General features: G+C 64.4%; 56 protein-coding genes (1 of these 56 cut by a window edge). 22 read left to right on the top strand and 34 right to left on the bottom strand.

Features of this window, described 5'->3' with window-relative positions; genetic code table 11:
* The 5 genes from acnD to NOM55_RS01655 form a co-directional block, all read left to right on the top strand.
* Positions 1-1,067, top strand: the 3' end of a protein-coding gene (gene acnD, locus NOM55_RS01675) for a Fe/S-dependent 2-methylisocitrate dehydratase AcnD (protein ID WP_255907222.1). The gene continues 1,534 nt to the left of window position 1, outside the view; only the last 1,067 of its 2,601 coding nucleotides appear in the window; its start codon lies beyond the left edge, outside the window; its stop codon occupies positions 1,065-1,067.
* Positions 1,068-1,124: 57 nt separating this feature from the next.
* The gene (locus NOM55_RS01670; RefSeq protein ID WP_255907221.1) at positions 1,125-1,526 is read left to right on the top strand and encodes a GFA family protein; all 402 of its coding nucleotides are present in this window, start codon (positions 1,125-1,127) and stop codon (positions 1,524-1,526) included.
* Positions 1,527-1,534: 8 nt separating this feature from the next.
* Positions 1,535-2,722 (top strand): 2-methylaconitate cis-trans isomerase PrpF, encoded by a 1,188-nt coding sequence (gene prpF / locus NOM55_RS01665; RefSeq protein ID WP_255907220.1) that lies wholly within the window; start codon positions 1,535-1,537, stop codon positions 2,720-2,722.
* Between the two features lie 207 nt (positions 2,723-2,929).
* Complete coding sequence (locus NOM55_RS01660) at positions 2,930-3,652, top strand: ABC transporter substrate-binding protein (RefSeq protein ID WP_255907219.1); 723 nt, start codon at positions 2,930-2,932, stop codon at positions 3,650-3,652.
* Positions 3,653-3,794: 142 nt separating this feature from the next.
* Positions 3,795-4,376 (top strand): HD family hydrolase, encoded by a 582-nt coding sequence (locus NOM55_RS01655; RefSeq protein WP_255907218.1) that lies wholly within the window; start codon positions 3,795-3,797, stop codon positions 4,374-4,376.
* 267 nt (positions 4,377-4,643) lie between these two features.
* Here the strand turns inward: NOM55_RS01655 and NOM55_RS01650 are convergent, their stop codons facing one another.
* Positions 4,644-5,771 (bottom strand): HD-GYP domain-containing protein, encoded by a 1,128-nt coding sequence (locus tag NOM55_RS01650; protein ID WP_255907217.1) that lies wholly within the window; start codon positions 5,769-5,771, stop codon positions 4,644-4,646.
* Positions 5,772-6,088: 317 nt separating this feature from the next.
* Entirely contained in the window at positions 6,089-6,412 is a 324-nt protein-coding gene (locus tag NOM55_RS01645; protein WP_255907216.1) for a hypothetical protein, read from the bottom strand.
* 169 nt (positions 6,413-6,581) lie between these two features.
* Here NOM55_RS01645 and NOM55_RS01640 point away from each other — a divergent pair, with 169 nt between their 5' ends.
* From NOM55_RS01640 to NOM55_RS01625, 4 genes are all read left to right on the top strand, one after another.
* On the top strand, positions 6,582-7,766 hold the full coding sequence (locus NOM55_RS01640) for an imelysin family protein (RefSeq protein WP_255907215.1): 1,185 nt from the start codon (positions 6,582-6,584) through the stop codon (positions 7,764-7,766).
* Positions 7,767-7,840: 74 nt separating this feature from the next.
* Positions 7,841-9,253 (top strand): di-heme oxidoredictase family protein, encoded by a 1,413-nt coding sequence (locus NOM55_RS01635; protein WP_255907214.1) that lies wholly within the window; start codon positions 7,841-7,843, stop codon positions 9,251-9,253.
* A gap of 47 nt (positions 9,254-9,300) precedes the next feature.
* Positions 9,301-10,332 (top strand): imelysin family protein, encoded by a 1,032-nt coding sequence (locus NOM55_RS01630; RefSeq protein WP_255907213.1) that lies wholly within the window; start codon positions 9,301-9,303, stop codon positions 10,330-10,332.
* Positions 10,322-11,392, top strand: coding sequence for a DUF1513 domain-containing protein (locus tag NOM55_RS01625; protein ID WP_255907212.1), 1,071 nt, complete (start codon positions 10,322-10,324; stop codon positions 11,390-11,392). Before NOM55_RS01630 ends, NOM55_RS01625 begins: the two co-directional genes overlap by 11 nt.
* A gap of 33 nt (positions 11,393-11,425) precedes the next feature.
* Here NOM55_RS01625 and NOM55_RS01620 read toward each other — a convergent pair whose 3' ends face one another.
* A complete protein-coding gene (locus NOM55_RS01620) occupies positions 11,426-11,773 on the bottom strand; it encodes a YkgJ family cysteine cluster protein (protein ID WP_255907210.1) in 348 nt (115 codons plus the stop codon).
* A gap of 67 nt (positions 11,774-11,840) precedes the next feature.
* Here NOM55_RS01620 and NOM55_RS01615 point away from each other — a divergent pair, with 67 nt between their 5' ends.
* Together NOM55_RS01615 and NOM55_RS01610 are read left to right on the top strand one after the other, a co-directional pair.
* On the top strand, positions 11,841-13,055 hold the full coding sequence (locus tag NOM55_RS01615) for an alkaline phosphatase family protein (protein ID WP_255907209.1): 1,215 nt from the start codon (positions 11,841-11,843) through the stop codon (positions 13,053-13,055).
* Complete coding sequence (locus NOM55_RS01610; protein WP_255907208.1) at positions 13,048-13,512, top strand: GNAT family N-acetyltransferase; 465 nt, start codon at positions 13,048-13,050, stop codon at positions 13,510-13,512. The genes NOM55_RS01615 and NOM55_RS01610 overlap by 8 nt, the downstream gene beginning before the upstream one ends.
* A 106-nt stretch (positions 13,513-13,618) precedes the next feature.
* Here NOM55_RS01610 and NOM55_RS01605 read toward each other — a convergent pair whose 3' ends face one another.
* The 10 genes from NOM55_RS01605 to ald all read right to left on the bottom strand — a co-directional run bounded on the left by NOM55_RS01605 (position 13,619) and on the right by ald (position 24,209).
* Positions 13,619-14,608, bottom strand: coding sequence for a hypothetical protein (locus NOM55_RS01605; protein ID WP_255907207.1), 990 nt, complete (start codon positions 14,606-14,608; stop codon positions 13,619-13,621).
* An 81-nt stretch (positions 14,609-14,689) separates the two neighbouring features.
* A complete protein-coding gene (locus NOM55_RS01600) occupies positions 14,690-15,421 on the bottom strand; it encodes a pseudouridine synthase (RefSeq protein WP_047966297.1) in 732 nt (243 codons plus the stop codon).
* 97 nt (positions 15,422-15,518) lie between these two features.
* Positions 15,519-16,322, bottom strand: a complete 804-nt coding sequence (locus tag NOM55_RS01595) for an RNA methyltransferase (protein ID WP_255907205.1) — start codon at positions 16,320-16,322, stop codon at positions 15,519-15,521.
* Between the two features lie 2 nt (positions 16,323-16,324).
* Positions 16,325-17,653 (bottom strand): HDOD domain-containing protein, encoded by a 1,329-nt coding sequence (locus tag NOM55_RS01590; protein ID WP_255907204.1) that lies wholly within the window; start codon positions 17,651-17,653, stop codon positions 16,325-16,327.
* Positions 17,640-18,389: a class I SAM-dependent methyltransferase gene (locus NOM55_RS01585; RefSeq protein WP_255907203.1), complete on the bottom strand. Its 750-nt coding sequence runs from the start codon at positions 18,387-18,389 to the stop codon at positions 17,640-17,642. Before NOM55_RS01585 ends, NOM55_RS01590 begins: the two co-directional genes overlap by 14 nt.
* Positions 18,386-19,279 (bottom strand): flagellar motor protein MotB, encoded by an 894-nt coding sequence (gene motB / locus NOM55_RS01580; protein ID WP_255907202.1) that lies wholly within the window; start codon positions 19,277-19,279, stop codon positions 18,386-18,388. Before motB ends, NOM55_RS01585 begins: the two co-directional genes overlap by 4 nt.
* Positions 19,280-19,493: 214 nt before the next feature.
* Entirely contained in the window at positions 19,494-20,873 is a 1,380-nt protein-coding gene (locus NOM55_RS01575) for an aspartate aminotransferase family protein (RefSeq protein ID WP_255907201.1), read from the bottom strand.
* A gap of 55 nt (positions 20,874-20,928) precedes the next feature.
* Positions 20,929-22,263 (bottom strand): glutamine synthetase family protein, encoded by a 1,335-nt coding sequence (locus tag NOM55_RS01570; RefSeq protein ID WP_047966303.1) that lies wholly within the window; start codon positions 22,261-22,263, stop codon positions 20,929-20,931.
* A gap of 51 nt (positions 22,264-22,314) precedes the next feature.
* Positions 22,315-23,067, bottom strand: coding sequence for a gamma-glutamyl-gamma-aminobutyrate hydrolase family protein (locus NOM55_RS01565; protein WP_047966304.1), 753 nt, complete (start codon positions 23,065-23,067; stop codon positions 22,315-22,317).
* Between the two features lie 17 nt (positions 23,068-23,084).
* Positions 23,085-24,209, bottom strand: coding sequence for an alanine dehydrogenase (gene ald, locus NOM55_RS01560; RefSeq protein ID WP_047966305.1), 1,125 nt, complete (start codon positions 24,207-24,209; stop codon positions 23,085-23,087).
* Between the two features lie 211 nt (positions 24,210-24,420).
* Between ald and NOM55_RS01555 the strand changes: the two genes are divergently transcribed.
* Positions 24,421-24,966: a cupin domain-containing protein gene (locus tag NOM55_RS01555; protein ID WP_047966306.1), complete on the top strand. Its 546-nt coding sequence runs from the start codon at positions 24,421-24,423 to the stop codon at positions 24,964-24,966.
* Between the two features lie 48 nt (positions 24,967-25,014).
* Positions 25,015-26,502, top strand: a complete 1,488-nt coding sequence (locus NOM55_RS01550; RefSeq protein WP_255907200.1) for an aldehyde dehydrogenase — start codon at positions 25,015-25,017, stop codon at positions 26,500-26,502.
* Positions 26,503-26,689: 187 nt separating this feature from the next.
* On the opposite strand, the gene NOM55_RS01545 is transcribed toward NOM55_RS01550, so the two are convergent.
* The 3 genes from NOM55_RS01545 to NOM55_RS01535 are packed head-to-tail and all read right to left on the bottom strand — an operon-like array spanning position 26,690 to position 28,640.
* Positions 26,690-27,502 (bottom strand): crotonase/enoyl-CoA hydratase family protein, encoded by an 813-nt coding sequence (locus NOM55_RS01545; RefSeq protein WP_255907197.1) that lies wholly within the window; start codon positions 27,500-27,502, stop codon positions 26,690-26,692.
* 10 nt (positions 27,503-27,512) lie between these two features.
* The gene (locus NOM55_RS01540) at positions 27,513-28,010 is read right to left on the bottom strand and encodes a DUF4442 domain-containing protein (RefSeq protein ID WP_255907196.1); all 498 of its coding nucleotides are present in this window, start codon (positions 28,008-28,010) and stop codon (positions 27,513-27,515) included.
* Between the two features lie 51 nt (positions 28,011-28,061).
* Positions 28,062-28,640: a TetR/AcrR family transcriptional regulator gene (locus NOM55_RS01535; protein ID WP_255907195.1), complete on the bottom strand. Its 579-nt coding sequence runs from the start codon at positions 28,638-28,640 to the stop codon at positions 28,062-28,064.
* Between the two features lie 122 nt (positions 28,641-28,762).
* Between NOM55_RS01535 and dapF the strand changes: the two genes are divergently transcribed.
* Genes dapF through NOM55_RS01520 form a run of 3 tightly spaced genes read left to right on the top strand, consistent with a single transcriptional unit; the run spans position 28,763 to position 30,812 of the window.
* Positions 28,763-29,593: a diaminopimelate epimerase gene (gene dapF, locus NOM55_RS01530; protein ID WP_047966311.1), complete on the top strand. Its 831-nt coding sequence runs from the start codon at positions 28,763-28,765 to the stop codon at positions 29,591-29,593.
* Between the two features lie 20 nt (positions 29,594-29,613).
* Positions 29,614-30,252: a DUF484 family protein gene (locus tag NOM55_RS01525; RefSeq protein ID WP_255907194.1), complete on the top strand. Its 639-nt coding sequence runs from the start codon at positions 29,614-29,616 to the stop codon at positions 30,250-30,252.
* Complete coding sequence (locus tag NOM55_RS01520; RefSeq protein ID WP_255907191.1) at positions 30,249-30,812, top strand: hypothetical protein; 564 nt, start codon at positions 30,249-30,251, stop codon at positions 30,810-30,812. The genes NOM55_RS01525 and NOM55_RS01520 overlap by 4 nt, the downstream gene beginning before the upstream one ends.
* A gap of 60 nt (positions 30,813-30,872) precedes the next feature.
* On the opposite strand, the gene NOM55_RS01515 is transcribed toward NOM55_RS01520, so the two are convergent.
* The 12 genes from NOM55_RS01515 to NOM55_RS01460 form a co-directional block, all read right to left on the bottom strand.
* Entirely contained in the window at positions 30,873-31,334 is a 462-nt protein-coding gene (locus tag NOM55_RS01515; RefSeq protein WP_255907190.1) for an OsmC family protein, read from the bottom strand.
* Between the two features lie 10 nt (positions 31,335-31,344).
* Positions 31,345-32,364, bottom strand: coding sequence for a 3-deoxy-7-phosphoheptulonate synthase (gene aroF / locus NOM55_RS01510; protein WP_120809701.1), 1,020 nt, complete (start codon positions 32,362-32,364; stop codon positions 31,345-31,347).
* A gap of 49 nt (positions 32,365-32,413) precedes the next feature.
* The gene (locus NOM55_RS01505; RefSeq protein ID WP_255907189.1) at positions 32,414-33,001 is read right to left on the bottom strand and encodes a TIGR00730 family Rossman fold protein; all 588 of its coding nucleotides are present in this window, start codon (positions 32,999-33,001) and stop codon (positions 32,414-32,416) included.
* A gap of 46 nt (positions 33,002-33,047) precedes the next feature.
* Positions 33,048-34,121 (bottom strand): prephenate dehydratase, encoded by a 1,074-nt coding sequence (gene pheA, locus NOM55_RS01500; protein ID WP_047966316.1) that lies wholly within the window; start codon positions 34,119-34,121, stop codon positions 33,048-33,050.
* Positions 34,122-34,124: 3 nt separating this feature from the next.
* Positions 34,125-34,742: an O-methyltransferase gene (locus NOM55_RS01495; protein WP_255907188.1), complete on the bottom strand. Its 618-nt coding sequence runs from the start codon at positions 34,740-34,742 to the stop codon at positions 34,125-34,127.
* A 93-nt stretch (positions 34,743-34,835) separates the two neighbouring features.
* Complete coding sequence (locus NOM55_RS01490; protein ID WP_255907187.1) at positions 34,836-36,053, bottom strand: MFS transporter; 1,218 nt, start codon at positions 36,051-36,053, stop codon at positions 34,836-34,838.
* A gap of 141 nt (positions 36,054-36,194) precedes the next feature.
* Positions 36,195-37,280 (bottom strand): 3-phosphoserine/phosphohydroxythreonine transaminase, encoded by a 1,086-nt coding sequence (gene serC, locus NOM55_RS01485; protein WP_255907186.1) that lies wholly within the window; start codon positions 37,278-37,280, stop codon positions 36,195-36,197.
* Positions 37,281-37,305: 25 nt separating this feature from the next.
* Positions 37,306-37,752, bottom strand: a complete 447-nt coding sequence (locus NOM55_RS01480; protein WP_120809697.1) for a PaaI family thioesterase — start codon at positions 37,750-37,752, stop codon at positions 37,306-37,308.
* Positions 37,749-38,219: a PaaI family thioesterase gene (locus NOM55_RS01475; RefSeq protein WP_255907184.1), complete on the bottom strand. Its 471-nt coding sequence runs from the start codon at positions 38,217-38,219 to the stop codon at positions 37,749-37,751. The genes NOM55_RS01480 and NOM55_RS01475 overlap by 4 nt, the downstream gene beginning before the upstream one ends.
* Entirely contained in the window at positions 38,216-40,876 is a 2,661-nt protein-coding gene (gene gyrA / locus NOM55_RS01470) for a DNA gyrase subunit A (protein ID WP_255907182.1), read from the bottom strand. The genes NOM55_RS01475 and gyrA overlap by 4 nt, the downstream gene beginning before the upstream one ends.
* Before the next feature lie 117 nt (positions 40,877-40,993).
* Positions 40,994-41,737 (bottom strand): amino acid ABC transporter permease, encoded by a 744-nt coding sequence (locus tag NOM55_RS01465; protein ID WP_047966323.1) that lies wholly within the window; start codon positions 41,735-41,737, stop codon positions 40,994-40,996.
* Between the two features lie 67 nt (positions 41,738-41,804).
* The gene (locus NOM55_RS01460; RefSeq protein WP_255907180.1) at positions 41,805-42,620 is read right to left on the bottom strand and encodes a basic amino acid ABC transporter substrate-binding protein; all 816 of its coding nucleotides are present in this window, start codon (positions 42,618-42,620) and stop codon (positions 41,805-41,807) included.
* 143 nt (positions 42,621-42,763) lie between these two features.
* Here NOM55_RS01460 and NOM55_RS01455 point away from each other — a divergent pair, with 143 nt between their 5' ends.
* Entirely contained in the window at positions 42,764-43,513 is a 750-nt protein-coding gene (locus NOM55_RS01455) for a hypothetical protein (protein WP_255907179.1), read from the top strand.
* A gap of 264 nt (positions 43,514-43,777) precedes the next feature.
* Here the strand turns inward: NOM55_RS01455 and NOM55_RS01450 are convergent, their stop codons facing one another.
* Both NOM55_RS01450 and NOM55_RS01445 read right to left on the bottom strand, forming a co-directional pair.
* A complete protein-coding gene (locus NOM55_RS01450) occupies positions 43,778-45,136 on the bottom strand; it encodes an aspartate aminotransferase family protein (protein ID WP_255907178.1) in 1,359 nt (452 codons plus the stop codon).
* Positions 45,137-45,344: 208 nt separating this feature from the next.
* Positions 45,345-46,682 (bottom strand): glutamine synthetase family protein, encoded by a 1,338-nt coding sequence (locus tag NOM55_RS01445; protein WP_047966327.1) that lies wholly within the window; start codon positions 46,680-46,682, stop codon positions 45,345-45,347.
* A 386-nt stretch (positions 46,683-47,068) separates the two neighbouring features.
* Between NOM55_RS01445 and NOM55_RS01440 the strand changes: the two genes are divergently transcribed.
* Positions 47,069-47,722: a GntR family transcriptional regulator gene (locus NOM55_RS01440; RefSeq protein WP_255907176.1), complete on the top strand. Its 654-nt coding sequence runs from the start codon at positions 47,069-47,071 to the stop codon at positions 47,720-47,722.
* 150 nt (positions 47,723-47,872) lie between these two features.
* The gene (locus NOM55_RS01435) at positions 47,873-48,301 is read left to right on the top strand and encodes an Hsp20/alpha crystallin family protein (RefSeq protein ID WP_047966329.1); all 429 of its coding nucleotides are present in this window, start codon (positions 47,873-47,875) and stop codon (positions 48,299-48,301) included.
* A gap of 387 nt (positions 48,302-48,688) precedes the next feature.
* Here NOM55_RS01435 and NOM55_RS01430 read toward each other — a convergent pair whose 3' ends face one another.
* Positions 48,689-50,002 (bottom strand): HEPN domain-containing protein, encoded by a 1,314-nt coding sequence (locus NOM55_RS01430; RefSeq protein WP_255907173.1) that lies wholly within the window; start codon positions 50,000-50,002, stop codon positions 48,689-48,691.
* Positions 50,003-50,409: 407 nt separating this feature from the next.
* On the opposite strand from NOM55_RS01430, the gene NOM55_RS01425 reads away from it, so the two are divergent.
* Positions 50,410-50,847 (top strand): PRC-barrel domain-containing protein, encoded by a 438-nt coding sequence (locus tag NOM55_RS01425; protein ID WP_255907172.1) that lies wholly within the window; start codon positions 50,410-50,412, stop codon positions 50,845-50,847.
* A 110-nt stretch (positions 50,848-50,957) separates the two neighbouring features.
* Here the strand turns inward: NOM55_RS01425 and NOM55_RS01420 are convergent, their stop codons facing one another.
* Complete coding sequence (locus NOM55_RS01420) at positions 50,958-51,437, bottom strand: Lrp/AsnC family transcriptional regulator (protein WP_255907170.1); 480 nt, start codon at positions 51,435-51,437, stop codon at positions 50,958-50,960.
* A gap of 124 nt (positions 51,438-51,561) precedes the next feature.
* Between NOM55_RS01420 and NOM55_RS01415 the strand changes: the two genes are divergently transcribed.
* Entirely contained in the window at positions 51,562-52,593 is a 1,032-nt protein-coding gene (locus NOM55_RS01415) for a histone deacetylase family protein (RefSeq protein ID WP_255907169.1), read from the top strand.
* Between the two features lie 169 nt (positions 52,594-52,762).
* Entirely contained in the window at positions 52,763-53,941 is a 1,179-nt protein-coding gene (locus tag NOM55_RS01410) for a branched-chain amino acid ABC transporter substrate-binding protein (RefSeq protein WP_255907167.1), read from the top strand.
* Positions 53,942-54,127: 186 nt separating this feature from the next.
* Here NOM55_RS01410 and NOM55_RS01405 read toward each other — a convergent pair whose 3' ends face one another.
* Complete coding sequence (locus NOM55_RS01405) at positions 54,128-54,823, bottom strand: DsbA family protein (protein ID WP_255907166.1); 696 nt, start codon at positions 54,821-54,823, stop codon at positions 54,128-54,130.
* Positions 54,817-55,680 carry an MBL fold metallo-hydrolase gene (locus NOM55_RS01400; protein WP_255907165.1) on the bottom strand — a complete coding sequence of 288 codons (864 nt, stop codon included), beginning with the start codon at positions 55,678-55,680 and terminating at the stop codon, positions 54,817-54,819. Before NOM55_RS01400 ends, NOM55_RS01405 begins: the two co-directional genes overlap by 7 nt.
* Positions 55,681-55,748: the final 68 nt, after the last annotated feature.

Below are 55,748 nucleotides of genomic sequence, written 5' to 3'. Positions count from 1 at the left end.
TCGACGGCCGCATCCACCCCTACGCCAAGCAGGCCTTCCTTGCCTCGCCGCCGCTGGTGGTGGCCTACGCCATCGCCGGCACCATGCGCTTCGACATCGAGCGTGACGTGCTGGGTGTGGTCGACGGCCGCGAAATCCGTCTGAAGGACCTGTGGCCGAGCGACGAGGAGATCGACGCCATCGTCGCCGCCAGCGTGAAGCCGGAACAGTTCCAGCAGATCTACATCCCGATGTTCGATCTGGGCACCGCCGAGCAGGCCAAGAGCCCGCTGTACGACTGGCGCCCGCAGTCCACCTACATCCGCCGTCCGCCGTACTGGGAAGGCGCTCTGGCCGGCGAACGCACCTTGCGCGGCATGCGCCCGCTGGCGCTGCTGCCGGACAACATCACCACCGATCACCTGTCGCCGTCCAACGCCATCCTAGCCAACAGCGCCGCCGGCGAATACCTGGCGAAAATGGGCCTGCCGGAAGAGGACTTCAACTCCTACGCCACCCACCGCGGCGACCACCTCACCGCGCAGCGCGCCACCTTCGCCAACCCGCAGCTGGTCAACGAGATGGCGGTGGTGAACGGCGAAGTGAAAAAAGGCTCGCTGGCCCGCGTCGAACCGGACGGCCAGGTGATGCGGATGTGGGAAGCGATCGAGACCTATATGCAGCGCAAGCAGCCGCTGATCATCGTCGCCGGTGCCGACTACGGCCAGGGCAGCTCGCGTGACTGGGCGGCCAAGGGCGTGCGTCTGGCCGGGGTGGAGGCGATTGCCGCCGAGGGTTTCGAGCGCATTCACCGCACCAACCTGGTGGGCATGGGCGTGCTGCCGCTGGAGTTCAAACCCGGCGTCAACCGCAAGACGCTGAACCTCGACGGCAGCGAAACCTACGACGTGCAGGGCGACATCGCGCCGCGCGGCGAGCTGACGCTGGTGATCCACCGCCAAAATGGCGAGCGCGTGGCGGTGCCGATGACCTGCCGTCTGGACACCGCCGCCGAAGTGCGCGTCTACCAGGCCGGCGGCGTACTGCAGCGCTTCGCCCAGGATTTCCTGGCCGGCCAACCGGCTTGAGCATCAAGCGGCAGGCACCGTCCAGTGGTGCCTGCCACGTAACCGGGAACAGGCAATATGGAAAAGACCTATCATGGCAGTTGCCATTGCGGGGCTGTCACCTTTGAAGCAGACCTCGACCTGAGCCAACCCACCTACCGTTGCAACTGTTCAATCTGCCGACGCACCCGCTTCTGGCCCGCCATCGCCCGGGCCGGGCAGTTCCGCCTGCTGACCGGGCAAGCCGAGCTGACCCAGTACCTGTTCAATACCCGGAAAAATCAGCATTACTTCTGCAAACACTGTGGCGTGCGTTGCTTCGGCATCGGCACCGAGACCCCGTCCGGCCTCATGTATGGCGTCAATCTGGGTTGCCTCGACGATGTCAGCGACACAGAACTGGCACAAGCCCCCATCACCTATGTGGATGGTCGTGACGAGCACTGGGATCGGCCACCGGCGGTGTTTGCCCACCTTTGAGGATAGTCATGACTCATCAAGCTCAAGCCCGCATTGCCGCTACCTACATCCGCGGCGGCACCAGCAAGGGCGTGTTCTTCCGCCTGCAGGACCTGCCCGCCAGCTGCCAGCAGCCCGGCCCGGCGCGCGATGCGCTGTTCATGCGGGTGATCGGCAGCCCGGACCCCTACTCCGCCCACATCGACGGCATGGGCGGCGCCACCTCCAGCACCAGCAAATGCGTGATCCTGTCCAAAAGCACCCAGCCCGATCACGACGTCGACTACCTGTACGGCCAGGTCGCCATCGACAAGGCCTTCGTCGACTGGAGCGGCAACTGCGGCAACCTGTCCACCGCTGCCGGCGCCTTCGCCATCCACGCAGGCCTGGTGGACCCGGCACGCATTCCGGACAACGGCGTGTGTGTGGTACGCATCTGGCAGGCCAATATCCGGAAAACCATCATCGCCCACGTGCCAGTGACCAATGGCCAGGTACAAGAAACCGGTGATTTCGAACTGGACGGTGTCACCTTCCCGGCCGCCGAGATCGTGCTGGAGTTCATGGATCCGTCGGATGACGGCGACGACGGCAGCGCCATGTTCCCCACCGGCAAACTGGTGGACGAGCTGGAAGTCCCCGGCGTCGGCACCTTCAAGGCCACCATGATCAGCGCCGGCATCCCCACCGTATTCGTCAACGCGGCCGACATCGGCTATACCGGCACCGAGCTGCGCGAGGCCATCAACAGCGACCCGGCGGCGCTGGCCCGCTTCGAGGCCATCCGCGTGGCCGGCGCGCTGCGCATGGGCCTGATCAAGACCGCGGAAGAAGCCGCCACCCGGCAGCACACGCCCAAGATTGCCTTTGTCGCGCCGCCGCGCGACTACACCGCGTCCAGCGGCAAGGCCATTGCCGCCGGTGATGTAGACCTGCTGGTGCGGGCGCTGTCCATGGGCAAGCTGCACCACGCCATGATGGGCACCTGCGCGGTGGCCATCGGCACTGCCGCCGCCATTCCCGGCACGCTGGTAAACCTGGCCGCCGGTGGCGGCGAACGCAGCGCGGTGCGCTTCGGTCATCCGTCCGGCACCCTGCGCGTCGGCGCCGAGGCAGTGCAAGAAAACGGCCAATGGAAGGTCACCAAGGCCATCATGAGCCGCAGCGCGCGGGTGCTGATGGAAGGCTGGGTACGGGTACCCGGCGACATCCTGTAAGCAGCGGCAAGCCGTTGCGCCCCGGGCCACACCGTTGCGGCCAACCTTGCCGATAGTGCACGACCGAAACAGGCCGGCTCACCCACAAGTGAGCCGGCCTTTGTCTTGTTCACGACGACCACTGGCGGATAGCACGCCAGCAGCATTCTCGCGCCGATACAGGCGTGTTAGATTCGGCACCTCAGCGCACAACCGCAGCGATTACCCATGAAAAAACATCTACGGATGGCCGGCTGGCTGCTGGTCGCACCACTGGCCCTCGCCAACCCCGGTAAACTGGTGATCCTGCTCGACGACAGCACCGAGATGCCACTGGCCAGCCTGCAAGGCGCCACACTGCTGGCCGGCATTCATCTTGACCTGGGCCAGGCGCTGGCCAGCGAACTGGGCAAGCAGGCCAGTTTCCGGGTATTGCCGCGCAAGCGGATCAGCAGCAGCCTGCAAAACGGCGATGCCGACCTGGTGTGCCTGTACCTGCCCGAGTGGCTGCCCGGCCCGTTCCGCTGGTCCCGGCCGTTCCTGCCCAATGCCGACCTGCTGGTCACCCGCCGCGACCAGCCACGCCCCGGCAGCATCGCCGCGCTGGCCGGACAAAGCATCGGCACCATTCACGGCTTCCACTACCCGGAACTGGAAGCCCGCCTCGGCAGCAATCTTGTCCGCGACGACGCACCCAACGCCAGCAGCAACCTGAAAAAGCTGGAAGCCGGTCGCACCCGCCACGCCGCCGTCAACCAGCTCTACCTGCGCTACCAGCAAAAACTGGGACAATTACCGGTCGCACTGCACCCGCCACTGGTACTCAATAGCTACCGCGCCGGCTGTGCGCTATCCCGCCACAGCCGGATCAGCCTGCCGCAGCTCAATCGCGCCATCGCCCGACTGCTGCACGACGACACCGTGCCGCGCATCTTGGCAAAATACCGCTAGCTGACCGCCGCCCGGCAACGCAGTCGGCCTCGACCATCACCCCGGTAGCGCCCGCCGCCCTTCTCGCCGCTGCAGCGCGCCTGCGGTTCGACCGCGGCGCCGCGCGGCGCTAGAATCGCAGGCTGTTCACAAGGAAAACACCATGCAGCAGATCATCGATTTCATCCTGGAACTGGACAAACTGAAGGGCGTCACCCGCAAGACGCGGCCGCTGGGGCTGGAACGGCAGGAAAACTCCGCCGAGCACAGCTGGCAGATCGCAATGCTGGCGGCGTCGCTGGCGCCGTACGCGGCGGAGCCGGTTGACATCAGCCACGTGGTGGCGATGCTGCTGGTGCACGACATCGGCGAGATCGACACCGGCGACACCATCGTCTACGCCGAGGACGGCTGGGAAGAGCGCAAAGCGGCGGAGCTGGCGGCGGTGACGCGGATTTTCGGCCTGTTGCCGGAAACGCAGGCGCAGCGTTTCATGGCGCTATGGCTGGAGTTCGAGGACGGCGAGACCGCCGAGGCGCGCTTTGCCCACGCCGCCGACCGCGCGATGCCGGTGCTGCTGAACCTGGCCAACAACGGCCAGAGCTGGCGCGAAAACGGCATCAGCCACGCACGCGTGGTGCGGCGCATCGGCCCGCCGATCCAGAGCGGCTGTCCGGCGCTGTGGGACTACCTGATCGAGCGGCTGGCCCACGCACAGCAGCAGGGCTGGTTCGGCGCGGACTGAGCACCTGCTCAATGTCGCCGCAACGGATCTCAATGGGACGATCCGGCGTTAAAAACGCCTTCGGCATGCTGGTTTATATCCAGTTAAACGCCGCTTCCTCAGTCGTTTTTGCCTTGTCTCGCCCTGGCTAGCGAGACTTTGAACCGGTTCCGAGCACACCCCGAAAACAAACAGGCCCGGCGCAGCGGCGCCGGGCCTGTTTGTCTGTGTACCGCCTCGCCCTCCGGCGAGACTGCGGCCAAGGTTGGCCGCAACGGCGGGATTTAGTCAGGCCCAGATGCGGCGCATCGCGGCCTCGACATTGCGGCAGTCGTCGTAGTCGACCCGCCCCTGGATCGCGTAGTCCGGCAGCGCGGTATTGCGCGCCTCAGGCGACGCCATCGGCATGCCCTGGCGGTTGTACAGGCAGTAGGCCTGCGGCGCGTTATTGGTGCTGCGCTTCTTCACCACCGCGATTTCACCGTTTTTCAGCTTGACGATGGTGCCGGGCGGGATCAGTCCCAGCGCCTTGATCAGCTTCTGGATCAGCGCATTGTCCAGCTGCTGGCTCTGCCCGACATACAGGTCGCGCATCGCCGCCATCGGGAAGTAGGCCTTGGGCCGGTACGGCCGTGGCCGGGTCATCGCGCAGTAGACATCGGCCACCGCCAGCAGGCTGCCGTGCAGCGAGATGGCGCCGCCGGACAGGCTCAGCGGGTAGCCGCTGCCGTCCTGGCGTTCGTGGTGCTGCAGCACCGCCTCCAGCCACAGCTCGTCGTCGACACCGATGTCCTTGAGGATGGCGCAGCTGGTGATCGGGTGCTGGTTGATCTCGCGGCGTTTTTCCTCGGTCAGCCCGCCACTGTGGTTGGCAAGGCTGTAGATGCCGATGTCGTGGGTGAGCGCGGCGCAGATCAGCGAATGCTGCTGTGCTTTGTCCAGACGGCCGTCGGCTTCGGCCAGCAGCGCGCTGACCACGCCCACCGACAGGTGGTGGCGCAGCGCGTACTCGCCTTCGTGAAACAGGTGGATGGCGGCGATGGCGGCTTCCGGGTCCTGCTGGCAGGCGGCCTGCAGGCGGCCGGCCAGCGAGCGGATACGGGCGATGAACTGATCGCGATGGACATCGGCCTGCTGGTCGACCAGCATCGCGTTCAGCGTCACCGCCGCGTGCTGCACCAGCGCGAACACCGGCTCGCGCAGCTGTTCCGCCCGCGGCGTGCTGGCAGCCGGCGCCACCGGCGCAGCTCCGGGCACCACTTCCTTGTGGCCCATGGCCAGCAGTTTTTGCTTGGCGCCGGGGTCGCGCAGCACCGAGCCCTTGTTCAGCAGCAGATGGCCATCCGCGTTGTACACCGCCTGCTCCAGCGGTTTGCCCAGCATCACATCGGCGGGCGAAAGCTGTTTGAGTGCCATGGCAGCCACTTCCTATTGAAACAATCGGCCATTATTAATTCCAAATGGCATGGCTCGCTTGATCTGCGTCAAGCACGGGAGTGGGCTGTCGCGATATAGCGACGTCATGAACTGACGTGGCATGACGGACGTGGCGGTAGGTGTCAGCCACGTGACGTCTGATCTGATTTTTCGGGAATAGCAGCGAGCGGCCAACCTTGCCGTGGCGGCAGGCGGAAACAACAGGCTAGGGAAAAGGCAGCGGACATACGGCCTGACCGGCATCACCAGTCAGCAACACAGGGCGAAGACAGCCACCCCGGCTGCCGGCCGCCGCCTCAGCGCTGGCGGCGCTTGTTACCGCGTTCGGTCAGCAAAAAGGCGGGATCAAGGTCGAACAGCATGCCGGTGCGCCCGGTCTGCGACTGGCAGGCGATCAGCATCGCCCGGTTGATCGCCTCTTTCTTGCTGACCCCCCACCACTCGATCATCTTGTCGAGCGCCTTTTGCGCGTCGCGCGACAGCTCCACCGTCACCGACAGTTCCTGCAGGCGGTTGCGACGCAGCTCGCGCGAACGACGCTTGCGCTCGGCAGCCGTCATCGCGCGCTCGCCCAGCGGCTTGCGCCCGGGTTTGGCGCGGCTGCCGCCGATTAGGTCCATGGTGTAGTGGTCGCAGGGGTCTCGCATGCCGGGGCGGGGTAATTTGAAAGGGGCGCAAGGATACCACGAAGCCAGCCCGCGGCGCGAACGCCCGCGCAATATGACAAAATGGCACAAAAACAAGAACGATTCTCGATTAAATTGACCACACTAACTGCGAGTGATTATCATGAATCCTTCGTTTCACTACCCATTCATCACGCCGGATTCCATCATGCGCAAAACCCTGCTCGCGGCCGCCTTGCTCGGCGCCCTGCTCTCTCCTGTCCACGCCTCGGCCGCCGAGGTCAGCCGCGAGGCAGTGGTACAGCAATACAGCCAGATCGTGTTCGCCAGCTACGAAGATTCGCTGCTCACCGCCAAGGCACTGCAGAACGCGATCAACGCCTTTGTCGCCGCCCCGAGCGAAGCCGGCCTGAACCAGGCACGCCAGGCATGGTTGGCCGCACGCGAGCCATACGGCCAGACCGAAGCCTTCCGCTTCTACGGCGGCCCGATCGACGACGCCCGTGGCCCGGAAGGCCAGATCAACGCCTGGCCGCTGGACGAAGCCTATATCGATGGCGTCAAGGGCAAGCCGAGCGCAGGCGTGGTCAACAACCGCAAGGTGGTAATCAGCAAGAAGCTGCTCAGCTCGCTGAACGAGCGCGGCGGTGAAGAAAACATCTCCACCGGCTACCACGCCATCGAATTCCTGCTGTGGGGCCAGGACTTCGACAGCAACGGCGCCGGCAAGCGCAGCTACACCGACTTTGTCGACGGCCAGGGCAACAACGCCGACCGCCGCCGCGAGTACCTGAAAACCGCCGCCGAGCTGCTGGTCGACGACCTGGGCTATCTGGTTGCCGCCTGGCAGCCGAACAGCAACAACTTCCGCGCCAGGTTCGAGAAAAAGCCGGACGCGCTGCGCCAGATGCTGGTTGGCATCGGCGTGCTGTCGCGGGCAGAACTGGCCGGCGAGCGTATCGAAGTGGCGCTGGACAGCCGCAACCAGGAAGACGAGCACTCCTGCTTCTCCGACAACACCCACCGCGACATCGCCACCAACGCCCGTGGCATCCAGAACGTGTGGCTGGGCGAGTACACCCGCGTGGACGGCAGCCTGCTCAAGGGTGCCAGCCTGCGTGATCTGGTCGCCGCCAGCAATGCCAAGGCAGCCGAGCGCGTGACCGCCGACATGGCCGCCACCCAGGCCCGCGCCGAGGCGATCAAGGCGCCGTTCGACCAGGAAATCGTCAACAAGGACGGCCGCAGCCGGGTGCAGGCCACCGTCGCCGCGCTGAAGAAACAGGCCAGCAGCCTGGTGGAAGCCGCCAAGGCCATCGGCATCAAGAAGCTGAACGTCAACGGCTAAGCACACCTGCCATCGGCCATCGCCATCACCCCGCCCGGTTCGCCGGGCGGGTTTTTGCCTATTCGGAATGCACCATGACAAAACTCTTTCTGCGCCCCGCCTCGTGGCTAGCCGCCGGCCTGATCCTCGGCGGGCTGGTCGGCTTTACCTCGCTGCCGGAGCTGGCACCGTATCACGACGGTGATGAAAAGCTGGGCGGCGATACCACCGTGTACGAGACCGGCCGCAACGCCTTCTCGCTGTCGGCCGCCAATATGGCGTCGGAACGGCAGACGCGCTTCTTTGTCGGCAACTCCTTCTTCAAGAAGGCCTGGGTCGAGGCGCCGTCGTCGACCACCGCCCGCGACGGGCTGGGACCACACTTCATCGCCCGTTCCTGTGGCGCCTGTCACGCGCTGGACGGCCGCGGCGCACCGCCGCAGTTCGACAAGCAGCTGCAGGCCGAGCAACCGATGGCACTGCTGTTCCGCCTGTCCGTCCCCGGCGCCAGCGACCCGCAGCCGGAACCGAACTACGGCGGCCAGTTCAACAACGACGCCATTCCCGGCGTGAAGCCGGAAGGTAAGGTACAGATCATCTACCAGCCGCAAACGGGCAGCTTCCCCGATGGCGAGCCGTTCGAGTTGCTGCAGCCGCAGTACCGCTTTACCGAGCTGGGCTACGGCCCGCTGCATCCGCAGCTGCAGGTATCGCCGCGCATCGCGCCGCAGATGATCGGTCTCGGCCTGCTGGAGGCGATCCGCGAGCAGGACATCCTCGCCAACGCCCGCGCGCAGGCTGCGGCCAACCTTGGCGTGTCCGGCCGCGCCAACTACGTGCCCGATGCCTACGCCGGCAAAACCCTGATCGGCCGCTTCGGCTGGAAGGCCAACGTCGCCACCATCGCCCACCAGTCCGCCGGCGCCTTCAATGGCGACATCGGCATCACCTCGCGCCACTTCGCGCAGGAAGAATGCCTACCCGCGCAGCGCGACTGCCGCCAGGCCGCGCGCGGCGGCAAGCCGGAAATCCCGGCCGACAAGCTGGATGCGGTGATCTTCTACAGCCGCACGCTGGCGGTGCCGGCACAGCGCGAGGCCGACAGCGCCGAGGTGCGGCGCGGCAAGTGGCTGTTCAGCCAGGCACAGTGCAGCAGCTGCCACGTGGCCAGCTACACCACCGGCCCGCTGCGCGGCCTGCCGGAAGTATCCGGCCAGAAGATCAGCCCCTACACCGACCTGCTGCTGCACAACATGGGCCCGGGCCTGGCCGACGGCCGCCCCGACGGACTGGCCAATGGCCAGGAGTGGAAAACGCCGCCGCTGTGGGGCATCGGGCTGTTTGCCGACGTCAACGGCCACACCCGCTACCTGCATGATGGCCGCGCGCGCAACCTGAGCGAAGCCATTCTGTGGCACGGCGGCGAGGCCGAGGCCGCCAAACAGCGCTTCATGGCCTTCAACAAGACCGACCGCGCCGCCCTGCTGCGCTTCCTCGAATCCCTTTGAACCTGAAGCCGGCACCCCACCCTGGTGCCGGCGACAGCGGAGCGATCATGCAACTGAAATCCGTTTTGACCCTGTCGGCCTTGCTGCTCGCCGGCGCGGCCCACGCCGACACCGCCGCGCCGCAGGATGCGACGCCGCGCTACGTGCAGTACGTGCTCAACGACACCCTGCTGCCGCGCTACCAGCAGCTGGCCACCGCCAACCGTGCGCTGGCCAGCCAGCTGCAGCACAGCTGCGCCCAGCCTGGTGATGCCGGCCTGGCGGCGGTACGCCAGCAGTGGCAACAGGCCTACGGCAGCTGGATGCGCGTCGCGGCGCTGAACTGGGGGCCGACGGCGCAGCTGCGCAGCCAGCGCACCATCGCCTTCAAGCCGACGCGCACCGCGCTGGTCGACAGCGCAGTCAGTCGCAGCGCCGCGCAGGAGGCCGACGTCTTCGACACCACCGGCACCGCGGCCAAGGGCTACACCGCCATCGAATACCTGCTGTACCGCCCCGCCGCCAGCCTGGCCACGCCCGGCGTCTGCACCTGGCTGCAACGCAACGCCGACGACATCGGCGAGCACAGCGCCGAGCTGCAGCGCCAGTGGCAGCGTTTTGCCGCGCGCATCAGTGCCGGCGAAAGCGCCGACGACCTGCCGTCCAGCCAGCAGGCGCTGGAGGAAATCATCAACCTGACCCTGGCCGGCAACAACGAGCTGCACAAGGAATTGTCGCGACTGGCTAGCCAGAAGCCGGAGCTGGTCAGCGGCCAGCGCAGCCACAGCGGCAAGCCGCTGCTGCAGGCGCAGTTCGACCTGCTGCAACAGCTCTTGATCGGCGGCAAGGGCAAGGACTTTGCGCTGGCCCAGCTGCTGGCGCAGGGCCCACAGCCAGCGCTGGCGCAGCAGCTGCGACAGCGGGTAGCAGCGGTGGGCAAGGGGCTGGCGCTGCTGCCGGACGACCTGGTGCAGGTTGGCCGCAGCGGCAAGGAGAAGGCGGCAGTGCAGGCGCTGGCCGCGCTGCTGACCCTGCTGGAAGGCCCGGTTGCCGACAGCCTGGACATCACGCTCAGCTTCAATGAATCCGATGGCGACTGATCCGCAACGCCGCAGCCTGCTGCAGGGCGTGGCCGCCGGCCTGCTGGCATGGCCGCTGCGCAGCCTGGCCGGCGAGACAGCGCTGCAGCTGCTGTCGGCCTACGACGTTGGCCGCAACGAGCACCGCGTTGGCGCCGCCGGCCGCAGCACAGCCGGCACCCTGCCGCAGCGCGGCCACCACATCGCGCTGCTGCCCGGCCGGCCGCACGAGTGCCTGGTGTTCGCGCGCCGCCCCGGCAGCTTCATCGCGCGCCTCGACTGGCACAGCGGCGCGACACTGGCGTGGTACGACTATCCCGACGACCGCCACGGCTTCGGCCACGGCATCGTGCTGCCCGGCGGCGTGCTGGCCACCACCGACAGCAATATCGACAGCGGCGACGGCATCCTGACCCTGCGCGACGCGCTGACGCTGGCACCGCTGCACGAGCTGCCGTCCGGCGGCATCGGCCCGCACCAGCTGCTGCCGCTGCCTGACGGCCGCATCCTGGTCGCCAACGGCGGCATCCTGACGCTGCCGGAGAGTGGCCGCATCAAGCTCAACGTGCACAGCATGCAGCCCAGCCTGGACATCATCGATCTCAACGTTGGCCGCAGCGTGGCGAGCTTCCGCCTGCCGGACAACAAGCTGTCGCTGCGCCATCTGGCGGCGGTGGCCGACGGCCACTACGCGGTAGCCCTGCAGTACGAGGGCGAAGGCAGCGCGCCGCTGGCCAGCCTGTGGCACGAAAACAGCGGGCTGCGCAACCTGCCGCTGCCGCCGGAACTGGCCGCCACCTGCAACGGCTACGCCGCCAGCGTGGCGGCGACGCCGACCCGCATCGCCTGCACCGCCACCAAGGGCGACCAGGTGGTGTTCTGGTCAGCCGCCGGCGAGTTTCTGGGGGCGGTGGCGCTGAGCAAACCGGCCGGCATCGCCGCGACGCCGGACCAGCGCCACTTCATCGTCAGCAACGAACTGGGCGACATCGTGTGGATCGACAGCCAGCAGCTGCAGATCGTCGCCGCGCGCAGCCAGCGCTTCCCGGTGAAGTGGGACAACCATCTGGTGCTGTTGTGATTTGAGGCCGGTGGTTTAACCGTGGCGCCGGCCCTAGTCGTCCACCGGCAGCGCCGGCAGGCCGTGGCGCGCACGGGCGCGGTTGCAGGCGCGCTCGTAGATGCCGACATCGGCCAGCGCGCCGAATTCGCGGCACGGCGACGGCCGGTCGGCGTAGATGCTGCAGCTGACCGACTCGCCGACAGTGCCCTGCAGCGCAACGCAGCGCAGGGTGTGCTCGTCGGTGCCGCACATGCGCATGGTGTTGCCGATCTCGACTACCGCCATGCCCGGCGGCACGCCGCGGCGCTCGGGGCCGGCCAGTTCGGTGCGGTGAAACGACACCCGGAACGCGGCGCAACAGGCGCCGCAACTGGTACAGGAAACAGGATAAGCGGCCATCGGCTATCTGGAATGCGGTGAAAATGGTAAAAGTACAGGTATTACCGCAACCTGGCCATCGCCGCAAGTGACGCAACCGACCCGACCACAGCTGACCGCCGCCGGCCTGGTGTTCCCGCACCCGGAACACGGCATCGCAAACCTCGCCGCCCGCCTGCACGGCAGCCACAGCCCCTGCCCGCCGCTGCAGCACCCGTCGCTGGCACGACTGGAGCAGGCGCAAACCATCATCCTGCTGGTCATCGATGGCATGGGCTGCCAGCAACTGGCCGAGCTGTCGCCCGGCGGCTGGTTGCGCCAGCAGCAAACGCTTGCGCTGACGTCGGTGTTTCCCAGCACCACCACCAGCGCCATCACTACTTACCTCACCGGGCTGCCGCCCAGCGTGCACACCCTCACCGGCTGGCATCTGGCAGCGCCGGAGGTCGACGCCGTGGTCACGCCCTTGCCGCTGACGGTGCGCCACCGCGGCCGCCACACCCCGGACGACCCGGCGGAGCTGGCGCGCGCGGTGTACCGCACGCCATCGGCGCTCACCGGGCCGCGACGCCAGATCGTGCTGCAGCCGAACTACATTCTCGATTCCGCCTACAGCCTGCACCACGGCGGCAGCGCAGCGCGCCAGGGCTGGAGTTCCTACGAAGACCTGTTCCGTCAACTGGACACGCTGCTGCGCGAGGCCAGCGTGCCGCAGTTCATCTACGCCTACATCCCGGACCTGGATTCGATCATGCACCACAAGGGCACCACGCACCCGCGTTGCCGCCAGCTGTTGCAGCGTATCGAAGCGCACTGCGCCGCCTTTGCCGCCACGCTGTCCGGCCGCGACGCGGTGCTGTGCATCAGCGCCGATCACGGCCAGATGGACATCCCGCCGCCGCGCCTGCTGCAGCTGCGCGACTTCCCGGAGCTGGCCGCCTGCCTGCGCCAGCCGCTGTCCGGCGAACCACGGGTGGCGTTCTGCCACGTGAAGCCGGAACGGCTGGCGGACTTCCCGCAACTGGCCGCACGCCTGCTCGGCCATGCCGCGTGGTGCCTGCCGGCGACGCAGCTGCTGGACGAGGCCTGGTTCGGCCCCGGGGCCGACGCAAACGACCCGAGGTTGGCCGCACGCGTCGGCGACTATGTGCTGCTGCTGAAAGAGGACTGGGGACTGCTGGATTCGCCGGCCGACGCCCCGCTGCCCAAACTGCTGGGCAACCACGGCGGGCTGTCTGCCGCCGAGATGATGGTGCCGCTGATCGTGATTGACGGAAAAGAAGGAGTAGCAAGTGATGAGTGACCCGACGATACGCCGCGCCGGACACAACGACCTGACCGCACTGGCGGTGCTGTTTGACGAGTACCGCCAGTTCTACGGCGAAAGCAGCGACCGCGAGCTGGCACGGCGCTTCCTGCAGGCGCGCATGACCAAGAACGAATCGGTGATTTTCCTGGCGGAACACAGCGACGGCGAGGTGCTCGGCTTCTGCCAGCTGTACCCGTCGTTCTGCTCGCTGGCGGCGGCGCCGATCTACGTGCTGTACGACCTGTTCACCCGGCCGCAGGATCGACAGCGCGGCATTGCCAGCGGCCTGCTCGGCCACATCGAACGCTACGCCCGCGACAACGGCTTCGTGCGGCTGGAGCTGTCCACCGCCCGCGACAACCAGGCCGCGCAAAAGCTGTACCACACCAAGGGCTGGGTGCGCGACGAGGTGTTCCTGCACTACGGCAAGGCGACCCTGCCACAGGAATAGGCGTCGCTAACAAACCCCTGGCTCTGTATTGCGCCGCCTTGGCTCAGCTGCGGCGCGGGGCTTTGTCAGCGACCCTGAACCGGTCTGACTGCCGCCGTTGGCCGCCTCACTGCGGCCAACGTTCGCGCCACTGCTGCAGGTCGCGGCGCGTGATGCTGCCGGGGAACACCACCCGTTCGCGCACACTGTCCTCGGCCTCGCCCAGCTTCATCAGGCCGAAGTCCAGCTGTGCGCCACCCAGGTCCGGTGGTGTCACCACCCCCATGCGGTCCAGCCATGTCGACTCCAGCCCGGCCTTGATGTATTGCTGCGGCTGGCGCAGCACTTGACGCAGGTAATCCAGCTTGCCCGGCAGCGACAGCTGCTTGCCCATCACCGCCAGTTCCGCATCCAGTTGCTGCAAGCGTTGCGGCAGCTCGTCATCCCTGACGTCGTCGCGGCCGCGCAGTGCGGCGGCGTTGATCAGCGTCTGGCCGCCGGCCGCCAGCCGCAACAGCACGCGCTGGCGCTCGGCCTCCAGCTGCTGACGGCGGGCATCGAACAGCGCCACCCGCCGCGCCAGGTCGCGGCACAAGGCGTTGAACGCCTCCATGCCGGCCAGTTGCCGCAGGTTTTTCAGGCTGTCGTAGGCTGCCACCACACGGTGCTGCTCGAAGCTGATCACCTGCTGCGGCACGTCGTTCTGTACCTGGCCATCGGGCAGCAGCTGGCTGCCGAGGCGCTGGCGCGCCTGTGGCTGCATTACCAGCAGCAGGTAGGCGGTGTCGGGATTGGAAGGATGGGAGAAGTACTGCTGCAGCGCCTCGCTGCCCTGCAGCACGCGACACAGGCTTTCCGGCGACGCGAACAGCAGGCCGACGCGGCGGTCGGTGGTGTAGCCGGCGGGGCTGAGATCCAGCGGCGCCGGCAAGTGCTCGATCAGCTCGCTGGCGTAGCGCAGGGTGTCGCGCACGCCGCGCTGCAGCTGTTGCTGGCTGCGCGGCAGCAGCCGCACCTTGGGATCGACCTCGTCGATCAGCCGCTCCACCGCCTGCGACACCTCCTGCCGCCCCCAGGGGCCGCCGCCGCCCAACCACCGCTGCAAAAAGAAGCTCATCACCCTGCCCGCTTTATCGTGACTGTGTCCCTGCCGGCTGCGTGAAATGGCGACCAACAAGGTTGGCCGCAAGGCCAGGAATCAGGAGAACTGTTCGTCCGCCGCCAGGTAGCGCCACTTGCCGGTCGGCAGGTCGCCCAGCATCACCTTGCCGATGCGGATACGCTTGAGGCCGACCACGTGCAGGCCGACGGCCTCGCACATGCGGCGGATCTGGCGCTTCTTGCCTTCCTTCAGGATGAAGCGCAGCTGGTCGTCGTTCTGCCACCACACCTTGGCCGGGATCAGCGCCTTGCCGTCCAGCGACAGGCCGTGGTTGAGCAGGCGCAGGCCTTCGTCGGACAGATCGCCCTCGACGCGCACCAGGTACTCCTTTTCCACGTCGGAGGTTTCGCCGATCAGCTCTTTCGCCACGCGGCCGTCCTGAGTCAGCACCAGCAGGCCGACCGAGTCGATGTCGAGGCGGCCGGCCGGTGCCAGCCCTTTCATGTGGTCGCGCGAGAAGCGCAATCCGGATTTGTCGTCTTCCCAGTGGTTGTCCGGCGTGATCAGCGCCGCCGCAGGCAGGTAGCCCATCTCGGCCTGGCCGGAGACGTAGCCCATCGGCTTGTTGATCAGGATGGTGACGCGGCGCTCCTGCGCCTGGGTCATTTTCTTGTCGAGCTGGATGTCGTCGCCGGTCACCACCTTCTGCCCCAGCACCGCCACGCTGCCGTTGACCTTGACCCAGCCCTGCTCGATATAGCTGTCGGCCTCGCGGCGAGAACAAAGCCCCATTTCAGCCATGCGTTTTGAAAGTCGTACGGGTTCCATTCTTCACTCCGGAGTAGCGTCAGGCCGCAAGCGGCACCGCGCGTGTAATAACAGGCCGCGTATTGTAGTGAGCGCCGCCCGATTGGCAAAGCGCTGATTACGTGGCGCCGGGGGCCGCCGACTCGCCCTGGCGCACGCGTTCGAACAGGCAGACGGTGGCCGCCATCGCCACGTTCAGCGATTCGGCGTGGCCGGGCATCGGAATGCGCACGCGGCGGTCGCAGGCGGCCAGCACCGGCGCCGACACGCCCTTGCCCTCGTTGCCAAACACGAAGGCCACCGCACCGCGCAGGTCTTCGCTGTACAGCGACACGCTGCCTTCCAGGTGTGTCGCCAGCCGGGCGCCGGGCCAGCGCGCCAGCTCGGCGACGAGATCGGCCTGCTCGTGGATCTGCAGCACGAAGTGGGCGCCCATGCCGGCGCGCAGCACCTTGGGCGAATAGACATCGACGCAGCCCTTGGACAGGTACACCTGGCGCACGTTGGCCGCAGCGGCACAGCGCAGGATGGTTCCCATATTGCCCGGGTCCTGTACGTCGTCCAGCAGCACCGCCGCCTCCTGCTGCGCGGCGCTGCCCTGTGGCCGCGGGCACAGCACCAGCACTTCCGCCGGTGTCGCCAGCGCGGTGACCTTGGCCAGCACCGCGGTACTGACCAGGCTGCACGGCACGGCACGGTCGATGCGACTCTGCAGCGCCAGCCATTCCGGATGCTGCTGCGCCGCCTCGTTGACGTACACCGCGTGCAGTGGCAGCCCGGCGTCCAGCGCGGCCTGCAGCAGGTGCAGTCCTTCCAGTACCAGCAGTTGTTGCTTGCGCCGCTCGCGGGCGTTGTCCAGCAGCCGCGCCAGCGACTTCATCTCGTCATTGGCAGCCGAGGTAATGATTTTATGGAATGTCATGCCTAGAAAGTGAGTTGCGACACCCGGAATACCGTTTCCTTGAAGCGGTGGTAGGTGTCGTCGTCGATCGCCTTGTTGCTGCGATAGTTGTCAACAAAGAAGACTCCGGCCAGCTTGTGGCCGGAAAACACCGACATGCAGGCGAAGTGGCCTTCGCCGAGATGGGTGAAGAATTCGTCCTGGTATTTGCGCGCCAGCTGCGCGCGCGTCGAGGCCGGCGCATGGAAGCTCTGCGGCCGGCTGGTGAGCAGCGCGAAGAACGAGCCCGGCTCCAGCGCCACGATGTGCTTGCGCAGCGGGTGGTTGTCTTCCAGCCCGATCTGGTAGCGCATTTTCAGCGAATGGCTGGGCTGGTCGTAGCGCAGGAACATGATGCGTTCGAACTGGATGTCGTTGGCGAGATGGCGCAGCGACTCCAGCAGCGCCTTTTCCAGCTGCTGCTCGCCGGTGAGGGAGGCGACTTCATCCTGCTTGTTTCGCTCCGGGAACGGGCCGGGAATGTACAGGTAGGCTCGCGCCGGATAGGTGTAGCCCAGCGCGCGCGGGTGGCGTGCCACCTGCAGGACCGCCTGCTGCACCACCTGCTGCGCGTCGTCGACCCGGCAGCCGATCAGCTTGGCCGCCGCCTCGATGCCGATATTCCACTGCGGCCGCCACCAGCCCTGGTCCACCGCGTTGGCGGTGGCAATCGCCAGCTTCAGCAGCTGCTTGCGGCGGTTGACCGGCCCGGCGCCGAGGGTGTTGAGCAGGCCGGACGGCAACGGCATGCGCTGGATGAACTGCTCGACGATCTTGGGATAGTCCAGCGCGAACACATCCGATACCTCGTGCAGCAACGGCCCGCCCGGAATGCGGTTACGATAGATCAGGTACAGGCAGGCCGGCAGGTTGTACACCAGCGCCGCGATGAAGCAGTCCTCGACCTTGTATTCACCAGTGATCGCCAGCCATTCCTTGATGATGAAGGCGGCGACCCGCGAGCGCCCCAGCCAGTCGCCGACGGCATCGACCACCTCCTGGTCCAGTTTGCCGTGCACCGTGGAGAGCGCCGGAATCTGGCGATAGCGCGCGGTGATCACCTCCAGTCCCAGCATCATCAGCATCTGCTCGACGGTGGGGTGCGCCTCGCTGCGCTGCAGTGCGCGCGAGGCGCCGACCAGCCGCATCAGGTCCAGCAGCAGGAAGGGATCGGACAGGGTCAGGTTGGCCAGCTCGGAAAACACGATGCGATCGCCGGGCAGCGACAGCATCTGCCGCACCTCGACCGCGGTGGCCGGCAGGATCGGCCAGCGGTTTTCCGACAGCGATGACAGCCAGTTAGCGATGTCCATGATTGTGTCCCCAGATGAGGAGTTCTTTTTGTAATGGCCCGTTCAGTGGCAGCCGTTGCTGCGGCGGCACCGCCGCGATCCCGAAGCTGTTGCTCACCAGCTGCGCATGGTTGGCCGCATGCTGCTGGAAGTGCGCCCACACCCGCGCCATCGGCGCCGGCGACAGGAAGGCATGGATCACGTCGAAACGTGACCAGTCCAGATCCCAGAAATTGCCGTAATGCAGGCTGACATTGGCCGGCCGCCCGGCGCGCAGGTAGCGCCAGCGCGACCACAGCCACGGCAGCAGCGCGTTTTCCACACCGCACAGCTGCAGGTCGGCACGCTGTCGCGCCAGTTGCAGCACCACCCGGCCGTCACCGCTACCCAGATCCAGCACCGCCGCGCCCGGCGGCAGCCAGTGCGCCAGCGTGGCGATGCTTTCCTGCGACGACAGGTACAAGGGTACCCGCTCGGTCAGCGCATTGCGACTGAGCGCAAACAGCAGCACGAAGCCGCACAGATACAGCCACGGCGCCCACTGCTGCCACAGCGCCAGCACCACCAGCGGCATGAACAGCAGGTGCAGCAGGCGCTGCGGCAGCGAACAGCGCAGCACGCTGGCCAGCAGCAGCGCCAGCAGGCACTGCGCCGCCAGCCAGGGCAGCGGCGTCGGCAACGGCGCCCAGAACACCCAGGCCAGCAGCACCGCCAGCAGCTGGATGCCGGCATGACGCAGCAAGGCGGTCAGCCTCATGGCGCTGCCGGTGCTCCTGGAGCCGCCGCCATCGGCGCCGCTTCTGCAACAGGTCCCTGACCACGAATCTGGCTCTCGGTTTCCTCATTCAGAATCACGATGGCGATACGGCGGTTTTCCGAGCTGAACACGTTCTGCTTGTTCAGCGGATCCGCCGACGCCAGCCCGACCACGCGCAATACTTTCTCATCCAGCATGCCGCCGGCGATCAGCTCGCGGCGCGCGGCATTGGCACGGTCGGCCGACAGCTCCCAGTTGGTATAGCCGGTGGCCGCCCCGGCAAAGCGGGTGGCGTCGGTATGGCCGGAGATGCTGATCTTGTTGGTCACTTCGTTCAGCTCACGGCCGATTTCCTGCAGCAGCACGCGGGTGTGCTCCATCGGCAGCGCGCCGCCGGACTGGAACATCGGCCGGTTCTGCTCATCGATCAGCTGGATGCGCAGCCCTTCCGGCGTCATCTCCAGCTTGACCTGGTCCTTGAACGACTTCAGTACCGCGCTCTGCTCCATCTTCTGCTGCAGCTTTTGCTGGATGCGCTGCTGCAGCTTGCTCAGTTCTGCCCGCTTCTGCCCGCTGGCCGGGTCCGGATTGCCACGCTTGACCTGGCCGGACTGCCGCGTTAGATCGGTGCCGCCGCCGGGGATCACCGCGGTGGCGTCGCCAGCCCCCTCGCCGCCCTGCAGCGCCAGCTTCAGCGGCATCTGGAAATACTGCGAGATGCCGCTGAGAGCGCCGGCCGAAGTCGAGCCCAGCAGCCACATCAACAGGAAAAAAGCCATCATCGCGGTCACGAAGTCGGCGTAGGCGATCTTCCAGGCACCGCCGTGGTGGCCGCCGTGGCCTTTCTTGATGCGTTTTACGATGATGGGGCGTTGCGATTCGTCAGCCATTGTCAGCCGTGGCCTCGTTTTGAGTCTGGAGTATCAGGAAAGCAGCATGCCGTATCAGCATAACCAAAGCCGCCGGTGCTTGCCAGCCGCGCAGTCACGTCACTGGCATGGCCGCCGGCCGCACGCTAGCCGTCCGGCAATGAAAAAAGCGGGTCGATTGTATAATCAAACCCGCTTTGCTGCTCGTAAAAGCCGCGCCGTCACGGCCTCAGGCTCAGGCCAGGCCGCGTTCCTTCAGCTGCTGCTCGAAGATTTCCATGCACTTGACCGCGGTGGTGATCAGCTCGTCGATCTGGTCCTTGCTGATGACCAGCGGCGGTGCCGACACGATATGATCGCCGCAGGCACGCATGATCAGGCCATGCTTGAAGAAGATGTCGCGGCACATCAGGCCGATCTCGCCCCAGTTGTCGAACAGTGTCTGGCTGGCCTTGTCCTTGACCAGGGTGAACGCCTGGATCAGGCCGACACCGCGCACGTCGTCGACATGCTCGAAGCGGGAGAACGCCTCGCGCCAGCGTTTTTGCATGTACGGGCCAGTGTCCTCGTGCACGGCGGCGACGATACCCTCGTCACGCAGCGCCTTGACGTTGGCGTGGGCCACCGCCGCCGCCACCGGGTGACCGGAGTAGGTAAAGCCGTGGTTGAAATCGCCGCCTGCGGCCAACGTTGTCGCCACCTCGTTGTTGACGAACACTGCGCCGATCGGCATGTAGCCGGACGACAGGCCCTTGGCGGTGGTGAAGATGTCCGGGGTGAAGCCGAATTGCTGCTGGCCGAACCAGTGGCCAGTACGGCCGAAGCCGCAGATCACCTCGTCAGCGACCAGCAGGATGTCGTACTTGCGGCAGATGCGCTCCACTTCCGGCCAGTAGCTGGCCGGCGGGATGATCACGCCGCCGGCACCCTGGATCGGCTCGCCAACGAAGGCGGCCACCTTGTCGGCGCCCACTTCCAGAATCTTGTCCTCGATCCAGCTGGCGGCAAGCAGGCCGAACTCGTCGGCACTCATGCCCTTGCCGTACTTGTAGTGCCACGGCTGCTGCACGTGCACGATGCCCGGAATCGGCAGGTCGCCCTGTTCGTGCATATAGCTCATGCCACCCAGGCTGGCGCCGCCGATGGTGGAGCCGTGATAGCCGTTCCAGCGCCCGATCAGGGTTTTCTTCTGCGGCTTGCCCTTCACGTCCCAGTAGCGACGCACCATGCGGATCATCGTGTCCACCGACTCCGAGCCGGAGTTGGTGTAGAACACATGGTCAAAGCCCTTGGGCGCCACTTCCGCCAGCAGGTGCGACAGTTCGACCACCGCCGGGTGCGAGGTTTTGAAGAAGGTATTGTAATAAGCCAGCTCTTCCATCTGGCGCTTGGCGACTTCCGGCAGGTCCTTGCGGCCGTAGCCGATGTTGACGCACCACAGACCGGCCATGCCGTCGAGAATCTTGTTGCCTTCGCTATCCCACAGGTAGATGCCGTCCGCATGGGTAATCATGCGTACCCCCTGTTCGTTCAGGGAGGCGGTGTCGGTAAACGGGTGCAGGTGATGTGCGGCGTCCATTTCCCGCCATTGGGCTGTGCTGCGCTGATGCTTCATGAAATCTCTCCTGGTTTGAATAACGGGAGGTCTGCGCCTCCCGCTTGCTACTCAATTACACGTGCAGCAGCAGGAACTTGCGTTCCCACGGGCTGATGACGCGGAAGTATTCGGCGAATTCCTTTTCCTTCATGCCGACATACATCTCGACGAAGCGCGGCCCCATCACCTCGGCCACGTCGGTGCAGGCCTTGAGGCGCACCAGTGCCTCCTCGGTGCCGTGCGGGAACTGGAACGGCAGCTCGTAGGCGTCGCTGGCCAGCGGGTCGCGCGGCTTGATCTTGTTCATCATGCCGAGATAGCCGCAGGCCAGGGTGGCGGCCATGGCGATGTACGGGTTGACGTCCACGCCCGGCACACGGTTTTCCACGCGGCGCGCGGCCGGCGACGAGTGCGGCACGCGCAGGCCAACGGTACGGTTGTCGTAGCCCCACTCCACGTTGGTCGGTGCCGCGGTGTACGGCGACAGGCGACGGAAGGAGTTCACGTACGGCGCGAAGAACGGCATGCACTCCGGCAGGTAGTGCTGCAGACCGCCGATGAAGTGGAAGAAGTGCTCGGTCGGCTTGCCGTCTTCACCGGAGAACAGGTTCTTGCCGGTGTGCTTGTTGAGCACGCTCTGGTGAATGTGCATCGCGCTGCCCGGCTCCGCTTCCATCGGCTTGGCCATGAAGGTGGCGTACATGCCGTGACGGAAAGCAGCCTCGCGCACGGTGCGCTTGAACAGGAACACCTGGTCGGACAGATCCAGCGCATTGCCGTGCATGAAGTTGATTTCCATCTGCGCGGTGCCGATTTCGTGAATCAGCGTGTCGACTTCCAGATTCTGCGCGTGGCAGTAGTCGTAGATGTCCTCGAACAGCGGATCGAACTCGTTGACCGCGTCGATGGCGTAGGAGCGGCGACCGAATTCGGCACGGCCGGTACGACCGATAGGCGGTGCCAGTGGAATATCAGGATCAGGGTTGGGCGACAGCAGGTAAAACTCCATCTCCGGTGCCACCACCGGCTCCCAACCTTGGGCCTCATACAACGCCAGCACGCGCTTGAGCACGTTGCGCGGGGCGACTTCCACCATCGAGCCATCCGGACGCAGCGCATCGTAGATCAGCTGCGCGGTCGGATCGGTGGCCCACGGCACGAAGCGCATGGTGTTCGGATCCGGCATCAGCACCATGTCCGGGTCGGTCAGGTCCAGCATGCTGTCATCGGGATAGTCACCGGTGACGGTCTGGATCAGCACGGCTTCCGGCAGGCGCATTTCCTGGTCGGAAACAAACTTGTCTTTCGGGACGATCTTGCCGCGGGCGACACCGGTCATGTCCGGAACGATACATTCCATCTCGGTGATACGGTTGTCGCGCAGCCATTCAAACAATTGGTGATTCATGATGCATTTCCTCTTTTTTACCGGTCTTGCCGGCGGTTTTGCCGAGTACGTCTATTGGTTGCGACGCATACGGCGCTCCCGGCAAGCTGCGCCGAAAGCCTCGAAAATTGCCTGGGACACGTCGTTGTCCCAGTACTTCCATTCTGGATGCCACTGCACGGCATAGGCAAAGTTGCTGGCGCTGCCGACGCGGTAGGCCTCGATCAGCCCGTCCTCGGCCACCGCCTCGGCGATCAGGCCGTCGGCCAGCCGCTTGATGCCCTGCTGATGGATGGAGTTGACCCTGGCGCTGTCGCGGCCGAGCCAGAACTGCAGCCAGCTGCCGGCGGTGAACTGCACGCTGTGCGCCGGGCCGTACATCAGGTCCAGGTCCTCGGTCTGCGGCTCGCGGTGGTCATTCAGCCCCGGCTGCTCCTGCACGTGCTGGTGCAGCTCGCCGCCCAGCACCACGTTGATCTCCTGAAAGCCGCGGCAGATACCCAGCAGCGGGATGCCGGCGTCGATCACCCGCCGCACCAGCGGCAGCGTGGTGGCGTCGCGCGCCTTGTCGTGCAGGGTGCCGGGGCGGCTGGGCACACCCTGATAGTGGTGCGGCTCGATATTGGACGGCGAGCCCGGCAGCAGGATGCCGTCCACCAGATTAATAATAGTGTCCAGCTGCGCCGCGTCACCCAGCGACGGGATCAGCACGGCCACGCCGCCGGCCGCCCCCACCGCCGCGGTGATGTACTTCTCGCCCACCGCGTGGAAGGGAAACAGGCCTATGGTTTTGACATCACAAGGGATGCCGATAATCGCTTGCATGGTTACCTCGGTTGGTTTTACAGCGCCGTCTTCAGCGCGGTCAGCGGATCGACGTAGTCGTAACCGAGATCGCGCGCTACCGCCGCATAAGTCACTTTGCCACAACAGATGTTCAGGCCGTGACGCAGATGGACATTGTCATGCAGGGCCTGCGGCCAACCTTTGTCCGCCAGCTCCAGTGCATACGGCAGCGTGGCATTGGTCAGCGCCATGGTGGCGGTTCTGGCGACACCACCTGGCATGTTGGCAACGCAGTAGTGCACGATGCCGTCAACAATATAGGTCGGGTGCTGGTGCGTGGTCGGCCGGCTGGTCTCAAAGCAGCCGCCCTGGTCGATGGCGACATCCACCAGCACCGCCCCGGCGCGCAGTTGTTTCAGCATCGCGCGGTTGAGCAGTTTCGGCGCCGCCGCACCCGGCACCAGCACCGCGCCGATGATCAGGTCCGCATCGCGCACCGCTTCCTCGATATTGCTGCTGTTGGACATCAGCGTCTTGATGCCGCTGCCGAACAGCATGTCGATCTCTTTCAGCCGCGCCAGCGACTTGTCCAGCAAGGTCACATCGGCGCCCAGTCCCAGCGCCATCCGCGCTGCATTGAGGCCAACCACCCCGCCGCCCAGCACCACCACCCGCGCCGGCGCCACACCGGGCACACCGCCGAGCAGCACGCCGCGGCCACCCTGCGCCTTTTCCAGCGCGTGGGCACCGGCCTGTACCGCCATGCGGCCGGCCACTTCCGACATCGGCGCCAACAGTGGCAAGCCGCCACGCTCGTCGGTCACCGTCTCGTAGGCGATGGCCACGGCACCGGATTCCAGCAACAACTGCGCCTGTTCCGGATCCGGCGCCAGATGCAGATAGGTAAACAGCAACTGCCCCGGGCGCAACATGCGACACTCGGCCGGCTGCGGCTCCTTGACCTTGATGATCATCTCGGCCCTGGCAAAGATTTCTTCCGGCCGCGACACGATGGTGGCGCCGGCCTGCAGGTACTGCTCGTCGGCAAAGCCGATGCCGAGTCCGGCCTGACTTTGCACCAGCACCTTGTGGCCATGAGCCACCAGTTCACGCGCACCGGACGGCGTCAGGCCGACACGGTACTCATGATTTTTGATCTCCTTCGGAACGCCGATTAACATAGCACTCTCCTTTGGGTGATGTCGTGAAGCTCTGAGCAACAGTTGTTTAAAAAAATATACAACAAACTTGCAATCACACACTGATTTTGACTATAAAATGCACGGGTTGCAAAGAAATTTCGTTATTGCGGCGCAACAGACGGGCTTAAAGTGGTCAAAATCCTCATCGTTGTACGTCTAAAATTATTAACATACAGATTGGACAGGAAGCATGGATGTTGGAGCACGATTAAGGATGGTTCGCGAACGCATGGGTCTTTCGCAGCGTGAACTGGCCAAAAGAGCGGGCGTCACCAACGGTACGATCTCGCTGATCGAGCAAAACCGCGTCAGCCCGTCGATCAGTTCACTGCGAAAAGTGCTGGAGGGTCTGCCGATGACCCTCTCCGACTTTTTCACCTTCGATGCAGACCCGCAAGCACCACGCGTGTTCTACAACAAGGACGAACTGCCCAACCTCGGCAACGACCAGATCCAGCTGCTGCTGGTCGGCACCTCGCACGAGCGGCGCGACATCGCCATCCTGCGCGAAGTGTACGAGCCGTTTGCCGATACCGGGCCGGACATGCTGACCCATGACGGTCAGGAGGGTGGCGTGATCATTCGCGGCCAGATCGAGATCACCGTCAATAACGAAGCCCGCATCCTCGGCCCCGGCGACGCCTATTACTTCGACAGTCGCCAGCCGCACCGCTTCCGCAACGTCAGCGACGAGTGCTGCGAGATCGTCAGCGCCAGCTCTCCGCCGACGTTCTGAACCGCCTCCTGCTACGGGGCGGACCCGACACAACAAAGGAGAAACACCATGGCTCGCACCCATGCAGAATGGCAAGCTTTTGCCAGCACGCTCACCATCGAAGGCCGCGCCTTCATCGACGGCCAGTATGTTGCAGCAGCAGACGGGCGCACCTTCGACTGCATCAACCCGGCCAATGGCCAGCACCTGGCCAGCATCAGCTGGGCCGGCGCGCCGGAAGTGGAACAGGCGGTCAAGGCCGCGCGCCGCGCCTTCGACAGCGGCAAATGGTCGGAGCTGGCGCCGCTGGCCCGCGGCCGCATCCTGAAGCGCTTCGCCGCGCTGATCCGCGAGCATGGTGACGAACTGGCACTACTGGAAACGCTGGACGCCGGCAAGCCGATCGGCGACACCACCAGCGTGGACGTGCCCGGTGCCGCCTACTGCGTGGAGTGGTTCGCCGAGGCCATCGACAAGATCGGCGGTGAAGTCGCCCCGGTGGACCCGAAAATCGTCGGCCTGGTCACCCGTGAAGCCATCGGCGTGGTCGCCGCCGTGGTGCCGTGGAACTTCCCGATCCTGATGGCAAGCTGGAAATTCGGCCCGGCGCTGGCCGCCGGCAACGCCGTGATCGTCAAGCCGTCGGAAAAATCGCCGCTGACCGCCATCCGCCTCGCAGCACTGGCCAAACAGGCCGGCATGCCGGACGGCGTGTTCCAGGTGCTGCCGGGTGCCGGCGACGTCGGCAAGGCACTGGCGATGCACATGGACATCGACTGCATCGCCTTTACCGGCTCCACCGGTGTCGGCAAGCTGATCGCCACCGATGCCGCGCAATCCAACCTCAAGCGCGCCTGGCTGGAGCTGGGTGGCAAGTCGCCCAACATCGTGCTGCCGGACTGCCCGGATCTGGCCAAGGCAGCACGCGCCGCCGCCGGCGCCATCTTCTACAACATGGGCGAGATGTGCACCGCCGGCTCGCGCCTGCTGGTTCATCAAGACATCAAGGACGCCTTCATCGCCGAATTCAAGAAAGCGGCCGCGCACTACCAGCCGGCCGACCCGCTGGATCCGACCACCAGCATGGGCGCCATCGTCGACCGCGTGCAGTACGACAAGGTGCTGTCCTATATCGACAAGGGCCTGACCGAAGGTGCGCAACTGGTGTGTGGCGGCAAGGCCGCGCATACCGACAAGGGCCTGTTCATCGAGCCGACCGCCTTTGTCTGCACCGGGCCGGACATGACCATCTGCCGCGAGGAAATCTTCGGACCGGTGCTGGCCATCATCACCTTCAAGGACGTGGACGAGGCGATCCGCATCGCCAACGACAGCGAGTACGGCCTCGCCGCCGCGGTGTGGACCAGCGACCTGAGCACCGCGCACAAGGTGTCGCGCCGCCTGCGCGCCGGCACGGTGTGGGTCAACTGCTACGACGAAGGCGGCGACATGAACTTCCCGTTCGGCGGCTTCAAGCAGTCCGGCAACGGCCGCGACAAGTCGCTGCACGCGCTGGAGAAGTACACCGAGCTGAAGTCGACGCTGATCAAGCTGTAACAGCGGCGCGACGCCGGCAACAACAACGGGCCCTCGTGGCCCGTTTTTCATTGATCGGCCGCCGGCAGTGGCCGCCAGCCACCCCTAAAAACATTGCGGCCAACCTTGGCGACAAGGTTGGCCGCAAGCCGTGAACGACGCCGGCCGCGACGCGTAGACTTCTGCCGCGGCGACAGAGCGCTACCAACTAGTCGCGGAACACCGGCCGCTCGCCGCTGACCGCCGCCATCACCGCCACCTGGATGTCTTCCGACATCAACATCGCCGCGTTCCAGGTCGCCACGTAATTCAGTCCCTCGGCCACGCTATGGTCGCGGCTGTAGTTGAGGATCTCCTTGGTGCCCTGCACCGCCAGCGGCGATTTGGCCGCGATCTGCAGCGCCATCGCCTCCGCCGCCTGCAACAGCGCCTCGCGATCCGGCAGCACGCGATTGACCAGCTGCATCGCCCGCGCCTCGTCCGCCGGCACGTCGCGCGCGGTCAGCGCCAGCTCGCGGGCATTGCCCTCGCCCACCACCCGCGCCAGACGCTGCAGGCTGCCGACATCGGCAACCATGCCGACATCGACCTCGCGCACGCTGAATACGGCGCCCTCGGCGGCAAGGCGGATGTCGGCGGCCAGCACGATGTCCAGCGCGCCGCCGACACAGGCGCCGTGGATGGCGGCGATCACCGGCTTGCGGCACAGCTCCAGGCTGCTGACATTGGCCTGCAGGCCGACGATCAGCCGCCGCAACTTGTCGCGCTTGCGCGCCTCGCAGCTGTCCTCGATGGCGCGTTGCATGTTCATCAGCATCGCGAGGTCAATGCCGGCGCAGAAATGCTTGCCGTTGCCGGACAGCACCACGGCGCGCACCTCCGACTGTGCATCGCACCACTCCATCGCCTGCTGCAACTCCTGCCACATCGCCTCGTTGAGCGAGTTGGCCTTGTCCGGACGGTTCAGCGCCACGTGGGCGACCTGCTGCCGCACCTCGACGGTGATCGTGTCATAGCTCATCGTGTCGCCCTCAGTTGCGCTTCTTGGGCACCCACGCCCACACCATCTCGCAGCGGATCGGGGATTCGCCGGACTCGTCGGTCACCACCACTTCCACCAGCACGTCGCCCTTCTCTTCCGTCGCCATGCGGCCAACCTGGGTGCGGTCCAGCGTCGCGACTGCCTTCATGTCGCCCTGCGCCCGCTTCAGGTACTCGACCTTCATCGATTTCAGCAGCATCAGCTTGTCGTCCGGCACGTTCATGCCGACCACGAAACCGGTCGCCGTTTCCGCCAGCAGCGCCATCGCCGCCGCGTGCAGGCCCTTGATGTGGTTCTGCACCTTCTTGCGGTTACGGATACTGACCACCATGCGCTCGCGGCTGACCTCGTCGAAACGCAGGCCGGCGGTCCCGAGGAACGGGACGAAGTTACCGAATAGCTTGGTGATCGCCCAGGAGCGCAGCCCGCCCGGCAGCGCCGCGGTCTTGTCCACCATGCGGCACATGCTGTTTTTTTGTTGTTCCATCAAACCCTCTTCTCGTGTTGTCGTGTTGTTATTTGCTTGTTATCTGAATGACTACTGGCAGCCCAGCAGCAGCCGTATCTGCAGCTTGACCGCTTGCAGCGCCTGCTGGTCGAAACGTGCCAGCTGCAGCGCGCCCTGCATCGCGGCAAAGACCACGTCACCCATGCCCTCGGCGGTGCCGGGATAGTGCATCACCCCGGCGGCGCGGCCACGGCGCACGATGTCCGCCGCCCAGCCGCGCATCAGCGCGACAAAGGCCTGCGTCTGCAGCCGCATGTCGTCGGGCAGGGTCTGCAGCTCGGCCGACAGGATGCCGCTCGGGCAGATCTGCTGCTGCCCGAAATAGCGGTCGGCCAGCTCGAAATACTTTTCCAGCTGCTCGCCCGGCGACAGTTCGGCCTGTGCTTGGGTGAAGCGCTCGAAGCGGCGGCAGTAGCGCTCGATCAGCGCCACGCCCAGATCGCTCTTTTTCGGGAAGTGATAGTGGATGGCGGCATTGCGCACCCCCAGCTCGGCACTGATGTGCTGGTAGCTGAAGGCATTGAACCCGCGCGAGAGCATCAGTGCTTCCGCCAGGTCGAGGATTTTTTTGCGCGTATCGGTAATACGGGCGTCGGTTTCAGGCTTCATTCCGCGACTTTACTTACTGATCAGTAAGGTGTCAATGCACGCCATGTCGCGATGCTGTTTGCCGCCAAATTATTCGGTTATGATGGCCTTTTACTTTGCCGTACCTCACACGCGTACCTCCCATGAAACTCAAGTTCAGCAAAATGCACGGCCTCGGCAACGACTTTGTGGTGGTGGATGGCATCCGCCAGACGGTAGGCCTGACGCCGGAGCGCCTGCGCCAGCTTGGTGACCGTCACCTGGGCATCGGCTTTGACCAGTTGCTGCTGGTGGAAGCCCCGCACGCCGGCGAAAACGACTTCCGCTACCGCATCTTCAACAACGACGGCAGCGAAGTGGAACAGTGCGGCAATGGCGCCCGCTGTTTCGTGAAGTTCGTCACCGAGCAAAAGCTGACCAACAAGCGCGCCATCCGCGTTGAAACCGCCAAGGGCGTGATCGTGCCGGAATACCACAGCAACGGCTTGATCACGGTGGACATGGGCGTGCCGCGACTGAAATCGCTGGAGGTACCGTTCATCGCCGACGGCGATGCCATCACCCACCCGCTGGCCATCGGCGACGACTCGATCGACGTCACCGTGGTGTCGATGGGGAACCCGCACGCAGTTTGCGTCGTCAATAACGTGGACAGCGCACCGGTAGCACAGCAAGGCCCGCTGGTGGAGTCGCACCCGCGCTTCCCGGAAAAGGTCAACGCCGGCTTCATGCAGATCGTGAACCGCGGCGAAATCCGCCTGCGCGTCTACGAGCGCGGTGCGGGTGAAACCCTGGCCTGCGGCACCGGCGCCTGTGCCGCGGTGGTGGCCGGCATCCAGCGCGGCCAGCTCGACAGCCGCGTGCTGGTGCATACCCGTGGAGGCGACCTGAATATCGAATGGGGCGGCCCCGGCCATCCGGTGAAGATGACCGGCCCGGCGGTGACCGTATTTACCGGTGAAATTGAAATCTGACCTGATAGCGGAGTCGCAGCGTGCAAAATGATGATGTTCTTGCCTTTCTTGATGCCCATCCGGACTTCCTCAACCAGCATGCACCGCGCTTCGGCCTGAAAAGCAGCCACGACCGGGTGGTGGTGTCCTTCGCCGAGCGCCAGCTGCTGGAAATGAAAGACCAGAACCGCCAGTTGGAAGCGCGGCTGGTGCAGCTGGTAAGGCATGGCGAGCAGAACGACCTGATCCTGTCGCGCTGTCACCAGCTGAGCCTGGCGCTAATGCAGGCCGACACCCTGGAACAGGCCGTTGACGCCATCGTGCGCACCTTCGACAAGCAGTTCGGCCTGCAACGCGTGGCGCTGCGGCTATGGCACGATGCGGCCAACCCCAGCCCGTTCTACAACGCCAAGCAGGACATCCGCCTGCTGGCCGGCAACCTGTGCGCACCGTACTGCGGCCCTTACGTCAACGACGAAATCCTGAGCTGGTTCCCGACCCAGCCGGTACTGCAATCGTTTGCCACCATCGCGCTGCACCAGCAGGGCGATGCCTTCGGCCTGCTGGTACTGGGCAGCGAGGACAGTCAGCGCTTCTCGCAGGACATGCAGACCCACTACCTGGCGCAGATGGGCGAACTGGTCGCCGTGGCGCTGCAACGGGTGCTGGCCGCGGCATGACGCCCTCCCTCTCCAGCCTGATCCTGCTGTCGCCACTGCTGCTCTATGTGCTGCACGCACTGTGGCGACTGATCGCCAGCGATAGCGTGACCGCCGTACTGGCCGTGGTGTCGGCCTATGTCGTCAGCGCCGTCTTCTTCCGGCTGTACCTGCCGTCGCTGGCGCTGGTGCCGGTATGGCTGCCACTGTTCTATGCCTACCTGTGGCTGGGGCTGGCCGGCGCACTGGCGCTGCTCGGCTGCGGCGAATACCGCCGCTCCGGCGTGCTGCTGCGCGGACTGTCGCTGAAGATGGGCAGCTACTTCCTCAGCCAGGCCTGCCTGTTGGCCGGCATGCTGCTGCTCAACCCGCTGCTGGCCGGACGCCCGCTGCAGGCGCTGGCCACGCTGCCGCCATTTGTCGCGCTTACCGGCTACGCGCTGTACCGCACCCTGCTTGCCATCAGCCGGCCGCAACAGCGCACGCCATGGTGGGGCATCCTGTTCGCGCTGCTGGTGCCGCCGCTGCTGCTGGGCTGGATCGCCGAGATCCTGGTGCCGCTGTTCTTGCGCTACCTGTAAATGCAAAAAAACCGGATGGTTACCCCATCCGGTTTTTTGTTGGTGCCGCGCTCAGGCAGCTCAGGCGGCGGGCGACTTCAGTACCGTGCCATCCTTATCCAGCACCGTCAGCGCAATGGTAATGCCCTGGCTGATGCTCTGTGATACGGTGCAAAAATCTTCGAAGCTGGTCAACAGCCGCTCCAGATTGGGCTGCCCCTGCAGCGGCTTGCCACACTGCAGCGTGACATCGATGCGCGTCACCCGCAGCCGCTTGCGTTCATTGCGGCTGATGGTGGCTACCGCCTCGCACGACAGCGGCGCGACATCGAGGTGGAACTTGCGCGACGAGAACAACAGGCTAGCGCACAGACAGTTGGCCGCGGCGGCCACCAGCAGCTGCGACGGTGACGGCCCGCTATTGTCGCCCAGCGGCGCCGGCTCATCGGTCAGCAACTGATAGTCCCCACCTTCAAAGCGATTGTCGAAGCGGTAGTTGTCGATCTGGGTCAGCCTTACAATTTCCTGTTCCTGGTCGCTCATCACGCTCCCCTTATGCCAAGCTGCGACCCAACACCTGGGCCAACGGGCGCAGTTGCGCCATCAGACTGCCAAACGCCGCGCCATCCAGCGCCTGATCACCATCACACCACGCCTGCGCCGGATCGGGATGCACCTCCAGCATCAGGCCGTCGGCACCCGCCGCCAGCGCCGCACACGACAGCGCCGGCACCAGCCACGCCTTGCCGCCGGCATGACTGGGGTCGACGATCACCGGCAGGTGCGTCTCGCGCTTCAGCAGCGGAATCGCGGTCACGTCCAGCGTGTTGCGCGCCGCCGGGTCAAAGCTGCGCACGCCGCGCTCGCAAAAGATGATGTTGTGGTTGCCGCCGATGGCGATGTACTCGGCGGCCATCAGCCACTCGCTGACCGTCGCCGACAGGCCGCGCTTGAGGATCACCGGCTTGTTGATGCGGCCAACCTCTTTCAGCAGATCGGTGTTCTGCATATTGCGTGCACCGATCTCGATCACGTCGATGTCGTACTCAAGAAAAGTGTCCAGCAGGCGGATGTCCATCAGCTCCGACACCACCGGCAGCCCCTGCTGCCGCGCCGCCTCCTGCAGATAGTCCAGCCCGACCACGCCCAGCCCCTGGAAGCTGTACGGACTGGTGCGCGGCTTGAAGGCGCCAGCGCGCAGCAAGCGGGCGCCGCCCTCGCGCACCAGCCTGGCCGCCTGCTGCATCTGCGGCGCGGTTTCCACCGCACACGGCCCGGCAATCACCTGCACCGCGGCACCGCCGATGGCCAGCCCGCGCACGTGCACCACCGTATTGTCCGGCTGCACCTCGCGCGACACGATGCGATAGTCTTTCAGCACCCGCAGCGCCCGCTCCACCCCGGGCATCATCTCGAACATGCTCGGCTGCAGCGAACGCTCGTCACCGACGGCGCCGATAATGGTGCGCTCGGTGCCGCGCGACACGTGCTCGCTCAAGCCCGCCGCACGGATCTTGCCGATCACGTCTTCAATGCTTTGCGCACTGGCGGCTGGCGACATCACGATAATCATGAAAACCGTCCCCGTATAAACAGAAAAGCCGGCGAGGCCGGCGACAAACTCAGATGCGGTCGTGCGACAACCACTTGTTGACCGGTGCTGGCCGGTAGGCGTTCATCCTGGCCAGCAGCTCGTCAATATTATCCGCCACCACGAACAGCTGCAGATTGCCTTCCGCGACAAAGCCCTCGGCTACACTGTGACGGATCATCGCCAGCAAGGGGTCGAAGAAGCCGTCTACATTCAGCAGCCCGATCGGCTTGCTGTGCACCGACAGCTGGCCCCAGGTCAGCATCTCGAACAGTTCGTCGTAGGTGCCGAAGCCGCCGGGCAAGGCGACAAAGCCGCCGGACAGGTCTTCCATCAGCGCCTTGCGCTCGTGCATGGTTTGCGTGACATGCAGCTCGGACAGGCCCTGGTGCGCCAGTTCTTTCTCGCGCAAAAAGCCCGGGATCACGCCGATCACGCGGCCGCCGGCCGCCAGCGCCGCATCCGCGGCAGCCCCCATCAGGCCAACATTGCCGCCGCCGTACACCAGCGCGATGTCGCGCTGCGCCAGCGTCCGGCCCAGCTCGACCGCCGCCTGCTCGTAAGCGGCGCGCGAACCCTTGTTGGAACCACAAAACAGGCAAACAGACTGGATAGTCATACATTTAATCCATCAACGGCCGGCACGATGCCGGCCTGGCAATATGTCAGAGAACGGCTTGCGGGTAGGCGCCCAGCACCTTCACGAAGGAGGTACGCTCCATCAGCCCCTGCAGCGCCTTGGCGACATTCGGATCGTCGTGGTGGCCTTCGACATCGATGAAGAACACGTAGTCCCACAGCCCGGCACGCGATGGCCGCGATTCGAACTTGGTCATCGATACGCCGTTGTCGGCAATCGGCGCCAACAGGTAGTGCACCGCACCCGGACGGTTCGGCGCCGACACGATCAGCGAGGTCTTGTCTTGGCCGGTCTGGCCGACATCCTGATGCCCCAGCACCAGGAAGCGGGTGGTGTTGTTCGGCTCGTCCTCGATGTTTTCCGCCAGCTTCAGCAGGTTGAAGCGCTCCGCCGCCGCCTGGCCGGCAATCGCAGCACAGCTGCCATCCTCTGCGGCCAACCTTGCCGCCTCGGCATTGCTGGCCACCGACACCCGCTCGACATCGGCCGGCAGGTTCTTGTTCAGCCACTCGTGGCACTGAGCCAGCGCCTGGGCGTGGGCATAGACGCGGCGAATGCCGTCGGTGCCGGCGCTATTGCGCAGCAGGTGGTGGTGGATGCGTAGCACCACTTCGCCGCACACTTTCAGCGGCGTGCTGACCATCAGGTCCAGCGTGCGGCCAACCGCGCCCTCGGTGGAGTTTTCCACCGGTGCCACCACGTAATCCAGCGCCCGCGCTTCCACCAGCCGGAAGGCTTCGTCGATGGAGGAACAGGCGACGGTGCGTGCGGCATGGCCGAAGTGCTTCAGCGTCGCCAGCTGGCTGAAAGTACCCTCCGGGCCGAGGTAGGCAATGGACAGCGGCTTTTCCAGCGCCAGGCATTCCGACATGATTTCGCGGAACAGGCGCGCCACGGATTCGCCGGGCAGCGGCCCGGGGTTCTGCTCCTTGATGCGGCGCAGCACCTGCGCCTCGCGCTCCGGACGGTAGATGATGCCGCCACCCTTGATCTCGCCGATTTCACGGGCGTGCTGGGCGCGCTGGTTGAGAAGATGGAGAATCTCGATGTCGATGCGGTCGATGGCATCGCGGTGTTGCTTGAGCTGTTGTTCCGACACGATTTACAAGTCTTTCAGTATGACAAACTGGCCTTTTCCGATGGGGTAAGTTTCCGCGAGATAGCCACGCGTAGCAAGCACTGCTTGTACAAAAGGCGCACATTCTTCGACATGGGATAAGGCGTTGTCCATCACCAGCAAGGCGCCGGGCGCCAGGATGCGCGTGATCTCCGGCCAGTAGCCGGGATAACGCTGCCGGTCGGCGTCGAGAAACAGCAGATCGACCGATTCGTCGGCGGTATTGGCCAGCACCGCGAACGCGTCGTCGGTGTGCAGCGTCACTACCGGTTCCAGCGCGAAAGCCTGCAGGTTGGCATGCGCCAGCGCGATCTTGTGCGCGGAATGATCGACCGACACCACCTGCCCCTTGTGCGCCTGCGCCGCCAGTGCCAGCCACAGCGTGGAATAGCCGCTGGAGGTGCCGATTTCGAGCGTGATACGTGCACGGCGGGTGCGTGACAGCTGGTACAGGAAACGCCCGGTCTGCGGCGTAATGGTCAGCCGCTTCTCGGCACGGGCGGCCGCATGGCGGTCGTGTGCCTCGTTGTCTTCCCACAATTGCTGCAGCCGCGCGAGCCGCTCCCCAGTCAACATGTCATCCCCTTCAGAAACAGGCGGCAATCAGGTTTGCCGCATCGACCACGAAATCCGGGCGCAGGTACGCCCACAGCCCCGCCACCAGCACCAGCACGCCGCACGCTGCCGCCAGCCAGTTCATGACTGCGCCGCCACCGCCGGCACCGGTTGCTCGCGCACCGGCAGGTTGGCCGCAGTGGCCAGCAACCCCAGCAACACCGTCAACCACCACACCACGTCGTAGCTGCCGGTACGATCGTACAGCAGCCCACCCAGCCACACCCCGAGGAAGCTGCCGACCTGGTGCGAGAAGAAGACCGCGCCCGACAACATGCCCAGGTGACGTACGCCGAAAAGGCTGACCAGCACGCCATTGGTCAGCGGCACCGTTGACAGCCACAAGAAGCCCATCGCCGCGGCAAACAGCGCCACCGACCACGGCGTCAGCGGTGCCAGAATGAAGATGGTGACCACGATGCTGCGCAGGAAGTAGATCCCGGCCAGCAGCATCGGCTTCGGCCGGCTGCTGCCGAGGTGGCCGGCGACGTAGGTGCCGGCGATGTTGAACAAGCCGATCAGCGCCAGCGCCAGACTGGCCACCTCGCCGGACAGGCCGTGATCGCGCAGATAGGCCGGCAGGTGCACGCCGACAAACACCACCTGGAAGCCGCAGACAAAATAGCCGACCATCAGCAGCCGGAACGAACGCTGCTGCCAGGCCATGGCAAAGGTGTCGCTCATGCCGCGCAGCATACTGCCCGGCGACAACGGCAGCGCCGGCGCCTGCCGATAGGCCTTTTCCAGCGGCGCCGCCAGCGGCAGAAGCAAGGCGGCGGTGACCGCCAGCACCAACAGCGCCGGCATCCACCCCAGGCCGTCGATCAGGCCGCGCTCGACCGGCACCATGATGAACTGGCCGAAAGAGCCGGCCGCCGCCGTCAGGCCCATGGCGCGGGAGCGGAATTCCGGCGCCACCGCCCGCACGATCACCGAGAACACCACGCTATAGGTGGTACACGACAGGGCAAGGCCGATCAGCAGGCCGGCGGAACCGGAAAGCAGCACGCCGCTACTGGACAGCGTCATCAGCGCCAGCCCGGCGGCGTACAGCACGCCACCGGCCAGCAGCACGCGCCCGGGGCCGTGCCGGTCGGCCAGCGCGCCGGAAAACGGCTGCGCCAGCCCCCACACCAGGTTCTGCAAACCCAGTGCAAAGGCAAAGGTTTCACGCGTCCAGCCGAACGATTGCGTCATCGGCGGCAGGAAAAAACCGAAGCCGTGGCGGATACCCATGCTGAGGGTGACCACGGTACCGGCGGCAAGCAACAAGAACATCAGGGGGCGATTGGCTGTCATGGGAACTCCGGAGCAAGAACGACATGATGCTTGCTTCATGCGCCGCCGGCCAGTCTCCACGGCAAAAACACTGATCCGGATTGCGAACAATGAAAAAACCCGTCACAAGGACGGGTTTTGCGTTGCGGCCAACCTTGTCGCTCAGCCGTGCTGGCGGGCGAAGTCTTCCATGAAGTGCACCAGCGCCTTCACGCCTTCGATCGGCATCGCGTTGTAGATCGAGGCGCGCATGCCGCCGACCGAGCGATGGCCCTTGAGCTGCATCAGGCCGTTCTTTTTTGCCTCGGACAGGAACACGTCTTCCAGTGCCTCGTCCTTCAGGCGGAACACCACGTTCATCTTCGAGCGGTACGGCGCCTGCACATGGCTGTAGTAGAAGCCGTTGCTGCTATCGATCATGTGGTACAGCAGGCCGGCTTTTTCGTCATTGCGTGCCTGCATGCCCTTGATGCCGCCCCGCGTCTTCAGCCACTTGAACACCAGGCCGGCGATGTAGATCGGATAGGTGGCCGGGGTGTTGTACATCGAGTCGGCGTCGGCGTGCACGCGGTAGTCGAGCATGGTCGGCGTCTGCGCCTGGGCGTGACCGAGCAGGTCTTCGCGCACGATGACCACGGTCAGGCCGGACGGACCGATGTTCTTCTGTGCACCGGCGTAGATCAGACCGAATTTGGACACGTCCACTTCGCGCGACAGGAAGTCGGACGACATGTCGCACACCAGCGGGGTATCGCCCACTTCCGGCACGAACGGGCACTGCAGGCCGCCGATGGTCTCGTTGGAGGTGTAATGGAAGTAGGCGGCGTCCGGCGTGCGCTGCCAGCTGGCAACATCCGGCACCACGGCGTAGTTGCTGTCGCTGCTGCTGGCCACCACGTTGACGCCGGTGTAGCGGCGCGCTTCCTTGACCGCCAGCTTCGACCAGTGGCCGGTATCCAGCACGTCGATGTGGCCGTCCACCGGCGCCAGGTTCAGCGGCACCATGGAGAATTGCTGCGAGGCACCGCCTTGCAGGAACAAGACCTTGTAACCGGCCGGGATCGCCATCAATGCGCGCAAATCCTGCTCGGCATCGTGGATGATCTCCATGAACTCCTTGCCGCGATGACTCATTTCCATCACGCACATGCCGGAGCCGTGCCAGTCCAGCATTTCCGCCTGGGCGGTTGCCAGCACTTCGTGGGGCAATACGGCAGGACCGGCTGAGAAGTTGTACACCTTGGCCATGACTATCCTCTATTTCTCGTCAAAATCAGGAAGGAGTGCTGAGCAGGAAGTGCGCACGGGCGACAGCGACCGGCTTGCGGCGGTCTTCCTGCCAGGCCTCGATCAGCACGTGCGCCACGCGCTTGCCCTGCTTGGTGATTTCGCACTGCGCATACAGCGTGGTGGCCTTGCCGGAACGCAGGTAATCCAGCGAGAAGTCCACGATCTTAGGCGCTTCCAGCGACTCGCGGTTCCACATCAGGTGCAGCAAGGCCGCATTTTCCAGAAAGCCGCCAATCAGGCCGCCATGCAGCGCCGGCAGCGTGGTGTTGCCGACATTGCGCTCGGCGAACGGCAGCGAGAACAGCAGCTCGCCGCTCTCGTCTTCGCCGCACGCCACACCCATCAGCCGGGCGTACGGCACCGCGGCGATGATGTCGGCGAAGCGTTTCTCGTCGCGCAGCGCGAGGAAGGTTTCCATGAACTGGCTCATGCCGCGCCCTCCACCAGCATCGGCTTCGGGTTGGAGTCGCGCATGAAGGTGGCGACGCCATGGGCGATCGGGTCATCCGGGCTGTCGTGGTAGCACACGGCACGGGTGAACGCGATCTGGCTGGCCAGGCGGTAGCACTCGGCGGTGCAGTAGATGGCCTTGCCCGGCGTGGCCGCCTTCAGGTAGTCGATGCGCAGGTCCAGCGTGGCGATGGTTTCCAGCTCGGTCATGTGCGCGGTCACCGCGATGGCGCTGGTGGTGTCGACGATGGAGGTGATCACTCCGCCATGCAGCACGCCGCTGGCCGGATTGCCGACCAGATCGTCGCGCCAGTCCACCTTCAGCGTCGGCTTGCGGCCAACGCTGCCAAGGTATTGCATGCCCAGCGTCACGCAGTGCGGGAAGGACACGAACAGCGCGCCCGCCGTCGCCAGCAGCTTTTCGTTGGCCGGTGCCGCGTCCGTCATTCTGCCGCGCCCTCGCCCGCCTCAAGGTTGGCCGCAGCCTCGTCGCCCTCTTCCGCGGCGTCGTCTTCGCTTTCGGCAACCTTGACCAGGCAGATCAGCTTCTCGCCGTCGTCCAGGTTGATCAGGCGCACACCCTGCGCCGCACGGCCGGTCTCGCGCACCTGGTCGACCTTGGTACGGATCAGCACGCCGCCGGTGGTGATCAGCATCACGTCGTCGCTGTCTTCCACCAGGCTGGCGGTCACCAGCGCGAGGCCGGTCTTGTCGGTCAGGTCCATGGCGATCACGCCCTGGGTGCCGCGACTGGTGTGGCGGAACTCGCCGACACGGGTACGCTTGCCGTAGCCGCCATCGCTGGCGGTCAGCACTTGCTGCTCGTCGCTGTTGGCCACCAGCAGCGAAATCACCTGCTGGCCTTCGCCCAGCGCCATGCCGCGCACGCCGGTGGCGTTACGACCCATGGCACGCACGCCGCTTTCGTCGAAGCGCACCGCCTTGCCGGCATTGGAGAACAGCATGATCTGGTCATTGCCGCTGGTCAGCGCCACGCCAACCAGCTTGTCGCCCTCGTCCAGCTTGACGGCGATAATGCCGGCGCTGCGCGGGCGCGAGAACGCTTCCAGCGGCGTCTTCTTCACGGTGCCGTTGGCGGTACACATGAACACGAACGGGCCCTTGACCTTGTCGCTGACTTCGATGTCGTCGTCCAGCTCGGTACTGTCGTTGCCGGTAAACGCCTTCACCGGCAGCATGGCGTTGATCTTCTCGCCTTCCGCCAGCGGCAGCACGTTGACAATCGGCTTGCCGCGGCTGGTACGGCCTCCCTGCGGCATGTCGTAGACCTTGATCCAGTAGCAACGGCCAAACGAGGAGTAGCACAACACGTAGTCGTGGGTATTGGCCACGAACAGCGTGTTGATGAAGTCGTCGTCCTTGGTTGCCGCCGCCTGCTTGCCGCGGCCGCCACGGCGCTGCGACTGGTAGTCGTCGACCGGCTGCGCCTTGAGGTAGCCGGTGTGCGACAGGGTCACCACCATCTCCTGCGGCGTGATCAGGTCTTCGATATTGATGTCGCCGCCGAACGGCTCGATCTCGGAGCGGCGCTTGTCGCCGTACTGCAGCTTCACCGCGGTCAGCTCGTCATGGATGATCTGGTTGATGCGTTCCGGACGCGCCAGGATGTCGATCAGGTCCAGGATGGTGTCCATGATCTCGCGGTATTCGCCGACGATCTTGTCCTGTTCCAGCCCGGTCAGGCGCTGCAGGCGCAAATCCAGAATCGCCTGGGCCTGCACTTCGGACAGGCGGTAGCCGTCGGCGTGCAGACCGTACTCGGCTGCCAGGCCATCCGGGCGGGCGTAGCTCTGGTCGACGCGCGACAGCATGCCTTCCACCAGCTCCGAGCGCCAGGCGCGACCCATCAGTGCCGCCTTGGCCTGCGGCGGCGCTTCGGAAGCCTTGATCAGCGCGATGATCTCGTCGACGTTGGACAGTGCCACCGCCAGGCCTTCGAGGATGTGGCCACGTTCGCGGGCCTTGCGCAGTTCGAAAATGGTACGGCGCGTCACCACTTCGCGGCGGTGACGCAGGAATTCGTCGATGATCTGCTTCAGGTTCAGCAGGCGCGGCTGACCGTCGACCAGTGCCACCATGTTGATGCCGAAGCTGTCCTGCAGCTGGGTCAGCTTGTACAGGTGGTTGAGCACCACTTCCGGCATTTCGCCGCGCTTGAGCTCGATCACCACGCGCATGCCGGACTTGTCCGATTCGTCGCGCAGGTCGGAAATGCCCTCGATCAGCTTCTCGCGCACCAACTCGCTGATGCGCTCCAGCAGCCGCGACTTGTTTACCTGGTACGGGATCTCGTCGACGATGATCGCCTGGCGGTCGCCCTTGCCGATGTCCTCGAAGTGGACACGGGCGCGCATGATGGCGCGACCGCGACCGGTGCGGTACGCCTCCTTGATGCCGGCAGTACCGTAAATGATGCCGGCGGTCGGGAAGTCCGGCGCCGGGATGATGTCGATCAGCTCGTCGATGGTCAGCTCGCTGTTGTCCAGCAAGGCGAGGCAGGCATCGACCACTTCGTTCAGGTTGTGCGGCGGAATATTGGTGGCCATGCCCACCGCGATACCGGAGCTGCCGTTGATCAGCAGGTTCGGGATGCGCGTCGGCATGATCAGCGGCTCTTGCTCGGAGCCGTCGTAGTTGGGGCCGAAGTCGACGGTTTCCTTGTCGAGGTCGGCCAGCAGTTCGTGCGCGATGCGCGCCATGCGGATTTCGGTGTATCGCATCGCGGCGGCGTTGTCGCCGTCGATGGAACCGAAGTTGCCCTGACCGTCCACCAGCGGGTAGCGCAGGCTGAAATTCTGCGCCAGACGCACGATGGTGTCGTACACCGCGGTATCGCCGTGCGGGTGATACTTACCGATCACGTCACCGACAATACGCGCCGATTTCTTGTAGGCACGGTTCCAGTCGTTGGAAAGCTCATGCATGGCGTACAGCACCCGGCGATGCACGGGCTTGAGGCCATCTCGGACATCAGGAAGGGCGCGGCCGACGATCACGCTCATTGCGTAATCGAGATAGGAACGGCGCATCTCCTCTTCCAGGCTAATCGGGAGTGTTTCCTTGGCAAAAAGCTGGTCGGTCATGGAAATCCGTAATCATGGCAAAATATTCGATATTCTAACATGAAATGACACCAAGACGCCCGCCAGACAAGCAAAAAGGCCGCTGTCGCGGCCTTTTTGCCAAGCACCCGGCATCGCTCAGCGCGCGCCGATCTGCAGCTTTTTCTCCAGACGGGAAATCCCCCACGCCATCAACATCGTCAATGCCAGATAGATGAAGGAAATGGTCAGGTACGGCTCCCAGTAGCGCGAGTACACACCGGCCACGGTCCGCGCGGCGAAGGCCAGTTCAGCCAGGCCAATCGCCGACACCAGCGAGCTGTCTTTCAGCAGCATGATCGCCTCGTTGCCCAGCGGCGGCAGCATGCGGCGGAACGCCTGCGGCACGATCACGAACTTCATGGTCTGACCGTAGGAGAGCCCCAGCGAGCGCGCGGCCTCCATCTGCCCCTTGTCGATGGACTGGATGCCGGCACGGAAGATCTCGGTGATGTAGGCACCGGCGTTCAGCGTCAGCGCCAGCAGGCCGGAAATGAAGGCACCGTAATTCTGGCGGATGTCGCGGGCGATATCGCCATTGATCACCAGGCCGTCCACCGGATGGATCAGCAGCGGCATCAGCGCAAAGTGCACCAGCAGGATTTGTACGAACAAGGGCGTGCCGCGAAAAAAGGTCACGTAGGCGCCAGCAGGCATGCGCACCAGGTAACGCACCAGATAACGGCTCAGGCCGTGCGGCGCATCCGCCAGCCGCGCCATGCCCATGAACAGGCCGATCAGGGTGCCGAACACCACCGCCACCAGCGTAATGATGATCGTCATTTGCACGCCTTCCACGAACAGTGGCGCGTAGTCGGCGATCATTCCCCAGCGAAAATCCATATTGCTTCCCCCTGCAAAAAAACCGGGCCGGCTCGAGGCGGGCCCGGTTCTTCATGCAGCTAATTGATTACTTGGTGCCAAAATACTCGTTGAAGATCTGGTCGTAGGTGCCGTCAGCCTTGATCGCCTTGATACCGGCGTTGACCTTGTCCAGCAGCTCCTGATTGCCCTTCTTCACCGCGAAGCCATAATACTCCGGCGCGAAGCTCTGCAGGTCTTCCACCGTGGTCATGCCGTGCTGCGGGTTGTTCTTCACATAGTTGATCACCACGCCGTTGTCACCCACCGCCGCGTCAACGCCACCGGTTTCCAGCTCTTTCAGCGCCAGCGGCATGCTCTCGAAACGCTTGATGCTGGAGCTGGTCTTGCCCAGCAGTTTCTGCACCACTTCGTCGCCGGTGGTGCCGGTCTGTACCGCCACCTTCTTGTTCTTCAGATCCTGGAAGGTCTTCACGTCGGTGACGCCCTTGCCGACTGCGATCAGCTGGCGTGCCTCAAAGTATGGCTCGGAGAAATCCATGCTCTGCTTGCGCTCGTCGGTGATGGTGATCGCCGAAGACAGGATGTCGCGGTCGCCCTGCCCCAGGGTGGCGAACATGCCTTCCCACGGCGTATTGACGAACTTGACCTTGAAACCACCCTTGTCCGCCACCGCGCTCAACACCTCGATGTCGAAGCCGACGATCTGGCTCTGGTCATTCTGGAACTCGAATGGTGCATAGCTGGCATCGGTGCCCACCACGTACTCGGCCACCTGCGCCACGGCCGGCGCCGCATCACTGGCTGCCGATGCCGCCGGTTCTTCCGCCTTCTTGCCGCAACCTGCCACGGCAAAAACCGACAACAACATCCCCGCCAGCAGCGTTCTTCTCGTGTTCTTCATACTTGTAATCTCCGTCGATTCTCGTATTGACCGTTCGTGCCCGAAACGGCGCGCGTGCTAATATAACAAGCCCGTTACGGTGCCACAACGCACCGCAGCCGGATATTTATACCTACATTATTTAGCCAACGACATTACCGACCATGCCATTGTCCCGTTTTTGCGCTGCAGCACTTGGCGCCCTCATTCTGAGCTGCGCCGGCAACAGCTTCGCCACCGGTGAAGACGCCCCGCTGCCGGGCGACTTCCAGCCGCCACGCCAAAGCAAAGCCGCCAGCAAGACCGCACCCGCCAGCGGCGGCAGTAATAAAGCAAATGACGTACCAGCGCGCAATATTCAGCCCGCAACAGCGACCACCACCCAAGATAAAACCAGCAGCCCGCGACAACAGCCGCGCCACGAGCAGGCGGAAACGCGCCGCAGCAAGCGCAGCCATAGCCAGCCGGCCGCCCGGAAATCGTCTCGCCAGCTGAAGCAGGCGGCCACGACGCAACGCGCCGGCAAGGCACGCCAGCAGCTGCGCAACGGTAAGCAGAGCGTGCGCGGCAACAAGGCGGCGCGTGTCGGCAAAAAAGCCGCAGTTCGCCAGCGCGCGGTGGGCAAGCGCGCCAAAAACGGCAAAGTGGTCAGCAGCCGCAAGGCTGGCGCCGGCCAGCGCAGCCTCGCCGCCCACAAGCGCCAGAAGGCGGCAGCGAACACCGCCAAGCGCAGCGCCCACGCAAAGACCACGGCCAAGGCCAGCCGTACCGGCAGCAAGCAAACCCTCAAGCAGCGCAAGACACGCAAAGCCGCGCTGAACGCCAGCGGCAAGCGCAGCAGCGTTGCCCAAGCCAAGCGCAAGACCAGCGCCAAGGCCCGCCGCCACCCGCAGCCGCGGCGCCAGGCGCACTAAGAAGCTGTTCACGATCTGCTGCAACTGATCTCACAGGGCGATACAGCGTTGAAAACGGCTTCGGAATGCTTGTTTATCTCTAGTTAAACGCCGCTTCCTCAGCCGTTTTCGCCTTGTCTCGCTCTAGCTCGCGAGATCGTGAATACGTTCTAAGCCGCGCGTCCGGCAACGCCAAATAAACGGCCCGCCAACAGGCGGGCCGTTTTCATGTCAATTTGGCCATTCCAGCTTGCCGCCCCGCCCTGACCGCAGCACGCCGCGCGCTCAACGCACCTGCTGCACGAAGTCGCCGAACGCCGCCACCAGCCGGTCGACATCGGCCGCGGTGGTGTCCGGGCACACCAGGATCATGTTGTGGAATGGCGTGATCAGCAGGCCGCGGTTGAGCAGGAACAGGTGCACGATATGCTCCAGCTCGCTGTCGAGGATCTTGTCGGCCTCGCTGCCGTTGACGGGCGGCGTGGCGGTGAACTGGAACTCGGTGCGCGCGCCGATCTGCGTCACGCACCACGGCAGCTCATGCTGCGCGATGACGCCACGCAGCCCTGCGGCCAACCTTTCCGCCAGCCCGAACATGTACTGGTAGGCGCCGTCGGTCATCACCTCGGCCAGATTGGCGCGCATCGCCGCCATCGCCAGCAGGTTGGCGGTGAGCGTGGTGCCGATGCCGCTGTGCCCCGGTGGCGCATTGCGCTTGGCTTCTTCGGCGCGGCGCGCGGTCTCGGCGCTGAAACCGTACACCGCGCACGGCACACCGCCAGCCACCGGCTTGCCGACCACCAGCAGGTCCGGCTGCAAGCCATGGGCGCGCGTGTAACCGCCGGGGCCGCTGCTGATGGTGTGGGTTTCGTCGATCAGCAGCAAGGTGCCGTAGCGCTGGCACAGCGCCTGCGCCGCCTGCCAGAAGCCCGGCTGCGGCAGCACCATGCCGATATTGGTCATCGCCGGCTCGGCCAGCAGGCAGGCCACCTCGCCATCCTGCAGCGCGGCTTCCAGCGCCGCCAGGTCGTTGAATTCCACGCTGCGGGTGTGTTGGGTGATGTCGTACACCTGGCCCAGCAGGCTGTCGCGGGTTTGCGGCTGGCCGTCCACCAGATCGACAAACACATCATCCACCGTGCCGTGGTAGCAGCCATTAAAGATCAGCACCTTGCTGCGCTGGGTGATCGCCCGCGCCCAGCGGATGGCAAAGCGGTTGGCGTCCGACGCCGACAGCGCAAACTGCCAGTACGGCAGGCCGAAGCGGCGCGCCAGCTCCGCTGCCACCCACACGCCATCCTCGCTGGGCAGCATCGCGGTGTAGCCGCGTTGCGCCTGGCGGGCGATGGCCTCGGCCACCGGCCTGGGGCTGTGGCCGAACATGGCGCCGGTGTCGCCGAGGCAGAAATCCACGTAGTCGTGGCCGTCCACATCGGTGAAGCGCGCGCCCTGCGCCGCCGCCACGTACAGCGAGAACGGCGTCGACCAGTCGTTCATCCAGTGCAGCGGCACGCCAAACAGCAGGTGGCCGGCGGCTTGCGACGACAGCTCGCGCGAACGCGGCATGCGGGCGATAAAAGCATTGCGCTCGGCGACCTGCAGCGCCTGCGCCTTGTCCCAGTTGATGCCATGACGAGTGGCCATGGGGTCTCCTTCGTAGTGTCTTGATTTGGTTTGCGGCCAACGTTGGCCGCAAGCCGTGAATTCATCCGGTGCCGCGCGGAGCCGCGGTTGACGATCTCGCGAGCCAGCGCGAGACAAGGCGAAAACCAAGGGCGGCGACGCTGAGCAGTCGCCAATGCGCCCGCCCATCTCACCTGGCGCCGCCGCGCCGCAAATCGTCAGCAAGCGCTTATACGTGCAGCTGCAGGTGCTCGCGCTCCCAGGCGGTGATGGCACGGTTGAAGGTCTCGAACTCCTTCTCCTTCACCGCGCAGAACGCCTGCACGAACTCCTCGCCCAGGATCGCCGCCAGCTCCGGGCAGTCCTGCATCAGCTCCACCGCGTCTTCCAGGCTGCGCGGTAGCTCGTAGTCCAGGTTGTAGGCGCTGTCGTTCATCGGCGCCGACGGTTCGATCCGGTTCACCATGCCCAGGTAGCCGCAGGCCAGCGTCGCCGCCATCGCCAGATACGGATTCACGTCCACGCCGGGCACGCGGTTTTCCACCCGCCGCGCCACCGCGCCGGACGGCGGAATACGGATGCCGCAGGTGCGGTTGTCGTAGCCCCAGCGCACATTGATCGGTGCGGCGGTGTGGCGGCTCAGGCGGCGGTAGCTGTTCACATACGGCGCGAACATCGGCATCGCCCGCGGCAGGTAGCGCTGCATGCCGCCGATGTGGTGAAAGAACAGCTCACTGGCGCTGCCATCGGCATTCGAGAAGATGTTGTCGCCGCTGTCGCAGTCCACGATGCTCTGGTGGATGTGCATCGCGCTGCCCGGCTCGCCTTCCATCGGCTTGGCCATAAAGGTGGCGAAGATATTGTGACGGTAGGCGGTTTCGCGCACCGCGCGCTTGAACAGGAACACCTGGTCGGCCAGCGCCATCGCGTCGCCATGGCTGAAGTTGATCTCCATCTGGCAGGCGCCGACCTCGTGGATCAGCGTTTCCACCTTCAGCTGCGCCGCCTCGCAGAACGCCGACAGCTCCTGGAAGAAGGGGTCGAAATCGTTGACCGCGTCGATGGAGAACGACTGCCGTCCCACCTCGGAGCGGCCAGCGCGACCGGACGGCGGCCGCAACGGCTCGTGCGGATTGGTGTTCTGGCGGATCAGGTAAAACTCCATCTCCGGCGCCACCACCGGCCGCCAGCCTCGCGCCTCGTACAGTTGCAGCACCTTGCGCAGTACCGCGCGCGGCGAGATGCCGACCGGCGTGCCGTCGAAATCCTCGCAATCGTGGATCACCACCGCCACCGGCTCGATCGCCCACGGCACCAGACGGATGGTGGCGGGATCGGGACGGCACACCATGTCCGGATCGTTGGCGCCGGCAAAGCGCTCGAACTCGGCGAATTCGCCGTTGACGGTGATGGTCAGCACCGCCTTCGACATTTTCATGGTGTCTTCGGCCAGAAACAGCCCCTTGGGCACGATCTTGCCGCGCGCCATGCCGGTCATGTCCGGTATCACGCACTCCACTTCGTGAATGTTGTGCTCGCGTATAAACGCGGCCAGTTGCTCGTTCATCGTCGTTCTCCTGCGGACTGTCTCGATTATTTGTAGCCTGTCGCCCACCGTTTTTGCCCGGTTCGCTCATCGCCGTGACGGCTCGGAACGCCGCAGCAAAACGCAGGTCATGCCGTGCATCGTAGATTTGATCAAATATCCATGTCAACATTTGATCAAATATTTGCAATGACCACAAAAAAGGCCGCCCCCTTGCGGCCAACCTTGCGCCACGACGACGACCACAACATGCGCGACCCGACCACAGGCACACGTCACCAGCCGGCACCGCCACCCCAGCAACCGGCGGTCATCACCACCACGCAGGCCATCGCACCGCCCTGCCCGCGCCCAGCCCACAGCAGGCTTCTGCTATGCTTGCCGCCAATTTGTCCTGACTGCGCACCATGAAAACCAGCACCGCCTCCACCCTGCAAGACGAGACCTACGACACGCTGCGCCACTGGCTGATGCTGGGACGCTGGCTGCCGGGCGAGCGGCTGAAGATCCGCCAGCTGGCCGAGGAACTGGGCGTCAGCCAGATGCCGGTGCGCGCCGCGCTGCAAAGGTTGGCCGCAGAAAAGGCGCTGCTGAACATCCCCAACTGCGGCGTGCAGGTGCCGCAGCTGACGGAGACGCAGTTCGACGACATCCTGGAAAACCGCATCCTGCTGGAAGGCGAAGCCGCCTTCCGCGGCGCACAAAGGTTGGCCGCAGCAGAGCGCAACGAACTGCTGCAGCTGTGCCGCGCCATGGACGACGCAATCGCCGCGGACGACATCAAGGGCTATCTCGACGCCAACGAGCTGTTCCACCTGCAGCTGTACCGCGCCAGCGGCTCGCCGCTGCTGCTGTCGCTGATCGAGACCGTGTGGCTGCACGTCGGCCCGATCTCCAACCAGCTGCATCAGGACCTGGCGGTGTGGAAGACCATGAACGACGCCCACCACGCGCTGCTGGACGCGCTGCAGGCCGGCGACGCCAACGCGGTGCGCCGCGCCATCGAACAGGATTTGCGCACCGCCGGCAGCTACCTGCGCCTCAGCTGCCGCCCCGGCTGATTGCCGCGTTTTGCCGTGGCCGGCGACGCCTGTTGCGCCAAATCAAGCCGGCCGGCCAGCCCTCCTTGTCGTTTGCGCCAACGGGCACTATACCGGGGGTGAGCAGCCACCTCGGCCGCCCTAAGCATCTGATTATCCAAGGAGAGTACGATGAGCCTGCTTCCTTCCCGCAGCACCCTGTTTGACGATCTGTTCCGCGACTTCAGCGGCCACGGCTTCTTCATCAAGCCCCTACACGGCGATGCGCTGCCATCGCAGATCAAGCTCGACGTCAAGGAAACCGACACCGGTTTCACCGTGCTGGCCGAGCTGCCCGGCGTGTCCAAGGACGACATCCACGTCGAGATCGAGGGCGCCCAGCTCACCATCAAGGCCGAAGTGAAACAGTTCGACAAGCAAAGCAAGGACGAGCAGAACCTGCGCAGCGAACGCTACTACGGCATGGTGTCGCGCAGCCTGCAGCTGCCATCCGACCTGGACCGTGACGGCGCCAGCGCCAAGTACGAAAACGGCGTGCTGACGCTGACACTGCCGAAGAAGCACAGCAGCGGCAACGGCAAACGCCTGATCGTGGAATAGCTAGCTGCGACCCACAGCAAGCCCGGCCCCGGCGGCCGGGCTTTTTCATGCTGGTAGCTGGAGAACAACAGCCAAGGTTGGCCGCAGGTGGTTGACATCAGGCGTGAGCAGTGGGTGACCTGGAGATGGGCAGAGCAGCCATACAGGCTGCGCGTGCAATCACGCCCATAGCAGCCTGCCAAGCTGAGAGAGGAGTGTCCGCTACCGACCCGATCCGGACATTTGTCTCATTGAGGTGTCAGCGACAGGAAAGTGATGCGCAGCAGTCATTCAAGACGCGGATCAGGTGACACCTGCTCGGGCAGAGCTGACGTACGAGCGACCGATGAAAATGGCCGCTTTCCTCATGAAAGCGGCCATAAATGTATCTAGTAAACGCGGGGCTATTCACTTATATCTCAATCGTTCTACTAGGCCGTCTAGGCGGTCTGTCTGCTCCTTCACCTCCTTAAGGGTTGAATAACCCTGCTCCACGAGCCCTATCATGCTAATAATCATCCAAGCCACCCACTGGCTAAATTGCGTCACTTCTTGCACGGAGGTATGTTGGTGTGAACCGTGGTGAACGGCCTTAGACCGTAGTTTATAAAGGTGAGCAATCTGTTTCTTGAGTGCACTGTACTCAGATGGCTGTATAAATTGAAAGCCACCGAACACCAATATGCTTGCAAGGCCCGAGGAAACAGCATGTGTGATCTCTTCTTGTTCGAAGGAGAAGAATGCTTCAACGCAACTCCAATACTTAACTAGCTGCATAACCAGCACTGGGTCACGGTGCGCATCCGAATACCAATAGACAGCCCTAGCGATAGCTTCTTCTAGCTGTGTTTTATCTTTTGACTGCAGGATGGAAAACGCCCGATAAATCATCCGGATCATATCGGTTTCGTTTTCGTTTTCAAGAGCCTTATTGACAGGAAACAGCTGACCACCACATAGCGATGAGTAATGTGTTGTAAGACTCAGCTCACGCTCTTGCCATGAAAACCAGACAGATTGCCCAACTGTCCCTTCCGATGACATGACGATGCCCATTCGGAAGCCGCTTGCGCCTAACTCGTACATGGATGCCGCTGTAATGGCTAGCACCCCCACCGTCAAATTTGCCTGTTCCGAAAATTTTTTTCGTGAAACTATAGGCGTACCATTTGCGGAACCTTTTAACCACAAGTAGTTCTTGCTGAACTCGAGAAGTTGAGTAATGTTTGCATGACCATGTTCCACCTCGGCAGAATCAAGAGTATCCGTCGAAAAATGTAAAACTGTCATCTTTCCAAGTGGAAATGAGTCTGCACCGTCTAGTTTCATGCCAAACAAGGGAGCGAGAAACGTGTGAACGTCAACTTCTTGATCAATAAGCTCAGCAATAGCCTGAACAATTTCATCAGCACATACGGGCTCTTGACCCTCTGACAACCATTTCTCAACAACTCTTTTCCATGCCGTCCAGATGTCAGAGAACTCTGCCAAGCCACTGAAGAAATTGGTTCTATCCAGGACATCAACCACTTTACAAAAATGTTCGTAACCGGATTCCGTCAAATAGATGACTCTATCTCCTTGCAAGCGTAGCTTACGGGCGAAATAATTTTTTTCAGGGATGTCTTTTATTGATGTTGGAATGAGCAGAGAATTTTTGCTAAACAGTCTCGTCACTGAATGCAGGAGAGTTCGACTATCTTTTTTCGATAGGGTGGTCATTTGATCATATCCATTTTTACTAACTGAATCGCCACGAATTTTCTAGAAACTTGAAGGTAGCTTTCGGAGGTGAAGTAGACATTTTTATTCAGGTGCTTGTTGTCCGTATTGGCCGAGTTGTGTGCATTGGCTGTCAGGCTGGTTTCAAAGCACAACAGTCATTCAGAGAGCTGCTTCGCAGTAAGGGCAGCCGTCCGCTTCTGGCCGACAGCAGCCATGCTAGCACATAGGCATGGCCAGCTGCTTTGTCCAACCAGCCACCCGAAACACCCCCGCCTTCACCCCACCTCCGTTAAGCGCGCTGTCGTACAGACTCTGCCCCGCGATGGGCGCACGGTTGCCACAGCGGATGGGGCTGCGCATACGAAACCCGTCCTGCGATAGCAACGTATGATCTGGAGATGGTAATGAACTATGAAGAGCGCGATACCTACGGCATTTACAAGAACAAAGTGAGCGGCGAACTCAATAATCCGCAAGGCCCCGGCCCGCAGCTGATGGGCGCCGACACCCTGTCCGGCAACGACGTATTCAACAAGAACGGCGATGACCTTGGCGACATCAAGGAAATCATGCTCGACATGCGCAGCGGCCGCGTCTGCTACGCGGTGCTGGCCTTTGGCGGCTTTCTGGGTATGGGCGAGAAGCTGTTCGCCGTGCCATGGAGTGCGCTGACCCTCGACACGGAGAACAAGCGCTTCGTGCTGGACGTCGCCAAGGATCGTCTGGACAAGGCCCCCGGCTTTGACAAGGACAACTGGCCGGACATGGCGGACGCCGCCTGGGCCAAGAAAATCGACGCCTACTACGGCACCTCGGCCGCCCTCAGCGAGCCTTACGTTTGATTCACCCCACCGCCGGCTGCGTCATGGCCTCTCCCGCCGGCACCGGCAAGCAACAAGGTTGGCCGCAAGCAGGTTCCCGCTTGCGGCCAACTTTTTCACGCTTGATGCGGCTACACCGGCAGGCGGCTGCCGGCCTTCACCTCGCGCAGTGCCAAGCTGGAGTGGATAGACGCCACCCCCGGCATCTGCCGCAGCACGTTCTCGACAAAATCGCTGTAGGCGTCCAGCGACGTGGCCACCACCTGCAGCAGGTAGTCGGCGTCGCCGGTGATTTTGTGACAGGACAGCACCTGCGGCTGCACACACATCGCCGCCTCGAACGCGTTCGGCTCGTTGCCGCCGTGCGCGCTGAAGCGGATCTGCACGAAAGCCAACACGTCCAGCCCCAGCTTGCGTCGGTCGAGATTGGCCTGGTAGTCCTTGATATAGCCGTCGTCTTCCAGCCGTTTCAGCCGCCGCCAGCACGGTGTCACGCTCAGCGACAGCTGCTCTGCCAGCTTGGGGTTGGACAGCGTGCCGTCCTGCTGCAACAGGCGCAGAATAGTCTGGTCTGCGGCATCAAGTTCATTTTTTGGTTTGTTCGCACTCATTTTTGCCACCGAGATAGTCTGTTCTTATCGCAGGATAGCGAATGGCAGGCGCTTAAAGCAAAGTAAATCCCGAACCGCCGCCACATACTGATTGCCGTCACCTTCCTCTGTACGGCACCACGTCATGCTTACCATCTACAGCAATGCCCATCGTCTGCACCACGCCACCGAACTCAAGGACGGCGTCCTGAAGCCCTGTTTCGAGATGCCGAGCCGCGCCGACACCATTCTGGCGCGGGTGCAGGCCGTTGGCCTCGGAGAGGTCATCGCGCCGCGTGAATTCGGCAGCGCCAGTTATGCCCGCGTGCACAGCGAGCGCTATGTGCGTTTTCTGGAGCAGGCCTGGAGCGAATGGCAGGCGCTGGGTCGTCAGCACGACGCGCTGCCGCTGATCTGGCCGGTGCGCGATCTGCGCAGCGATATCGAGCCGCAGCATATCGACGGCAAGCTGGGCTTTTACGCGATGGATGCCGGCGTGGCGATTACCGCCGGCACCTGGCAGGCGGTCAAGACCAGCGCCGACCTGGCGCTGACCGGCATGGCGGCGCTGGCGCAGGGCGAATACAGCGCCTTTGCGCTGTGCCGCCCGCCCGGCCACCACGCCGCCGCCGAGTACATGGGCGGCTACTGCTATCTCAACAATGCCGCCATCGCCGCGCAGGCCTGCCTCGACGGCGGCGCCCGTCGCGTGGCGGTGCTGGATGTCGACTACCACCACGGCAACGGCACGCAGAGCATTTTTTACAACCGCGCCGACGTGATGTTCACCTCGCTGCACGGCGACCCGCGCCACTCCTACCCCTACTTCCTCGGCCATCGGGACGAAACCGGCGCCGGCGCCGGGCTGGGCTTCAATCACAACTACCCGCTGCCGCACGGCACCGGCTGGGACGGCTACGGCGCGGCACTTGCCCACGCCTGCGACGCCATCGCCGCCTACGCCCCGGACGCGGTGGTGATCTCGCTGGGGGTAGACACCTTCAAGGACGACCCGATCAGCCACTTCCGGCTGGAAAGCGAAGACTTCCTCAAGATCGGCCAGACCATCGCCGGCATCGGCCGCCCGACCCTGTTCGTGATGGAAGGCGGTTACATGGTCGACGACATCGGCGTCAACGCGGTGAATGTGCTGCGCGGCTTCGAGGGCCAGCGCTGATACGGCCAGCAAGGGCGACAGCCGAGCCTGACAGCCGGCTGGCCGCCGCTCGGCCCCACGTTTTGCAATAAAGCGTTCCACCCAGCACCCGGTGCAGGAAAAAACACTACGCATAGACGCAGCCTGCCCCCGGCATCACGGCAACCCCGATCTACATTCAGGAAAACACATGAGAAACTTTGCGAAACTGAGTCTGTTTGCCGCTGCGGCACTGTCCCTCACCGCCTGCGGCAAGCAGGAGACGGCCGTCAGCGCGCCGGACAATGCCGCCGCTGCCGGCATCGAGACCATCAAGATCGGCCAGGTGTCGCCGCTGACCGGCCCGATCTCGCACCTGGGCAAGGATGTCGAATTCGGCGCCAAGCTGGCGATTGAAGACCTCAATGCCGAAGGCGTGGAGATCGGCGGCAAGAAGGTGCGCTTCGAGCTGGTATCCGAGGACGATCAGGGCGACCCCAAGATCGGCACCCAGGTGGCGCAGCGCCTGATCGACGCCGGCGTGGTCGGGGTGGTCGGGCACCTGAATTCCGGCACCACCATCCCGGCCTCGCGCATCTATGCCGATGCCGGCATCCCGCAGATCTCGCCCTCCGCCACCAACCCCGATTACACCCGGCAAGGCTACAAGACCACCTTCCGCATGATCGCCAATGATGTGCAGCAAGGCACGGCGCTGGGGCAGTTCGCCATCGACACGCTGAAGGCAAAAACGGTGGCGGTGGTCGACGACCGCACCGCCTATGGCCAGGGTCTGGCCGACGAATTCGCCAAGGCCGTCACCGCCAAAGGCGGCACGGTGGTGAAGCGGGAGTTCACCACCAACACCGCCACCGACTTCAACGCCATCCTGACCGCGATCAAGGGCGCCCAGCCGGATGTGGTGTTCTACGGCGGCATGGACGCCCAGGCCGGCCCGATGGCGAAACAGATGAAGCGGCTGGGGATCAAGGCCAAGCTGATGGGCGGCGACAGCATGCAGACCCCGGAATTCATCAAACTGGCGGGCGACGCCGCCGAAAGCCTGTATGCCTCCGCCTGCGGCCTGCCGCGCGACAAGATGCCGGGCTTTGCCGCCTTCAACACCAAGTTCCAGAGCAAGTTCAACACCGAGATCCAGGTGTTCTCGCCGTATGAATACGACGCCGTGCGCGTGCTGGTCGACGCGATGCAGCGCGCCGGCTCCAGCGACCCGAAGCAGTACCTGGCCGAAGTCGGCAAAACCAACTACACCGGTGTCACCGGCAAGGTGTCGTTTGACGCCAAAGGTGACATCAACAACGGTGCGGTCACGGTTTACCAGGTCAAGAACGGCAAGTGGCAGGTGGTATCCACCGTGGGCGGCGCCTGAGCTGACACCAGGAGTCGGCAGGCAACAAGCCGTGCAACCAGATTGATTTCCTCTGAAAGAAGTACTTTAGCCAGCCTCGCGCTGGCTTTTTTTTTGCGCGCGCGAGGCTGGCTGCGGCCAAGGTTGGCCGCAAAAAAACCGCCAGCTTGTCAGGCTGGCGGTTTTGTTTTGACGGCGTGACCTCGCCTACTGGCAACCATCCGGCGTGCACAGCGGCGCGTCGGCCTCTGCCGTACCGACAGCCCCGGCCAGCAAGTCTTGCAGATAGCCGGCAAACGCCTGCGGCTTGCCCAAGTACGGCGACAGCTCCAGTCGCTGCAGCTGGCCGTTCAATTCCAGCAACAGCGACGGGAAGCCGCGCAGGCCGTGTGTGGCCATGTCGCGGTGGCTGCGGCCAACGTGGGTGGCAAATTCGCCCTGCTGGCGCTGGTATTCGGCGGCGAAGGCGGCGCCATCCAGCCCCAGTTCCACCGCCAGTTGCTGCAGCACCGGTAGATCGGCGATGCGCTGCCCGTCCACATAATGCGCCTGCTGCAGGCGGTGCAGCATGGTCAGCCCGTCCACGCCCAGCGCCTGGGCGGCGAGGATGGCCAGCGTCGGCGGCGTGCTGTCGAACACCGCGCCGCTATCCAGCAGCAGGCCGTTGAAGTAGGCATCGCCAAACGGCTGGCCGGTCAGCTGCTGGATGCGCTGATCGTGACCCATCACGTACTGGCGCAATTGCGACGTGACCGGCTGGCGATTGGGGCCACTCATCATCGCCCCGGCGTGCAGCGCGATGGCGAGGCCGGCAACGTTGGCCGCGGCGGCCAGCAATGGCGCGGCGCCGTAGCACCAGCCGCACAGCGGGTCGTAGTAGTAATGCAGGGTGGCGTTTACCATTTCATTTCACCTTTGTTCACCTTGGCGCCGATGTCCAGCGCCAGCCCCATGCCGGCCTGCGGGTAGGCGCGTTGCATGGCGGCAATCAGTTCGGCGGCATTGCCCGCCTTGCCCGCCTCGCGGTCAAAACGCTGCAGGTAGTGGCGAGTGTAGTCGATGGCCGTGCTATCCAGCTTGCTGCCGGCGGCCATGTGGCCCGGTACCACGACGGCGGGCTTCAGCGCGGCCATCTCGTCCAGCTGCGCCAGCCAGGCCTGACGCTCGGCCGGCTGCTGGGTGTCGGCGGTCCACACGTGCAGGCCGCTGAACAGCGCCACGTTGCCGGCGATGGCGCGCAGCGACGGAATCCACACATACGGGCGGTGCGCCAGCACGCCACGGGTGCCACGCAATTCGATCTTTTCACCGTCCACGCTCAGGGTGTCTGTTTTCAAGGCGGCGGGCACGATGGGCTGCTGCGGTGCATTGGCGCCCATCTTCGGCCCCCAGAACGCCAGCTTGCCGGCCAGCTTGGCCTGGATCTTGCCGGCCACCGCCGGGGTGGCCACCACTTGCGCCTGCGGGAACAGCTGCTTCAGCACCTCGGCGCCGAAGTAGTAGTCCGGGTCGGCGTTGCTGATCAGGATGGTCTTCAGCGTCTTGCCGCTGTCCAGCACGTTGGCCGCAATGCGGTAGCCGTCGGCGCGGGTGAAGCCGCTGTCGATCACCATCGCCTCGTGCTCGCCGCTGACCACCACGGCATTGGCGTGAAAACTGCCTTCGCCGGCGTTGTACACCTTCAGTTGCAGCGGCTGGGCGGCGTGGGCGGCGGTGGCGCTCAAGGCAAGGGAGGCGGCAATCAGGGTGGTGCGAAACATGGGGTGTCCTTTCATGGCGGCCAGTGCCGCGGGTTGATGGACGTCACTATAGTTTCTCTATCCGCGCA

Source organism: Vogesella sp. AC12 (assembly GCF_024437575.1).
In the GTDB taxonomy this organism is placed as follows: domain Bacteria; phylum Pseudomonadota; class Gammaproteobacteria; order Burkholderiales; family Chromobacteriaceae; genus Vogesella; species Vogesella indigofera.
Note: the sequence above shows the minus strand (reverse complement) of the source record. Positions and strands in the feature narration are given on the sequence as shown.

What these genes read in the sequence shown, in the direction of transcription:
- NOM55_RS01400 (WP_255907165.1), bottom strand. Translation starts at nt 55,680, where the DNA reads ATGTTTCGCACCACCCTGATTGCCGCCTCCCTTGCCTTGAGCGCCACC.
- aroF (WP_120809701.1), bottom strand. Translation starts at nt 32,364, where the DNA reads ATGATTATCGTGATGTCGCCAGCCGCCAGTGCGCAAAGCATTGAAGAC.
- NOM55_RS01620 (WP_255907210.1), bottom strand. Translation starts at nt 11,773, where the DNA reads ATGGCCGCTTATCCTGTTTCCTGTACCAGTTGCGGCGCCTGTTGCGCC.
- NOM55_RS01595 (WP_255907205.1), bottom strand. Translation starts at nt 16,322, where the DNA reads ATGACATTCCATAAAATCATTACCTCGGCTGCCAATGACGAGATGAAG.
- NOM55_RS01450 (WP_255907178.1), bottom strand. Translation starts at nt 45,136, where the DNA reads ATGGCCACTCGTCATGGCATCAACTGGGACAAGGCGCAGGCGCTGCAG.
- NOM55_RS01435 (WP_047966329.1), top strand. Translation starts at nt 47,873, where the DNA reads ATGAGCCTGCTTCCTTCCCGCAGCACCCTGTTTGACGATCTGTTCCGC.
- NOM55_RS01570 (WP_047966303.1), bottom strand. Translation starts at nt 22,263, where the DNA reads ATGAATCACCAATTGTTTGAATGGCTGCGCGACAACCGTATCACCGAG.
- NOM55_RS01600 (WP_047966297.1), bottom strand. Translation starts at nt 15,421, where the DNA reads ATGGAACCCGTACGACTTTCAAAACGCATGGCTGAAATGGGGCTTTGT.
- NOM55_RS01445 (WP_047966327.1), bottom strand. Translation starts at nt 46,682, where the DNA reads ATGAACGAGCAACTGGCCGCGTTTATACGCGAGCACAACATTCACGAA.
- NOM55_RS01505 (WP_255907189.1), bottom strand. Translation starts at nt 33,001, where the DNA reads ATGACTATCCAGTCTGTTTGCCTGTTTTGTGGTTCCAACAAGGGTTCG.
- NOM55_RS01535 (WP_255907195.1), bottom strand. Translation starts at nt 28,640, where the DNA reads ATGAAGCCTGAAACCGACGCCCGTATTACCGATACGCGCAAAAAAATC.
- NOM55_RS01440 (WP_255907176.1), top strand. Translation starts at nt 47,069, where the DNA reads ATGAAAACCAGCACCGCCTCCACCCTGCAAGACGAGACCTACGACACG.
- NOM55_RS01405 (WP_255907166.1), bottom strand. Translation starts at nt 54,823, where the DNA reads ATGGTAAACGCCACCCTGCATTACTACTACGACCCGCTGTGCGGCTGG.
- NOM55_RS01660 (WP_255907219.1), top strand. Translation starts at nt 2,930, where the DNA reads ATGAAAAAACATCTACGGATGGCCGGCTGGCTGCTGGTCGCACCACTG.
- NOM55_RS01555 (WP_047966306.1), top strand. Translation starts at nt 24,421, where the DNA reads ATGGATGTTGGAGCACGATTAAGGATGGTTCGCGAACGCATGGGTCTT.
- serC (WP_255907186.1), bottom strand. Translation starts at nt 37,280, where the DNA reads ATGGCCAAGGTGTACAACTTCTCAGCCGGTCCTGCCGTATTGCCCCAC.
- NOM55_RS01575 (WP_255907201.1), bottom strand. Translation starts at nt 20,873, where the DNA reads ATGAAGCATCAGCGCAGCACAGCCCAATGGCGGGAAATGGACGCCGCA.
- motB (WP_255907202.1), bottom strand. Translation starts at nt 19,279, where the DNA reads ATGGCTGACGAATCGCAACGCCCCATCATCGTAAAACGCATCAAGAAA.
- NOM55_RS01650 (WP_255907217.1), bottom strand. Translation starts at nt 5,771, where the DNA reads ATGGCACTCAAACAGCTTTCGCCCGCCGATGTGATGCTGGGCAAACCG.
- NOM55_RS01420 (WP_255907170.1), bottom strand. Translation starts at nt 51,437, where the DNA reads ATGAGTGCGAACAAACCAAAAAATGAACTTGATGCCGCAGACCAGACT.
- NOM55_RS01630 (WP_255907213.1), top strand. Translation starts at nt 9,301, where the DNA reads ATGCAACTGAAATCCGTTTTGACCCTGTCGGCCTTGCTGCTCGCCGGC.
- NOM55_RS01410 (WP_255907167.1), top strand. Translation starts at nt 52,763, where the DNA reads ATGAGAAACTTTGCGAAACTGAGTCTGTTTGCCGCTGCGGCACTGTCC.
- NOM55_RS01635 (WP_255907214.1), top strand. Translation starts at nt 7,841, where the DNA reads ATGACAAAACTCTTTCTGCGCCCCGCCTCGTGGCTAGCCGCCGGCCTG.
- NOM55_RS01645 (WP_255907216.1), bottom strand. Translation starts at nt 6,412, where the DNA reads ATGGACCTAATCGGCGGCAGCCGCGCCAAACCCGGGCGCAAGCCGCTG.
- NOM55_RS01625 (WP_255907212.1), top strand. Translation starts at nt 10,322, where the DNA reads ATGGCGACTGATCCGCAACGCCGCAGCCTGCTGCAGGGCGTGGCCGCC.
- NOM55_RS01465 (WP_047966323.1), bottom strand. Translation starts at nt 41,737, where the DNA reads ATGGATTTTCGCTGGGGAATGATCGCCGACTACGCGCCACTGTTCGTG.
- NOM55_RS01610 (WP_255907208.1), top strand. Translation starts at nt 13,048, where the DNA reads ATGAGTGACCCGACGATACGCCGCGCCGGACACAACGACCTGACCGCA.
- NOM55_RS01430 (WP_255907173.1), bottom strand. Translation starts at nt 50,002, where the DNA reads ATGACCACCCTATCGAAAAAAGATAGTCGAACTCTCCTGCATTCAGTG.
- NOM55_RS01490 (WP_255907187.1), bottom strand. Translation starts at nt 36,053, where the DNA reads ATGACAGCCAATCGCCCCCTGATGTTCTTGTTGCTTGCCGCCGGTACC.
- NOM55_RS01670 (WP_255907221.1), top strand. Translation starts at nt 1,125, where the DNA reads ATGGAAAAGACCTATCATGGCAGTTGCCATTGCGGGGCTGTCACCTTT.
- NOM55_RS01565 (WP_047966304.1), bottom strand. Translation starts at nt 23,067, where the DNA reads ATGCAAGCGATTATCGGCATCCCTTGTGATGTCAAAACCATAGGCCTG.
- NOM55_RS01605 (WP_255907207.1), bottom strand. Translation starts at nt 14,608, where the DNA reads ATGAGCTTCTTTTTGCAGCGGTGGTTGGGCGGCGGCGGCCCCTGGGGG.
- ald (WP_047966305.1), bottom strand. Translation starts at nt 24,209, where the DNA reads ATGTTAATCGGCGTTCCGAAGGAGATCAAAAATCATGAGTACCGTGTC.
- NOM55_RS01480 (WP_120809697.1), bottom strand. Translation starts at nt 37,752, where the DNA reads ATGAGCCAGTTCATGGAAACCTTCCTCGCGCTGCGCGACGAGAAACGC.
- NOM55_RS01550 (WP_255907200.1), top strand. Translation starts at nt 25,015, where the DNA reads ATGGCTCGCACCCATGCAGAATGGCAAGCTTTTGCCAGCACGCTCACC.
- NOM55_RS01425 (WP_255907172.1), top strand. Translation starts at nt 50,410, where the DNA reads ATGAACTATGAAGAGCGCGATACCTACGGCATTTACAAGAACAAAGTG.
- NOM55_RS01540 (WP_255907196.1), bottom strand. Translation starts at nt 28,010, where the DNA reads ATGGAACAACAAAAAAACAGCATGTGCCGCATGGTGGACAAGACCGCG.
- NOM55_RS01460 (WP_255907180.1), bottom strand. Translation starts at nt 42,620, where the DNA reads ATGAAGAACACGAGAAGAACGCTGCTGGCGGGGATGTTGTTGTCGGTT.
- NOM55_RS01415 (WP_255907169.1), top strand. Translation starts at nt 51,562, where the DNA reads ATGCTTACCATCTACAGCAATGCCCATCGTCTGCACCACGCCACCGAA.
- NOM55_RS01520 (WP_255907191.1), top strand. Translation starts at nt 30,249, where the DNA reads ATGACGCCCTCCCTCTCCAGCCTGATCCTGCTGTCGCCACTGCTGCTC.
- NOM55_RS01585 (WP_255907203.1), bottom strand. Translation starts at nt 18,389, where the DNA reads ATGAGGCTGACCGCCTTGCTGCGTCATGCCGGCATCCAGCTGCTGGCG.
- prpF (WP_255907220.1), top strand. Translation starts at nt 1,535, where the DNA reads ATGACTCATCAAGCTCAAGCCCGCATTGCCGCTACCTACATCCGCGGC.
- dapF (WP_047966311.1), top strand. Translation starts at nt 28,763, where the DNA reads ATGAAACTCAAGTTCAGCAAAATGCACGGCCTCGGCAACGACTTTGTG.
- NOM55_RS01475 (WP_255907184.1), bottom strand. Translation starts at nt 38,219, where the DNA reads ATGACGGACGCGGCACCGGCCAACGAAAAGCTGCTGGCGACGGCGGGC.
- NOM55_RS01655 (WP_255907218.1), top strand. Translation starts at nt 3,795, where the DNA reads ATGCAGCAGATCATCGATTTCATCCTGGAACTGGACAAACTGAAGGGC.
- gyrA (WP_255907182.1), bottom strand. Translation starts at nt 40,876, where the DNA reads ATGACCGACCAGCTTTTTGCCAAGGAAACACTCCCGATTAGCCTGGAA.
- NOM55_RS01640 (WP_255907215.1), top strand. Translation starts at nt 6,582, where the DNA reads ATGAATCCTTCGTTTCACTACCCATTCATCACGCCGGATTCCATCATG.
- NOM55_RS01515 (WP_255907190.1), bottom strand. Translation starts at nt 31,334, where the DNA reads ATGAGCGACCAGGAACAGGAAATTGTAAGGCTGACCCAGATCGACAAC.
- NOM55_RS01455 (WP_255907179.1), top strand. Translation starts at nt 42,764, where the DNA reads ATGCCATTGTCCCGTTTTTGCGCTGCAGCACTTGGCGCCCTCATTCTG.
- NOM55_RS01545 (WP_255907197.1), bottom strand. Translation starts at nt 27,502, where the DNA reads ATGAGCTATGACACGATCACCGTCGAGGTGCGGCAGCAGGTCGCCCAC.
- NOM55_RS01590 (WP_255907204.1), bottom strand. Translation starts at nt 17,653, where the DNA reads ATGGACATCGCTAACTGGCTGTCATCGCTGTCGGAAAACCGCTGGCCG.